Below are 57,671 nucleotides of genomic sequence, written 5' to 3' on the forward strand. Positions count from 1 at the left end.
CTTGAAGCCCGGCAGATCCTCGGGTCCGACGCGGACCTTCACCCACTGCACGTCGAACAGCTCGGCCTCGCTCAGCTCGCGGTAGGCCTTCATCTGCTGTTTGTTCTTCTCGAGGATCTCCGGATAGAGCTCGGCCGCCCGCTGTTTGCTCGATTCTTTCGCCGCCACACGCACCGCGCGTCCGGTCTCCAGATCGCAGAACGTGGCCGCCATCTTGCCGAAATCCAGGAACTTCAGCGCGCGCTTGCCCAGCCGGCAGCCAGTCACTACGGTGATGGCGTCCGTGGCGCAGCGGTCGATCTCGACAAACGTCACCAGCCGCTTGCGTTGCGTGCCTGTCGGATCGTCGATCCCCAACAGCGCCAGTCCGTGCACCGCCATGCGCAAACCCAGGATCTGGCCCGCGCACAAATGGCCATGGGCGACAGTAGCCAGTTCTTCGTATTCCGGTAAGGTCTTCATGATTTGAGCTGGCGCAGCGCACTGGGCGGAAACTCTACCACCCATTCCCCATTATGCGACTCGCCATCGAACGAACGTTCGGGCATCTCGGCCACGATGCCGCCCGCGAACTCCAGCCGCACCGTCTGCGTCCGCCTGCTCTGCCGCAGCAGCTTCATCACCACGCCGGCTCCGCCGAACGGTTTCACCCGCAGCATCTCCGCCCGCACGCCTAAGCGCAGATGCGAGCCCAGCAGATGCCCTGGAAAGTAAGGACCCGCGATCTCGAACCCCGGACCGCACCGCAACCGGCTGCTCTTGGCCGCCGGATCCATGGCCACAATCTCGGCGTCGAACACGTTGAACCGGCCCAGCAGCCCCGCCACCTCTTCGGTAGCCGGATGGTCCAGAATCGCCGACGGCGCCCCCGCCTGCACCACTCGCCCGCCCCGGAAGACGAACATCTCGTCACCCAACTGGAGCGCTTCGTCCAGATCGTGCGTCACCAGCAGCATCGGAATCCGGAACGACCGGCGCACTTCCTCCAGCACCGCATAGAACTCTTCCCGCAGCACGAAGTCCAGCCCGCTGGAAGGCTCATCCAGCAACAGGAGCCGAGGCTGCGACAACAGCGCCCGGGCGATCGCGCCGCGCTGCCTCTGCCCGCCCGACAACGCGGCCGGCCGGCTGCCCGCCACTTCCGTCAGGCGGAACCGTTCCAGCATCTCGCCCACCTGCCGCCGCCGCTCCAACCGGTCCAGCCGCTCCGCCGCAAAGGCGAGATTCTCCCGCAGCGTCATGTGCGGAAACAAAGCCGAATTCTGGATCACGTACCCGCAGCGCCGCCGCTGCGGACTCAAAGATAGTCCAGCCGCCGCGTCAAACAGCAGCACATCATCGACCAGGATCCGCCCCTCATCCGGCTTCGCGAACCCGGCGATCGAATCCAAGGTGAGCGACTTCCCCGCCCCGCTGGGTCCAAATAGAACCGCCAGCCCGGCCTGCGTCTTCACGTGGACGTCCAGCGTAAACGGAGCCGTCTCCGCCGAGCCCGCAAACTCCTTCCGAACCCGTGCGTCGATCAATGCGCCGCCTTCCCCACCGACACCCGGCCCAGCCGGTTTGCCAGCGTCAGGCTCACCAGTGCCACCGCGGAGATCACCAGCACCAGCACCCGCGCCACATCGCCGCGCCCGCCTTCCACCGCATCATAAATGGCCACCGAGATCGTCTGGGTCCGGCCCGGGATATTGCCCGCCACCATCATCGTGATGCCGAAGTCGCCCAGCGACCGTGCAAACGCCAGCGCGGTCGCAGCCAGGATCTGATTCCAGGCCAGAGGCAGCGACACCCGCCAAAAGACCATCCATTCGGTAGCGCCCAACGACCGCGCGGCCTTCCCATACCGCCGCGGCACGCTCTCCAGTGCGGCTGTAGAGAATTTAATGAGTAGCGGAGCCGAATGCAGCAGCGCCGCCACCACCGCCGCCTGCCAGGTGAACACCAGCGACTGCCCGAAGACCCATTCGTACAACCGGCCCAGCGGACTCTGCCGCCCCAGCACGATCAGCAGGTAGTAGCCCAGCACCGTGGGCGGCAGCACCAGCGGCAGCGTGACGATGGCGTCGAGGATGTCCTTCCCACGGTAATTCTTCGTGGTTTGCAGCCAACCCAGCCACAATCCAGCCAGGAGGGCGACAATCGTGGACAGCGCGGCAACGCGCAAACTGAGCCACAGAGGAAACCAGTCGATCGCCATGCGGGATTTTCTATTATAGGACTCCAGCGCCCCCTGTCAGTCGTTGTACATTGTTGAGGAGTGATTCGCGCGACAAAGAAGGATCTGGCCCGGTCAAGGGTCCTCCGGGACTCCCTTGGAGCGCTCGGCTACCCCGGCTTCGTAAACCTGTTCACCGAAATGGAAGCAGAATACGAACACGACCCCGCCATCGTCCTGATCGCCGCGCTTTCCTGTGAGAATCTCGACGATCGAGTGGTCGAGGCGCTGCCCTGGCTCATCCTCCGTTACAACGATCTCGATTGGGACTGGATCAAAAAGGAAGCCCGCCAGCGCCAGGCGCAGAACCGTTTAGGCTTCATCGTCAGCCTGGCCCTGCGAGTCGGAGCGTCGACGTATGGCAACACGGAAAAGCTCCTGAAGCTCTCGGCCATCGAAGAGGACCTCTTTGAATATCGCCTGGACAAAGAGGACACCCTCTGCCGCAAGCTCCCGCAAGGCGAACGCCAGTGGATCCGCGAAGCCCGCTCCACCGAAGCCCGCCAGTGGAACCTGCTCACGGACCTGAGAGCACAGGACCTCAGCTATAACGGCGACATTTAGCCAGCCGTCCAACGCGATTTAACAAGGCAACACGTGGGACGGCGGACCCCCAGGTCGGCGCGGGGTCCCCTGACCCCGCCTCATGCCACCTTAGTCCGCCGCGGCCCCAGCCAGACTCCCCGTAGCGACTGACCCTCTCCGCTGGAACCTCGCCTGCAACCCCGCCAGGTACGTATACACCACCGGAGTCAGATACAGCGTCACCACCTGCGAGAACACCAGTCCGCCCACCACGCACAACCCCAGCGGCCGCCGGGCCTCGCCGCCCGCGCCATAGCCAAACGCGATCGGCAGCGCGCCCAGCAAGGCAGCCATGGTCGTCATCATGATCGGCCGGAACCGCACCAGGCAGCCCTCGTAGATCGCCTCCAGCGGTGCCTTCCCATGATGCCGCTCCGCCTCCAGCGCGAAGTCGATCTGCATAATGGCGTTCTTCTTCACGATGCCGATCAGCAGGATCAGCCCCACATACGAGTAAATGTTCAAGTCCAGCTTGAACAACCACAGCGTCAGCAACGCCCCGAAGCCGGCCGACGGCAGGCCCGACAGAATCGTCAGCGGATGGATGAAGCTTTCATACAGAACACCCAGCACGATGTACACCACGACCACGGCCAGCAGCAGCAGGATGCCCAGGTTCTTCATCGACTTCTGGAACGCCTGCGCCGTGCCTTGGAATATGGTGGTAATCGTGGCCGGCAGATGCGTCCGCGACAGCTCCTCAATCTGGTCCACGGCGTTGCCCAGCGACATGCCCGGCCGCAGGTTGAACGACACCGTCACCGCCGGCAACTGCCCGTAGTGATTGATCGTCTGCGGACCCGCCGAAGGCTCCAGCCGCGCCAGCGAATCCAATGGCACCAGTTCGCCCTTGCCCGACTTCACATACAGCCGCGACATGAACGACGGATCCGATTGGTACGCCCGGTCGACCTCCATCAGCACCCGGTATTGGTTGTTCGGAGCGTAGATCGTCGAGATCCAGCGCGGCCCATACGCATTGAACAGCGCGGTCTCGATCTGCTCCGGCGTCACATCGAACTTGGCTGCCCGGTCCCGCTCAATCTGCACCGTCATCTGCGGACTGCGGATCTGTAAGTCGCTGGTCACATCCATCAGCGCCGGCAGCTTCGCCACTTCCTTCTCGAAGGCCTGGCTGCTCTTGTACAGCTCGTCGATATTCGTGCCCAGTAGTGTGAACTGGTACAGGCTCTTGGAGAGCGTGCCGCCCACGCGGATCACCGGCGGATTCTGTAGGAACACCCGCATCCCAGTCATGTTGTTCAGCCGCGGCCGGAACGACTCGATCAGTTCATCGGCGCTCAACGCGCGCTCATGGCGCGGCTTCAGGTGCATGAACATACGCCCGAAGTTCGGTCCGCCCAGGCTGATGTTGGCGCTGCCGCCGCCCACGCTCGACATGAACGACTCGACATTGGGATCGTTCCGCACGATCTCGGCCAGCTTCTTCTGGGTCTCCATCATCTCCAGGTGGGAAGCGCCCTGCGCCGCCTCGGTAATCGCTAGAATCTGGCTGGTGTCCTCGCTGGGAATGAAGCCCTTCGGCACCTGCAGGAACAGCCAACCCGTCGCGACCAGGATGACGAACGAGAAGGCCAGGGTCAGCGCGCGCCGCCGCAGCGTCCACTGCAGGGTCACGTCATAGACATGCAGCATCCAGTCGAAAAAGCGCTCCGTCGTCCGGTAGAACCAGCCCTCCTCGCCCAGCCGGTGAGCCCGCAGGAACCGGCTGCACAGCATCGGGGTCAGTGTCACCGACACCACACCGGAGATCAGGATCGCCACGACGATCGTCACCGAAAACTCGCGGAACAGCCGGCCAAGGATGCCGCCCATGAACAGCAGCGGGATGAACACGGCCGCCAGCGAAATGGTCATCGACACGATGGTGAAGCCGACTTCGCGCGACCCGTTCAGCGCCGCCTCCATCGGTCCCTCGCCGTCCTCCATGTGCCGCACGATGTTCTCGAGCATCACGATCGCATCGTCCACCACGAACCCGATCGCCAGGATGAGCGCCATCAGCGACAGGTTGTCCAGGCTGTAGCCGCACAGGTACATCACTGAGAACGTGCCGATCAGCGAGAACGGCAGCGCCAGGCTCGGGATCACCGTCGCCGAGAGCTTGCGTAGGAACAGGAAGATCACCATCACCACCAGCGCCAGGGTCAGCGCCATGGTGAACTGGATATCCACAAATGACTCGCGAATCGTGTCGGAGCGGTCGTAGAGCACGTCCAGCATGGCCGCCGGAGGCAGTTGCAGCCGGAACGACGGCAGCAACTCCCGCACGGAGTTCGCCACCTCCATCGCATTCGTGCCCGGCTGCCTCTGCACCGCCAGGACAATCGCCCGGTTGCTCTTCTCGTGCGTGTTGAACCAGGACGCGATCTTGTCCTCTTCCACGCTGTCGAAGACCGTGGCCAGCTCTTCCAGCCGCACCGGAGCGCCGTTCTTATACGCCACCACCAGCGGCTTGTACGCCTCGGCCGACGTCAACTGGCCCGTCGCCTGCACCGTCAGCATGCGATCCGGCCCGTACAGCGTGCCTGTCGGCAGGTTCACGTTGTGCTTCCGGATGGCGGCCTCCACTTCGTCGATCCCGATGCCCCTCGCGTTCATCTCCCGCGGACTCACCTGCACGCGCACCGCATACTTCTGCGACCCGAACACCTGCACCTGCGCCACGCCGCTCACCATCGAGATGCGCTGGGCCATCATCGTATCGGCGAACTCGTTCATCTGGTACAACGGCATCGACTTCGAGCTCAACGCCAGGAAGATCACCGGCTGATCGGCCGGATTCACCTTGCGGAACGTCGGCGGAGTCGGCATGCCCGCCGGCAGCAGCGGAGACGCCTGGGCAATCGCCGCCTGTACGTCCTGCGCGGCTCCATCCAGTTCACGGCTCATGTCGAACTGCAGGGTCACGCTGGTCACGCCCAGCGAGTTCGACGAAGTCATCGAATCCAGGCCGGCAATGGTCGAGAACTGCCGTTCCAGCGGAGTCGCCACGGCCGACGCCATGGTCTCCGGATTCGCGCCCGGCAGGCTGGCGCTCACCATCAGAGTGGGGAAATCGACGTTCGGCAGGTCGCTCACCGGCAGCGCCTGGTAAGCCACGGATCCGAACAGCGCAATCGCCAGCATCAGCAGCGTCGTGGCGACGGGCCGGCGGATGAAGATCTCTGAGAAGTTCATGACAGCAGCCTCACTTTCGAGCCCGAGGTCAACCGCAGCTGCCCTTCGGTCACTACCTGTTCACCTGCTTCCACACCACTCTCCACCGCCACCAGGTCCCCGCTGCGCGCGCCCACTTTGACCGTCCGCATCTCCACCGTGTTGTCTGCCTTCATGACGTAGACGAAATCGCCGGACTGCCCCGTCTGCAGGCTCTTCGACGGCACCACGACCGAGTTCGGCTTCTCGGACAGGCGCAGCGTCACGTCCAGGATCTGGCCCGGCCAGAACTTGGCCGCGCTGTTCGCGAACTTCGCCTTCAACTTGAGGGTGCCCGTGGCCTCATCCACCGTGTTCTCGATGAACGCCAGCGCCCCCTCCACCGGAGTCTCCTTCGAACCCTGCTCGGCCACCTTCACCAGCAACTGGCCCGCCCCCATCTTCGACCGCAGGTTGCTCACGTTCTTCTCTGCAATGGAGAACGTCACATACACCGGTTGGATCTGCCGGATCGTCACCAGCTCCACATCGGTGGCCTTCACGAGGTTCCCCTGCTTGACGAGGATGCTGCCCGTCCGACCGTCGATGGGCGACCTGATGCTGCAGTACGCCAGGTCGAGCTTCGCGCGATCCAGCGTCGCCTGGTCCGCCCGCAGCGTGGCGCCGATGCTCTCCAGGGTGGCCTGGTCGGCTCGAACGGCTTCCATCCGCGCCGACGCTTCCGTCCGCGTCTGGTCGGCCTGCTCCTTCGAGAACACGCCCTCCTTGGCCAGCTCCTCATACCGCTTGGCCTGCGCTTCGTAGTATTTGTGCTGGGCCTGATCCTTGGCCAGCGTGGCCTCAGTCTGCTTCAGCAGCGCCTGGTCGCGGGCCAGGCTCGCCTCCGCCTGCCGCACCGCCTGCTCGAACGGCCGGGTGTCGATCTGGAACAGCAGTTGCCCGGTCCGGACCGCATCGCCCTCAGTGAAGTGGACTTTGTTCAACACCCCGCCCACCTGGGACTTCACCGTGATCGTGATGAACGCTTCGACGCTGCCTATGGTCCGCAGCTCCACCGGCATGCTTTGCACGATTGCCGCGGCCACGCGCACCGGAGCCGCCGGAGCCGAGGCCACCGCTGTTGCGCTCTTGGCCGAGCATCCGGCCAGCGCCAGCAGGGCTGTTCCTAAAATCAGATAGAGTCCGGCCCCAGGGCCGCAGGCGGTTTGTTTCCGTTGCATCCAATGCCTCTCAGAATGTCCTAGAACGCCAGCCAGTCTTTGCTGCCGCACGACGGGGCGGCCTGCCGAATGATCCCTGCGAAACAGCCAGGGCTGCGTGCGGCCCCCAGAGCTGCACGGCGATGCCTGGCGGATCAGACCCGATAGCTCTCTAATTTATCAGGCTATTGGACCCTCGCGTAAGGCGGCCCAACTATTTACACTATCTCGATAGGAAATAGTGCAATCGTTTCCCAGTCTCGTGCATCTAAACCGTCATGAAGATGCTTCAATGGCTCGCTCTGTCCCTAATTCTGGCATTGGGCGCCACCTCCTGCTTCGGTCAGGCGGCCGCCATGAACGGCCAGATCGTCGGCACGATTACTGACCCGGCCGGGTCCGTCGTACCGAATGCCACCGTCAAGGCCGTCAACACCGGCACGGGCTTCAGCCAGTCGACCACCACAACCAGCAGCGGCCTCTACCGCTTCAACATCCTGCCGCTCGGCCTGTATGAGATCACGGTCGATTCGGCCGGCTTCTCCACCGTCAAGCGCACCGGCATCGAACTCAACGCCGGCGTCACGGTGACGGCGGACATCACCCTGGCCGTGAAGGGCGTCGCCTCCGAGGTGGTCGTCTCGGCCGCCGCTCCGGTCGTCGACCCCAGCCGGACAGATCAAGGCAGCACGCTCAGCAGCAATGCCATCACCAACCTGCCGCTGCTCTCCCGCAATCCCTACAACTTCATCCTCCAGCAGCCCAACGTCAGCGGCCGCGGCAACACCGAGTTCGGCGTCCCGCGCAAAGTGAACGCCAACGGCTTCACGGGCCGCATCAACTACCAGCTTGACGGCAGCAACAACGTCCAGAGCGACCGCGCCGGCATCCGCCTGCTGCCCATCTCCGACACCTGGGTGCAGGAGATCCAACAGGTGAACAACGGCTTCTCGCCCGAGTTCGGCAACACCGTAGGGACCGTCTTCAACACGATCACCAAGTCCGGCGCCAACGACCTGCACGGCGAAGCCGGCTACATCTTCCGCCGCACGCCCTTCAGCGCCCGCCCCGCCCTGCTCGCCTACAACCGCCCCACGCCCGATGTGAACGTCGACGCGGGCTTTGCCGATGCCGGCGGCCGCCTGGTGCGCGACAAGGTGTTCTGGTTCGGCTCCTATGAGAAGGTGAAGCGCGACCTGCCCAATACCGTCTCCGCCACCCCCTCCGACATCGCCGCCCTGGGCCTGCCCGCCTCCTTCGCCGACGCCATCCCGTTCAACCAGAACGTGACCTTCTTTATGGCCAAGGTGGACTACCAGCTCAACGCCTCCAACCGCCTGTCCATCCGCTACAACGGCCACCGCAACGACTCGCCGTATAACAACGGCGGCGGCCTGGTGCTGGTCGACCGCACCTACAATTTCGTCGACCGCTCGCACGGCGGCGCCGTCCAGTTGATCTCCATCATCTCCCCGCGCATGGTGAACGAGTTCCGCATGCAGATCCCTTACCGGGCCCAGCAGCAGAACCGCTTCGAGGGGACCGGCACCGGCCCGGCCATCACCATCCCGGGTGTCGCCAGCTTCGGCAACTCGCTGGATGTCGGCTTCAACTACGAAGAGACGACGCCTGAGTTCTCAGACAACTTCAGCCTCAACCTGGGCTCGCACTCGCTGAAGTTCGGGGCCAGCTACCGCGGCATCCGCGATACGCAGGTGCAGAGCACCAGCGCCAACTACACGTTCCCCTCCATCGCCGCCTATCTCGCGGCGAAGGCCGGCACCGCGCCCAAGGGCTACACGACATTCGTCCAGACCGTGGGTGAGCCGTCCATCAAGTACAACTCCAACTTCACCAGCGTCTATGGCCAGGACAGTTGGAAGCCGCGCGCCAACATCACGATCATCTACGGCCTGCGCTACGACGTGTACTCGCCGCCCTCGGCCAACAGCAGCTCGCCCTACCCCACCTCGCAGAAGTTCAAGACCGACCGCAACAACTTCGCTCCGCGCCTGGGCATCGCCTGGGGCCTCGGCAAGACCGTGGTGCGCGCCAGCGGCGGCATCTTCTACGACCCGTTCCAGACCGACACCTACCGCAAGTCGATCCTGAACAACGGCACGCCCATCTTCTTCAACATCAGCACCGGCCCCGGCACCTCGTATGCTCCGTCGTTCCCCAGCGTCTTCAACGGCGTTCCGGCCGGCTTCACCCTGTCGCTGCAGGACATCACCACCGTGGCCTCCGACTTCGCCACGCTCTACTCCGCCAACGCGAACGTGAGCGTCAGCCGTGAGCTCGCCAACAATCTGGGCTTCACCGCCACTTACCTCTTCACCCGGGGCAACCGCCTGCCCGTGTGGCGCAACATCAATCTCGGCCTCACCGGCCAGACTCTGGCGGACGGCCGCCCGATCTTCGGCGGAGCCCGCCCCAACGCCGCCTACGGCAACGTGCTCTCGGCCGAGTCAGTGGGCCAGTCCAGCTACAACGGCCTGAACCTCACCCTAAACCGGCGCCTGACGCACGGCCTGGAGGTCTTCGGGACCTACACCTGGTCGCATGCCATCGACGACGCTCCGGAGCAGAACAACATCGATAGCGGCGCCTTCCTGCTGTCGGATCCCACCAACCGCCGCCGCGATCGTGGCAACGCCTTGACCGACCGCCGCCACGCCTTCAACGCGAATGCGCTCTGGACCCCGACCGCCAGCCTGGGCAACAAGGCCGTGAACTACCTGGCGAACAACAACCGCATCGCCCTGGCCGTCGTGATGCAGAAGGGCGAACTGTTCAACATGGGCAGCAACCGCCCCCTGAACGGCGACGCGTCCACCGCCAGCACCTACCAGCGCCCGCTGTTCATCGGCCGCAACACGCTCAACGCACCCGCGACCTATGAGTTCAACCTGCGCTACTCCCGGCTCTTCGCCATCGGCGAGCGCTGGAAGCCCGAGTTCTTTGCCGAGACGACGAACATCTTCAACCACACCAACGTCACCGGCATCAACAGCAACGCCACGGTGGATACGGCCGGCAACATCACGGCCCTGCCGAACCAGGCATGGACCTCAGCCATGGACCAGCGCCTGATCCAGTTTGGCCTCAAGCTGAACTTCTAGACAGAACGCGGCCCCGGGGAGCAACCTCTCCGGGGCCGCATCGCTTCTAGACCGGCTTCAGGACAGTACAGACTGAAGCGCAGATGGGCCCGCCGATATTGAACGTGGCCGCCGCCCGCGCATTCCTTACCTGCAACTCCGCAGGGACCTTCCCCAACAACTGCCAGGCGCTCCAACCGATCATGGCAATGCCCGTCGCTCCGATCGGGTGTCCCTTGGCGATCAACCCGCCCGACGTGTTGATGCCGCACTCGCCATCCGGCCGCGCCTTGCCGTCCACCCAGTACTGGGCGCCCTTGCCCGGCGCCGCCTTCCCAATCACTTCCGTCCCCAGCGCCCCCATCACCGTGAAGCAGTCGTGTACTTCGGCCACGTTGACGTCAGCCGGACCCAGACCCGACATCGCATAGGCGGTGTTCATGGCGCGGCGCGCTCCGGCCGGACGCAGGACATCGCGTCCTTCCTTCTTCAACGGATCCGTGGCCTGGCCCCAGCCGGCGATCTCGACGCAATCGGCCTTGGCGACATCTAGACGGGCCAGTCCTTCCTCGGTCGCCAGGATCAGCGCCGCATAGCCGTCGGTGATCTGCGAACAGTCATAGGTCTTCAACGGCAGGCCGTCCACGACATAGCGGTTGATACCCTCGATCGCCATCGCCTGCGCCAGCGTGATCTGCACCTTGCTCATTTGGGCGTATGGGTTGAACTTGGCGTTGGCGTACTCTTCCACCGCGATCTGGGCCAGGTGCTCCTCGGCCACGCCGTACTCGGCCATGTAGCTCTGCATGACCTCGGCGAAGATGTGCGGGAACACGAACGTCTTCCCGGCCCGCTCGTCCGGGTGGGAGAAGTAGCCCAGCACCTTGCCGATGAGCTTGCCGTCCATCTTGCCCTCGGCGTCGCGCATCTTCTCATAGCCCACGGCGATGCCGGTCTCGCCCATGCCCAGTTGCAGCTTCTGGATGACGGAGAGGACGGCCTGGCCGCCGGAGGCGCAGGCGTTCTCGACAGCCTCCATCGGCTTGCTCTCCAGGCCGGGCACCATGGCCAGCAGGCCCGACAACAGCCCCTGCTCATTCAAGGAGAAGTTGCAGGCCGCGCCGACCGAGGCGACATCCAGGGCCGCTGCTTCCACGCCGATCGACTGGCAAGCGCCTGTCACAGCGTTGGCGAGGATCCCAGGAACGGTCTGGCCCAGCAGCTTCCCGAACTTGGAGGTATGAAACGCGGCTATATAGATCTTCTTCATGGCGTACCTTCATTGTCCCGCCAGGAAGCACCGGTTTGCACTCAGGCCGTCCTGGCGAGCACCTTGGCCAGCACACGGGCGAACTCCTGGGGCCGCTCCTGGTGCGGCACGTGACCGCATTTGGGGATGGTGGTGAGCCGCGCGCCGGGCAACTCGGCCTTGAGCTGCTCAGCGAAAGCCAGCGGCATCAACTGGTCCGACTCGCCCCAGATCAGATCGACTTCGACGGGAAATGCGGCCAGATGGCTTTCCAGCACAACCTCCCTGCTATCGCGCTGCGCGGTCAGCACCCGGGCGAGCGGCCCTCGCACGCCGGAGCGCACCAGGTCATCCAGCACGTAGTCCGCAATGCGCTCACTGCCCGGATCGCGCATCGCCTCCATCAACCGGCGCGCTTCGGCCCGATCCTGCGGCAGCAGGCGCACATCGGTCCGCAGTCCTCGCAGCGGTCCGCCATTCACGGCCACGACGCGCGAGACCTGCCCCGGATTCTCGCCCGCATACAGCATCGCCAGCCAGGCGCTCATCGAGTGGCCCACCAGGATCACGCTGCCGTGCGGAGCCAGCACCGCCTTCAAGCCAGCCAGCATGGTGGCCATGCTCAGCGGGCCCGATACAGGCGCGCTCTCGCCGTGCCCCGCGAGGTCTGGAATCAGCAACTGGTATTGCGACCGGGGAAACTCCGTCAGCGCCTTGGCCCAGATTCCAGCCTGGTCGCCTTCCCCATGCAGCAGCACCACCACCTGGCCCCGCCCGGCCTGCCACACCACCTGGGCGCCTTCCCCGGAGTCGACACTCCGCTTCTGCAGGCCCGCCTGGCCCAACGTCCAGCGGCTCATTGTCTGCGCGTACTTCGATGGCTGGCGCCGCAGGATCAGCGCAACGATGACCACCACCAACCCGATGAATGAAAGAACTGTCGACAGAAACTGAATCACGGCTCATTCCCCATGCCAGAACATTCCGGCACCGGCCTGATTGTAGCCTAAGGCCGGCGGTGCCCTCACTGACGTTGGTCCTAGGTGCCCACTACAACGCCGCCATCCACCGACAGCACCGTACCGGTGACGAAGGACGCAGCCTCCGATGCCAGCCAGACGTAGGCGTTCGCAATATCTTCAGGCCGCCCCATGCGGCCGATTGGCGTGCGCCCCACCATCCCTTGCAGGATCTTCTCGGGCATCTGCTTCACCATCTCGGTCGCGATGAAGCCGGGCGCAACAGCGTTCACACGGATCTGATACTTGCCGAGTTCGCGCGCCCAGGTCTTGGTCATGCCGATGACGCCGGACTTGGTTGCCACGTAGTTGGTCTGGCCAAAGTTGCCGTACAAGCCGACCACTGACGACGCGTTCAATACGACACCGCCGCCGCCCGCGATCATGTGCGGCGCCACGGCCCGGGTACACAGGAACACGCCCTTCAGGTTCACCCCGACCACCGCGTCGAAGTTCTCCTCCGACATCAGGCCGGTGACTGCGCCGTCCTTATACTTGATCAACTGTGCGTCGCGCAGGATTCCTGCGTTGTTGACCAGCACATGTACGCCGCCCCACTTTTCCACGACGGTCTTCACCGCATCTTCGACCGACCCGGCATCGGCGACATTCACTTTCTGGAAGAAGCCCTCCCCCGTGGGCACGGTTTCCGTCACATCCCACCAGGCCACGCGGCAGCCTTCCTGGGTGAAGCGCTCCGCCGTAGCGCGGCCAATGCCCGCCGCCGCGCCCGTGACAATCACCACTTTGCCCTGCAATCCCGTCTCGATCATCGAATCCCTCCTGGCTTAGTCTACCCAGCGGAGCCGTTCCAACGCCCGAGCCTTGAATTCGTGCTTCCCCAAGGCGCGTGCTTCCCCGATAATCAAAGAGCCTATGGATGAAGAGCGCCGCAAACGCGTCCTGATCGTCGACGACGAAGCCAATCAGAGATCCGCTGTCTCCCGCATGGTCGAGCGGTGGGGCTTCGCGATTGAAACTGCCGCCGATGGCCAGGAGGCCCTGGACAAGATCCCGGTCTTCCAGCCGCACACCATCGTCACCGACATCATGATGCCGGGCATGGATGGCATGGAGCTGCTGAAGAGGCTGAACGAGGCCGGAGGTGCTCCGCCGGTGATCGTGCTCACTGCCTTCGGCAGCATGGACGCAGCCGTCACGACCGTCCACGAACTGGGCGCCTTCTGGTTTGTGGAGAAGCCCATCCGCCCGCGCGCCTTCCACGTCCTGCTCGACCGCGCCGTCTCGCACCATCGCCTCTATGAGGACAAGGAACGGCTGGAGCGCCAGTTGAGCAACCGCGGCGTCTTCGGCAAGCTGATCGGCTCCAGCGCGGCCATGCAACAGGTATTCTTCCTGCTGCGCCAGGCCGCGCCGTCCAGCGCCAACATCCTGATCCAGGGCGAGAGCGGCACAGGCAAAGAGCTCGTCGCGCGCCTGGTCCACGACCTGAGCCCCCGCGCGGGCGGCCCATTCGTCGCCATGAATTGCGCCGCCCTGCCGGAGACACTGATCGAGAGCGAACTCTTTGGGCACGAGAAAGGCTCGTTCACCGGAGCCCTGACCGCGCGCCAAGGCTGCTTCGAGCTGGCCAACCACGGCACGCTGCTGCTGGACGAGATCGGCGAGATGCCACTGGCCCTGCAGTCGAAGCTGCTGCGGGTGTTGGAAGACCGCCGCATCCGCCGCGTCGGCGCCGAGCGCGAAATCCAGCTCGATGTGCGCGTGCTCGCCGCCACCAACCGGGATCTCGGAGCAATGGCCAAGGAGGGCAAGTTCCGCGAGGATCTCTACTACCGCCTGACCGTGCTGCCCGTTTCCCTGCCCCCACTGCGGGACCGCCTGGAGGATATCCCGGATATCAGCGAAGCCATGCTGGGCGATCTCAACCCCAAGCACGGCACGCGCATCACAGGCATCCAGCCCGCCGCGATGCAGGCCCTGATGCGCTACCAGTGGCCCGGCAATGTGCGTGAGCTGCGCAACGTCATTGAGCGCGCCTGTGTGCTGGCCGCCGAAGGCGACATCCGGCTGGAGCACCTGCCCGCCCAGATTGCCGGATCGAGCGGCGAGGTGGTCCGCCGGGCGTTGGGCCCCATCCCGTCGGTCACCTTCCAGGTGGGCGCGACGCTGGAACGGGCCGAACGCGACATCATCGAACTCACCCTGATGCACACGAAGAACAACCGCACGCGGGCCGCCGAGATTCTGGGCATCAATCAGAAGACGCTTTATAACAAGCTGAAGGAGTACGGCGAGGAGCCTGGCGAATGATCTCGCTGAAGGCGAAAATCCTGCTGTTCACCACCGCGCTCGTCTCCGCCCTCGTGTTGGCGCTCTCCATCCTCCTGCTCAACAACCTGATCGAGTCGAACCTCCAGAACTCCCTGCGCCTCACGGAAATGGCGGCGCAGCAGACCAAGGAACTGCTACTGCTGCGGCTGGAAGAATCCTGGAAAGGCGGGGCGTCCGACCGGGCCCTGTGGAGCGACGCCATCGCGACAGACCCGCGCCTGGCCGCGTTTCTCAAGAACACGGTGGCCCAGGCTCCGGCGCTGGTGGAGATCTCGATCGCCGGAGCCGACGACCACATCCTGATCTCGTCCATCCGCTCTGACGCCGGCACGGTCCTGCCCAAACGCCCCACGCTGCGGGAGCTGCTGGCCCTGGGCCCCATCGACCGCCTGCAACGTGTTTTTGACCGCGGGCCGGACTACGAACTGCGCATCCCTATCGGCCTGCTGAACGAGCCCGGGACCATCTTTACGATCCAGGTGCTCGTCTCCACCGTCCTGATTCGCGACGCCCTTCAGCCGGGCCTGCGCTGGATCGGCCTGGCGAGCCTCATCACCCTGGGCGTCTCCCTGTTCCTGGTGACGCTGCTGGGCGGCTATGTGTCCCACAACCTGAACCTGATCTCCCAGGACATCGACCTGATTCGCCAGGGCCAGCAGCCGGCAATCCTGCCTACCCGCGCGTCGTCGCCCGAGTTCGCCGCCGTACAGTCGAAACTGAGCCTGCTGGGCGCCGAGGTGCGCGATACCGCCCGCACGGCCGCGGACTTCCGTGCGCGCGTCGCCAACGTGCTGGAGCGCCTGGAGGAAGGCATCCTGCTGTTTGATGCCAACCAGCGGCTGGTGCTCAGCGGCGGCGCCGCCGAGTCGCTGCTGGGGCTTTCACCGGAGAAGCTCGACCTCGACTCGTCACCGCTCGGCCCCCTGGTGCGCTCCGCCATCCAGGACGGCCGCAGCCTGCCGGAGCGCCTGGTGGAATGGCCCGGCCACATTGAGCACCCCCACCTGCTGGTGATCCTGGATTACTTCTCAGACGGCCGGGTGCTGGTGCATCTGCGCGACCCCGAGGCCCGCCAGCAGATCGAATCGCAGATGGAGCTGCTGTCCCGCCTGGACGCCATCAACCGCCTCACCGGGGGCGTCGCCCACGAGATCAAGAACCCCCTGAACTCCATCGCCGCGCGGATTGCGCTGCTCGAATCGATGGTGGGAGAAGAGTCAGCCGAGGCGGAGGAAGAGATCCGCGTGATCGGCGAAGAGGTGCAGCGGCTGGACCGCGTGGTGCGCACGTTCCTGGAGTTCACCCGCCCGGTTGAAGTCGCCCACACCGAGCTCGACATCGTGCGGCTGGCGGCGGAAGTCACCGACTTCATCCAGGCCGACGCCGATCGCCGCCATATTGAAGTGCAATGCACGGCACACCCGGACCACATTTCCGTGTGCGGCGATGCCGACCTGCTGCGGCAGGCGCTGATGAACCTGGCGGTGAATGCGATCGAAGCGATGCCGGAGGGCGGTTCGCTGCGCATCTCGCTGGAGCAGGGTCCGCGGGATGTGCGCATCATCGTGGCCGATACCGGCCCCGGTATTCCCCGGGAACAGCGGGAGAAGATCTTCCAGCTTTACTACACGACGAAGAAGGGCGGCTCGGGCTACGGACTGGCCATGGTCTACCGCGCCATCCAACTTCATGGCGGTAGGATTGAGGTGGACAGCGAACCCGGCCACGGCACGCGCTTCCTACTCATATTGCCCGCATTCACCAGCTGAACACCATGCACATGACGAAGCCACTCACCGCACAATCCGCTCTCGCCCTGCTGCTGATGCTCTCTTCCACCGGTTGCACCTGGTTTGGCCGCAAGCCCAAGGCGCCGGCCACCCCTCCGCAGCCGCAGCCGGTGGTGACCGCCCCCCCAGTGGTCACGCCTGTGCCGGAACCTCCGCCGCCTCAACCGCAGGCACAACCCGAGCCGCCGCAACCGGTGCCGGCGCCGCCCCAGCCCCAGCCGACGCCTGTCCCACCCAAACCCAAGCCGGTAGTGACGACGCCCAAACCGCCAGCTCCGGCTCCGGCCCCGCCGTCCTTTGGACAGATCCTGTCGCCACAGCAGCAGACCGAGTTGAGGAATTCCTACCAGCAGAGCGCACAGTCGGCGCGGCAGGTGTTGATCCAGCTCAAAGGCCGGGCGCTGTCCCGTGAGCAGGCGGAGACGGCCAACCGGATCCGGTCCTTTCTCAGCCAGGCGGACGAAGCGCAGGCGAAGGATCCGGCGACGGCCGCGCAGTTGGCCCAGCGGGCGCAGATCCTGGCGCGGGATTTACAGTCCGCGCTGCGCTGAGGGGATCCAAAGGGGCACGATACCGGCGGAGGGGCCGGACTGAATGGGTTTGTTCCCTCAAAAAGTGGAGATGCGGTTGCTGGCCGGGTGGTTGATTCCCTATTGCACAGTCCGGAATTGATCGCTATTGCCGGATGGCTTTGTTCCCTCATGGAGAGAGAATTGCGCCGCCCTGGCCGGTCAGCGGCCTGATTCCATATTGCAGAGTCTGGAATCGATTCCCACTGCCGAATGGCTTTGTTCCCTCACAGAGAGAGAATTGCCCAGCCTCGGCCGGTCAGCGGCGCGATTCCATATTGCAGAGTCTGGAATCGATTGCCATTGCCGAATGGCTTTGTTCCCTCACGCACGAAGGATTTCCGGACTGGTGGCTGAGTCTGAGCGGAGTCGTGGCGAGGCGGAAACGAACGATGCGAATGTCAAAGAGCGCAGGCCAGACGTGCGGCCCAAGCCGCAGACCGATCCGGAACGGGGGCACAGATGTCCCCGTCCAGGCACCATGATCCACCTCTCCACCTAGCGTTCTTGGCCGTTTGGCCCGTAGCTGCCTGATAAGGCGCAGGTTATATTTCTCCAAATCGCGGACCGCCCTCTGGGGCCGCCCCATTCCGCCGGGTGGACGGGTGCTTTTTCGTCAATCGGATTGCTGGAGCGGCCGCTTCCGCGCGGCCGCCAGGGCTGATGCTGAAATTGCCGACGGGGTGGCAAGAGGGAGCGCTCCGCGCTGTTGAAGGCGCACGGGGAGCCTGTCGCTCACGCTCCGGGACTGGGGGTCGCTTCCTTCGGTTTGGCGGCCGGTGGGGCCGTGCGGGACGCCGTTGAAGACGCGTGGGTGGCCGTGGCTCACTCCGTTGAAGACGCGCGGGCAAAGGGTCGCCCGGATGGGGTCGTTGGAGCCCTTCAGATGGCTATCCGCTCACTCACGTTCGCGGCTCAATTTGCGGCTTCATTCGGTTTGGCGGCCGGTGGGGCCGTGCGGGACGCCGTTGAAGGCGCGTGAGTGGCCGGGGCTCTGCGCAGGAGAGCCCCGGCTCGCACTACTAGGGGACCTGGTAGGTGCCTACCTGCTGCCAACCGGAGTCGCGCATTAGCTCGTCCATGATGCGCATGTAGAGCTTCTTCGCTCCGGACATGGGCGCCTTCAGCGTCAGCGGGAGCTTCAGGTCGGAGCTGAAATTGGCTCCAGCTCCGGCGGAAGCCGCCGCCGTGTTGACGGAACAGGCGGAACTATCCAACGCGGTGGATGCGGCGCCTGGCGCGACCGGGCCCAGGAAGAAACCGACGTCTGAGGAGTACATCCAGAGCATGTTCGCGGCACGATCCAGGTGGACGTAACAGAAAGGCTGACCGCCACCGGTGGAATCCGTCGCGACCAGGAACTGCTGCCACCCGCGTGGGAGCGACCCCTGTTGACCGTACTCGTCCAGGTAGTAGTTCGCCTGGAAATAAGGGAAGGCGGAGACTCCATTCGACGGGACGACGGCCATCGTGGGCAACGGCATGGCGGCCATGGTCCAGGTACCATTTTTCACCCAACCGGAGTCCGTGCCGAAGTAGTCCAAGGTCCGCAGGTAGACATTGTCCGCGGCCGCTGTCTTGAACAGCAGCCTGAGGCGCAGCGTGAGTTGCGACCCGTTCACGGCAGGAGAGGAGTTAAAGGTGTCCAAGGCACAGGCCGAGCTTTGGAGGGTGTCGGAGGGAGTTTGCGGGTTCACCGGTCCCTGGAAGAACCCATAGGCGTCGGAATAGACCCAGAACGAATTGCCGGGCACATCGTAGTGGACGAGGCAGAAGGGCTGACCGCCGCCATCGGGCGACGACGCGACCAGCATCTGAACCCAGCGGAGGGTGTTCGCGCCCTGGGCCCCCTGGAAGACAGCAGTGAAGTTCTGCTTTGAACCGACCCCGGAGGCGGGCGTGACGCTCACCGGTTTCGTGCCGCCGGCGGCGGCCACGAACGAAGCGGTGATATTCAGAGGCTTACTCATGACCACATTGGTTGTGGGCTGGGCGGTGATGGTTGCCCCGCTGAATCCGGTGAAGTAGCAGGGCCCGCTCGGTGTGGCGGTGACGGCAACCGTCTGGCCGACGTCGAAGAAGGAGGCCGATCCGGCCGGGTTCAACGTCACGCTGCCGCAGCCGGCGGGTGTCACGGTCGTGTTTAGCAGGTACTGCGTTTTGTAGTTGGCTGTGTACGTGGCTGAGCCTTGCGGCGCGACGATTGTGCGTACGGACAGATTGCTGTCGCTCCAGGCAGTGAAGACCTCGCGGGTCCCCGGTCCCGTCACATTCGCAGAGCTGGCGCTGAGGGTGTGCGAGCTGCCCGGCTGCCAGGAGAATGATTTCGGAGAAGTATAGGTCTGCCCGTCAACGATCACGGGCAGGTAGGGCGGCGCGGTCGTCACCAGGTACGGAGCGGTGGAGCAGGTCGAAGGCGCCGTCAGCAAGGGGAGGGTGGTTGGCAAGTCAGCGAAGCGGGCCACATGTGCGGTATCGCTTGCCCCTGTCTCGCTGGATACTGGTCCGAGCTGCATTGCGACAGTAGCCGTACCCAAACCTTCAGAGGCACCCGGGAAAGAGATCCAAACCGGGAAATCGAGGTTGCCTTGGCTGCCCGGGTTGCTCTTGAGTACTTCCCAGACCGCGGTAGCGCTGCCTTTGTCGATCGGGAGCACGGCGACAGGAATTCCGTCGAGTGTTTCCGTTGCCGCCACGGGAGCAAATGCCCCACCGGCGCTGGCCGTGAGGCGCGCTTCGTCCAGGCCGTTTGCGTTGGGGGCCGGAACGCCATCCGTGTACGTCACCGCGACTGTGGAGATGTAGAGCGTCGCTCCGGGCGGGAGTCCGCTAAACGTCGCCTGCAGGCGCGTGCCGGAATCGGCCAGACCGGCTTTGTTCAGGTTATTCGTAGCAGGAAAGTTCGGGTTGTAGAAGGCCGAGGCGGTGTTGTAGATGGTACCCGTCATCGCCTGAGAGTTCGGGGTGCCAGGCACGCCGGTTACTGGATCGTAGGTCCAATTGGGCTTGAGAAACGCAGTACCGAACCGTTCGCTAAAACGCAGGTTTGCGAGGCGCTGTTTCGTGACAGGCGTACAGCTTGTGAACTCCACGCCGTTCGGGCTGGTTACGGTTGCATCGCCAGCCGCGTTCCGTAGTTTCGCAAGCAGGGCATCCTGCACATAGCCGACTATCTCATCCGTACCGTTGATCAGGGCGATGCCGGTCGCGGAGACATTCGCCAGCACCGGTGTCGGAATCAGAGTGGGAGACACCGGCAACATGGACGCGTTTATGCGCAGGTTGACGATGCGGAGGCCCCTCTGCCCGGAGTCCCCGGGCGGATCCACCGGCACGCCGTAAAAGACGACGGCATTCGAGGCCAGAACCTTGCCCTGAAAGACATTGGGCCCCTTGCTGCCGCCGGTCCATGTGCAGAGGCTGGGGTCCGTTGTACACGGCACCTGCTGCGGGGCGGAAGGATCGTCGATGAGGAGAAGCGATTCTGTGAACAGCCCTGTCGTCCGACCCGTATAGTCGGCATTGAAATAGATCTGGATGTCGTGGGTGGGCACGGGCTGACCGGCAGGGGTCGGGGTTCCGCCCCAGCAATTGATGACGATCTCTCCGACAGGTGCGGTGATCTCCGCCTGCCGAATCGGGGGCGTGGTACCCGAATTCACCAGGCATTGCAGCGGCGTGGTCTGCCCCACCGCGGTCAAAGCGAGGGCAACCAGAGCGAGCAGGTTCCAGGCGAGCCGCCTGGAGATCGGTATAGGTAAGAGGGTGTTCATTGTCTTTGTTTGGTCAGGATTCGAATTCGTCAGGAGATCTGGAGAGCAGAGAGGGAGAGCGAGCCTGGCCGGGCCGCTCTCCCGGTTTCCTCAGGGGACCTGGTAGGTCCCTACCTGCTGCCATCCCGAATCCCGCAGGAGGGGATCCATGGTGCGCATGTACAGCTTCTTGGCACCGGACATGGGCGCCTTGAGTGTCAGCGGCAGAGTGAGGCTGGAGCTGAAGTCTCCGGCGATGCCTGCCGCGGCAGCGGCGGTGTTTACCGTGCACGCGCTGCTGTCTAGAGCGTTGGAGGCCGCGCCGGGCGCGACCGGCCCCAGGAAGAACCCGACGTCTGATGAGAACATCCAGAAGGCGCCGCCCGCGCGGTCGTAGTGTACGAAGCAGAACGGCTGCCCGCCTCCGGTGGAGTCCGCCGCCACCAGGAACTGCTGCCACCCGAGCGGCAGGGAGCCCTGATTGCCGTAGGCGTCGGAAGCGAACCTCGCCTGGAACAGCGGCGTGGACGAATTGCCGGATGCCGGCGTCATGGTCATCGCGGGTGTGGCTAAAGGCACCTGAGTCCAGACTCCGCGTTGGACCATTCCAGTGTCCGTACCGTTGTCATCGTAGGTGCGCAAGTAGACCTTCCTTTCGGCCGACGACTTGAAGACAAGCGGAAAATTGACAGTCAACTGAGTGCCCAATCGAGTAGCAGAGGAGTTGAACGTATCCAGGGCACAGGTTGAAGCCTGGAGGGTGCCCGAGGGAGCGTGGGGCGCGACGGGTCCTTGGAAGAAGCCGTCCAAATCCGAGTAAACCCAGAAGGCATTCCCGTGGACATCGTAGTGGACCAGGCAGAAGGGCTGGCCGCCGCCATTCTCCGCTGCAGCGATGAGCAACTGCACCCAGGAGAGAGCTCCGGATCCCTGTGCCTCGTTGAAAACCGCGCTGAAAGTCCGCTTGCTCCCCGCACCGGACTCTGGGGTCAGCGTGCCAGCGCCAAGGCCAGTACTTGCGGGAACGAAACTGGCCTGCATGCTCTGCGGTCCCGTCATAATTAAGCCGGCTAAACTGGAGAGCGTCGCGATGCTCCCTGTGAAGCCGGCAAAAGTGTACCCCGGGGACGGTATTGCTGAGAGCGTGACCGCCGTGTCCGGAGCGTAGAAACCGTCCGCCGAAGCCGGCGAGGCCGCGATGGTACCGCCTCCCTGCGGGGAGACGCTCAATGTGAGCTGGTATTGGGTATTGAATCCCGCAGTGTAAACCGTGGGGAAATCGGGCGCGGTGATGGTGTGTGTAGCAGTGCCGGAATCGCTCCACCAGAGGAAGTTGTGGCGGACCGTGGAGCTGGAGAATTGCGGCGTCGTCACGCTGAGGGTGTGAGTAGACTTGGGCTGCCAGTTGAACGAATGTGGCGCGGTGTAGGCCTGTCCGTCGACGGTTACTGTCAGTCCGGCAGGATTGCTGGTCACGACATAGCTGTCTCCGGGGCACATGTTGCGGATTGTGACCAGTTGCGCGCCGTTGAAGGCATCCAGGAACCGGGGCAGCGGAGCCGTTTCGTCCGAAGTCTTCAAAGTAGACACGGGCCCTTGCCGCAGGTTCACCGAGGCTGTCCCGAGTCCAACGGTGTTGGCCGGGTAGGAGATCCACAAGGGGAAATCAGCATTGTCCAATGCACCTGGATTGCTCTTCAGAACTTCCCAGACCGCCTGGGCGCTGCCCTGGGTAATCGGGAGGGCGGCCGCCGGAATTCCATCCAGGACTTCCGTGGCGGTGACGGGTGCAAAGGCGCCTGTAGCGGAACTGATGAGGCGCGCCCGCAATTGGGGGTCGCCGTTGGGCGCCGGCACTCCGTTGGTGAAGGTCACCGGGACCGTGGCGACGTATAGAGTCGCACCTGCCGGCAGGTTGGAGAAGTCGGCCTGGATCCGGCTGCCGAAGTCCGCCAGGCCCGCCTTGTTGAGATTGTTCGTTGCGGGCAGCGCCGGCGAGTAGAACCCGGTTTCGGAATTATAGATGGTGCCGATTGAGTTCTGGGCCTGGGGGGTGGGTGAGGTTTCTGTATCGATGAACGCCGCAGCCGATCGCGGGAGCAGTGCGGTTCCGAAGCTCTTGCTGAACCGCAGCGTCGCAAATCGCTGTTTGGCGGCAGAGACACAATTGGGCAGTTCAACGCCCATGAAGGCGGGCACAACGGTATCCGCCGTCGAGTTCATGACCGCCATGGTCAACGGTTTCTGGATGTAGCCGATCGTCAACTGTGAATTCGCCAGTGCCGGAGAAGCTGCCCCTGCTGTCGCGATGAAAGCATTGACCGTGTTGGGTATCGTCGAGCTGGAAATGCCTAGGGAGGAAGCATCGACGCGAATGTTGGTGAACCGGAAGACGCGGTTCGGTCCGGAACCGGGCGGATCGAAGGGGATGCCCTGGAACGTGATTGCATTCGTGCCCAGCACTTTCGCCTGATAGACGTTCGGGCCGCTTGCGCCGCCAGTCCAACCGCACAGACTGACATCGGTCGTGCAGGGAACGCGGTTTGCCGGCAGGGGTTCGTCGATCAGCAACAATGCTTCGGTCAGAACGCCAGTGGTGCGGCCCGTATAGTTCGCATTGAAGAAAATCTGGAAGTCCACGGTCGGGACTGGGGAGCCGGCCGAAGTAGGGAAACCGCCGGAACAGGTAACCACGATCTCACCCGCGAGGGCCGTGATCTCCGTCGAGCGCATCACAGGCGTAGTCGCTGCCGACGCGACGCATTCGAGTGGCGTTGACTGCGCAAACGCGGGCATCCCCAGGAGGAACAGCAGGCACGCCAGCCCGCGGCTCCCCGCGCTCATTAACTTGAAAGATCTTATATCCATGAATTGCCTTTGCCGGGACTGGGAAAAATCCGTCGGTTATGGAATCGGTTAAGTCCCCACCTGATTCCAGCCGGAGTCGATGTCGAATGCGTCAAAAGCTGCCAATGGCCCCCCTGCCGGCTCCGCGGTGCGCTGCGTAGGGTCGGCACTAGAATCTGCTCGGAGTTGCGCTGTGGGGATGGGCGCGTCCACGGAGACCGGAGATCCTCCCGAGCAAAAAATAACGATGCCGCCGGCAGCGGACGGCATTTTCATCGCATGCATCGGGTGCGATTCCGGAGCTGAGCCCGTGCAGCGCGATGAGGCAGTGTGAGCCCGGCAAGGAAGCCAACTCAGGAGCAATAGAGACAGAATCAAAACGGATCTGAGGGCGAGCGTGAATAGCGCCGCTGGGTATCGAAACCGTTCAGACACAATCCCCCACAGGAAAACGCATGGGCCACTCGCCCGATAGACCGGGGATGACCGAAGAACTAATATACTCCTACGGGATGAATGCCCGCTTGTTCGATAGGCATATTTTCGGAATATTAATGAAATTTACTGCGCATGGCGAGGCTGGTCTTCCCGCATGTGCCTCAGGCAGGTCCAGCCCAAGAGAGGCCCGCCATCGCCTTACTATCGACGGAACATGCTACGGATCAGTAACTTAGAGAGAATAACCTGGAGTACTGCCAGGCTTCGGAAATCAGGCACTGGCGGGCGGGGCAATTGGGGTGTGCGCGGGGCATGTTTAGCAGTGGTGAATCGGCCGGGCCATCATGGATAGTTTCGTACATATTTGAATTCGGTAATCGGTAATAACTGAACGGGCAATTCTGAAGGAGAGTTGCACGGTGAGATTCAGAGATTGCCCGCCTGCCTGCACGCCGGGCTTCGCGGGTATTGAAAAGATTCAGACACAATCCGCACAGGAATAGACAGATTCCACACATCCCGGAGAACTGTGATGGTCGAAGAACTGAATATACTCCCGAGGAGCGAATCATCGCTCGTAAGGTGTATTCCTTTCTGGTTGTTCGATTGAGTGGACAGGGGGAAGCAAAGACAGAAAGTTCATCAGTGCCTCAGGAAAAACTAACGGCCGCTGGAAGCCGCCAGCCGCCAAGGGCTGCCCTGCGCTTCCGGGACAAACTCCACTGCCCCGGGCGATACGCTGGACGGTGCCGCGGAGAGACTGCCGGCCACCGGCGAGATGCGGACGACACCAGGACCGGTTTCCTGCAAGAGGAACGCCTGGGCGGACGAGGCTCCATCGCAAGCGGTTAACTGCAAGCGGTAGCTGGAACGCCCGTTTTGTGCTTCCGCGCAGAGCCCGGAGGCGGCGTCGATGAATCGGACCGGTGCATTCGGAGCATCGGTGACAGGCGCAACGAGCCACTTCTGCCCGGAGCTGGATGCCTCCGCCTGCAACAGCGCACCCGAATCGGCGGCGGAGATCGTGGTGGGTTCCAGGACCTGCCACCGGTAGATCAAATTGGGTGACACCAGCGCCCTGTCAACCAGCTTCAAGCGGGTTTCACCGGGTAGCGCCGAGATCACCAGGCGCGGCCAGTCCGGCACCACCAGGTAGAAGTAAGACCCCGAGAATTCGAGCGCGAAGGCTTGCGTCTGCTGGGAGCCTTCGACATTCGCCTGGCAGGCGCCTTGCGCGATGTCGTAGCCTTTGAGCTCGATGCAAAGACCGTTGTGTTCGTTCCGCAACTGGTAGACGATGGCGCCAGCCCTCTTGACGGGCCAGAAGATCCAACCGTCCGTGCGGCCGGCGCCGGCCGGCAACGCGTGCAACTCCGCACCGGGATAGTCAAGGTTGCCTTGCAGCGTCCACAGCCTGGTAGTCCCTCCGGTGTTCGTGGTGACCGCTCCGCGGCGATAGGAACCGGAGATGCCGATCTCTCCATTCCGCTTGATCCAGGCGTAGCGCGTGCCCTGATCCAGGGGAAACAGGGAGGTCACGTTTTCGGTATTGCCCCCGGTGGAGCCGAGAAAGGCGGCATCGCCATAGGTTGTGACGCCGCCGTCCTGATTCAGCATCCAGTAGCCATTGACCAGGCCGGCCGCGGTGTAGCTGAGCACCAGTCCTGTGTAGTGTTTCTTGAACGAGCCGCCGGTGGAGCCGAAGAAGACAGCGTCGCCGCGGGCGTGCACGCCGCCGTCGTTTTTCAGGATGTAGTAGCCGTTGCCCGATGGCGTCGGTACGATGGCGGTGGCCGTGAGGTCGTATCGCTCAATTGCGTCGCCGTATGGTGTGGCCGTCCCGACGGTCCACACCTGACCACGCCGGCCCAACGCCCACAGTCCCTGGCCGTCGGGCGTGGCGGCCGCGAATGTCACGAACTCCCAATCCTCCGGTTCAAACGGAAAGTTGGTGCAGTTCTGCAGGTGTCCGCCGCACAACTCGCGAGCTCCGCCGCGCGCGTGGATCGAGCCTCTCTTGCCGACCACCCAGTAACCGGCCTTTCCGGGAACGGCGACAATGGTGCCTGGTTCGTTGACGCTTTCATACACCGGCGCACCCCCTCTCGCCTCGGTTTTGCCGGTTTCCACACCGGTTTGCAGTTGAACCCAGGTGCCCCCGTTGGGCGCTTGGGCCGCGCTGGTGAGCCACACCGAGCCGTCATAGTCCGATGCGCTGGCGACCGGCGCCAGCGTCAGGCACGCCAGCAAGGCGGGCATCACAAAGCGGAGCAGGGATGGAAGGATCGTTTTCATTGCTTGATCTCTCTACGTTTCTTGAATGCTTACTGGCCTATGGTGGACGAGCTCGCGGCGCCAAGCCATGGTTTCGGGATGACTTGGATCTCAACCGGTATTTGCCACAGCGACAGGCACTTAGGAGAACGGGTGGCGTGCTCTGGTCACTTCGCCAGGTCCAGGTTCCAGGCTCTGCTGGCAAGCGTGAGCTTGACCCTACCGTTGGCGGCGGAGGCTGCCCCGATGGCGGTCGTGAAGAGAGGGGAGATTCAAGGTGCGCCATCGACTGGCGACTGCAGACGCAGCGTCTGCAACTGGGCAGAGGGCTGGCAGACCGTCTGAGCAGGAGACGGGTCCGCGCCGGCCCAGACCATCTCCGCACAGAATCCGGAGTCGAGATCGACGAACCGGACGGTGGAACCGGCAATCGCAGCCGTGGCCGTGACTACCCTTTTCCGCGGCGGCGTATGCGGTCCGGGCACAGCGGCGGGGGCCAGGGCGCCTGGTCCGCCGGATCACTGCGACTGCGCGCCCGTAGGGACGGCCGTCACGGTTGTCGAGACCAGGGCGCGCCTGAGTCCACGGCCGGAACGAAGCAGCTTCAGGCGCGAACTCGCGCTCTCCTTCGCTTGGAAGTACAGCGGAAAGCCGGCCCACGCGATGTGGGAGTTCGCGCTGCCGGCGGGCTTGAGCGTCACGGCTCCCGCTGATTCGACGGGGTCGCCCATTCGCCGTCGCGGTCCAGACCCAGGACCTGGACTGCTGGGGACGCCAGTTCTTCAAACCGCACCTCGGCGCCTTCTTCGCGGGCATGGGCCGCGGTTCGCCAGCGGAGACAGGCCCACACGACGGCGAGCCCGGGCAGCGCCGGAACGAACAGCCTTGGTTCGGCCAGCGCCTGGCGCTCATACATGACACTCAGGAGGATGGACCAGAGGAGAGCCAGGCCTCCGAGGATCGCCAGATGACCCGCGGCCGCACGCCACGGCCACAGCCAGAAGCAGCAGACGGCCGAGAGAAGCCATAAGGGGCCAGCCGAGAACAGCAGGAGAGAACGGCTGGCGGCCGCCATTCGGACCCACCCCTGGAAGTTCCCCTCCGCGGTTGCCACCCTGCCGGCTGCCGACTTTGCCGGGCGGCGCAATCCGGGGTTTCGTACTTCCGTTTCGCATTCACTAATTTGAGGTCTGTATATCCTTATACTATGCCAACGACAATCGAGCGTTTGTTATGATGGCGAACTGGTCGCCACTATGCATAATATAATCCGGCCTTTCCTTATCTTCACTTTCGCGTTCATTTTTCCTGTCAGTGCCCAGGTGGATATTCCCGAGGGTACGAGAGTACAAGTGAGATTGGAGGAACGTCTATCCTCGGAAACTGCCAATCAAGGGCAGAAGATTCGATTCACCGTGACGGAAAACGTCGAGGTGAATGGCAAGACGGTGATTGATCAAGGAGCTCCCGTAACCGGCACCATTACGGTCGTGGAACCCCGGCATCGGATGGGCAAGGACGGCAAACTTGAGTTTTCGGTAGATCGAGTGGCCAGCGTGGACGGGCAGCCCGTCGAACTACGTTCAGAGAAACAAGGAAAGAAGAATGAAAAGGGCATAACGGGCAAAACCGTTTCCGCAATTACCACCGCACCCCTCATGTCCAAAAAAGGAAAGGAGCGCGCGTTCGAAAAGGGATTGATTCTGGAGGTCTATACGAACGCCGCGATCATCTCGAAGAGCCAAGGCGCCGCTCCGATGGTGGTGAATGGCGCAGCCAGGTCCGGCACCATTGCGGTACCGATCACCTCCGAACCGCCGGGCGCGGAGATCGAGGTGGACGGAATGTTTGTGGGCAGTACACCGTCGACCGTCAAGATGGCTCCCGGTGAACGAGTGGTGAGAGTGAAGAAGGGTGGGCTCGTCTGGTCGCGAAAGCTCAGTCTGCAAGACGGCGTAAACATCACTCTCCACGCGATTCTGGAGGAACCCCGCGCTAGCGCGGAACCGACGGCCACGCCGGTGTCCGATGCAACTGCCGTTCGCCGCGAACCGGCTCCGGAGCCCGCCTCGACAACGCCGGCAGTGTCCAAGGAACTGCCCACTGACCGGTCATCGCAGCAATCGGTGTTCGTGCAGTCCAAGCCATGGCGTATCACCACACTGGACCGTGAGCGCAATTCGATTAGTGGAGCCGTGGAACTCGATGACAAACCGGAGCGCATCCTGACGGATGGACACTTTGTGTACCTCACCCATCTCAAGGGAAAGAACACATTCAGGCTCATCATTGTCGATGCCCAACGCAGCGTCAAGGTGAAGGAAATCCTGCTGGGGTCCATCAGTTGGGGCATTTACTCGATGGCGCTTGAACCCAAACGCCTGGTCATATGGACAGAGAAGCGCGAATGGAGGATCGACAGGACGACGCACGAATTCACAACAGGAGATCCCACGCGCAATAGGGTGGAGAAGATCCTGAAGGGCGACCGGGCGCTGAGCTTCTCGAAAGACACGGAATCAAAGGGAATGCTCGGACTTGGCACGGCCTTCCTTCCGCAGAACATGTGGATTGAAGATCTGAACAGCGCCGAGACGGCCAAAACAATCGACGTTGGCGGACACGTGATGGCTTGGAAGACATCGCGAGACGAAAAGTTGCTCTACCTGTTGGTGCGTTCCGTGAAGCCCAAGGCAAAGGAATTGCTACCCAGGGGTGAGCTCAAAGTATTCGATGTGGCCTCAGCGCAACTACTGCGCACAACTCCGGTTCCAGACAACGCCGAGGATCTCTTCCGGTTTGCGGAGGATGGCCCACTGTGGCTGCAAACGTCGGGCCTCATCCAGAAGATTGGAGACGAGGGCACGCTGGCCAGTGTCAAGATTCCCTTCCCGGCGGGCACCAGATTGAACATGGTCGCTCCGGTGAAGATCGATGAACGGCGGTACGCAGTGACGGTGGGAGGGCAGCACAAACTCGCCGTCCTGGAGATAGAGGGAGGACAGATCGAGAAGACCATTCCTGTCGGAAGAGAATCGGTGCGCCGGTCCAAGGCGACCAAGAGAACCCTGACGGCCATAGCGATCACGGTCGGCACAGCGGCGGCCGCTGGTGGAGCGGTTGCCGGAGGAGCGCCGTCAGCACCGTATCTCATCATGTTCCCCGGAGGCGGCTCCGGCTACATTGACGCTGTGCTGGGGCCGGACAAGGACAAGCTCTATGTGCTGGACGCGGAGAGCGAAGACGTGACGGTGCTGTCGGTGCGCGACTGGTCTGTCTCCGCCACCGTCCCGGTGGGGAAGGATCCGCAAGGTCTCTGGGCGCCGGAAGGCGGGCACTTCATTTATTGCTTCAACATGAAGAACCTCTTCGTGGTCAACATGGACTCCAATGAGGCAGCTGAGAAGATGTCGCTCGACAAGGACGAGCGCGTATCGGTCGATGAAAAGCGGAAGGAGCTGCTGATCATGAAGCAGGACGGACTGGATGTTCTAGACGCCCTGACTTCCCAGCGAAAGCTCATGGTGGCGGATCTTGCTAACGCCCGCATGCGGCTGACGCCGAGCGACTCGGCCTGGTCCGCCTACGGGCTGGGGTCGCAGTTCTAGACGAATTGCGAAGGTGCTATTGGCGATGGACGCGCCAGGCGACCTTCTTAAATGACTGGGGCACTGGGCCCGCCAGTTGGTTACGCCAACTCGTGGGGCGGCCCGAGGTAGGGGAATTCGGGGAGGAGATCGCGATGCGGTTCGACGCCATCGCGGGTCACCCTTCCGTTGGTGAGCAGGGCGATGAAGCCGTCCATCACGTCATCCGTGAGGGTGCGGCCATTGTGCGGGTAAGACGCCGGCTGCCGCGAATCGTAGAAGAGGATATCCGGGAGCAAAGACTCGGCCACTCGTTTGGCTTCCTGGGGCGAATAGCCGCCCGTATGCTCCAAAGAATGCGCGAAGATGGCGGCGAAGCGGGCGTCGCCGGCCGGTTGTGCGGCGAGGTAGTCGGACTTTTGCTCGCCGGTCAGGAATACGGATTGTGAGGGCCGTGCGCCGCGGTCCGCCTGAACCCACGTCCCGCCTCTGCCGTCGAGGGTGCGCTGCCAAAGACCGACAGGGGTAGGGCCGAGGGCCTCGGCGGGCAATTCCAGCACGATGCTGCATACGTCTTTTCCAGCAAAGAAGTCGCGGCCGGTGAATTGGAAATTGTTCAGCGCGCCCTCGGTGTCGAAGAAGAAGGGATCGCTTCGCCAGCCCGCGAAGAAGCGATAGCCCGCGGCTTCGGACACGAGCGCTTCCCGGCCGGTGGAAACCCGCGCCGAAGCGAGGATCGTCTGTCCGCCGGGGCCATCGCCGGCCGCCGCTTCGCCTTGGGCACGGCGCACGGTGGCGACCTGGCTGCCGTCGTTAGTGGACGAGAAGGAGACACGGTAGGCAAGATCGGCGACGGCATCGCCGTTTGTATCCACTTTCAGTTCATACACTGCCTGTGTCGAGAAAGGCTCGCGGGTGGTGGGGCCGGATGGGTTGACGCCGGCTGAGGGATGAACATTCATGACGACAATCGACTTGCCGGCACCGCCGGGTTTCGGGAAGGCGTACAGGTCGGTGAGATCGAGGCGCGCATCGCCGTGGGGAAAGCCGTAGTCAGGTCCAGAGTAATGGTGGGACACGGATCATCCTCCTGCAGTGTTTGACAACCTGTCTCAAGGCAAACGAGGGGCCGCCCTTCCAGTCCCCGCAACTGCCGTGTTTAGAGCCGGGCGCTCGGATAACAAGGGGCAGGCGGGCGGAGGGGTGTCGATAACTGGTGGTGGTGGAGCGACAGGCGACAGCAGAAGCCAGGCGCGAGCGAGGGGCGCGGTCGTTGCCGGAGGCCCGCCTTCCTGCCAGGAAACGCGTTGGTTCTAGTGGGTGGGCTGACGAAGCCGGGCAGCCGTATCGTCAATGGGCAGGCGGGTGATGACGCCCAGTGCAGGATCCGTCTGCCCGTCGGTTGGCGCGTAGCGGCCGTCCGGCTCGCGGACCAGAAACAGCAGGTCAGAGCCGCATCTCCTGGGGTCCTGAGGGTCGAAGAAGACCAGCACTGGTCCGTTTGCGACAGGCTGAGCCTGCGGCCAGCGGGCGTGATGGAGGGCGAATTTCTGAAGGCTCCGATCGCCTTTGAGAACCGCGGAGACCACGAACTGCGTCTCGACTGCCCTATATTTCGCCTGGGTGACCTGCCCTTGCGCATCGAGTGTGGAGATACCGGGCAGAAGGATCTCCTCCGCAGTATCGGTGGTTCGGCCTGAGGCGGTGGCGATGGCCACCAGATCTGATTTGTCGAGCAGTTCCTGGTAGGAGACGATGCGAACGGCCGGGGCTTCCGCCGCGGGGACCGTGAGTCAAGCTGTTGCCGCGAGGATGACGGCAACGGGCAGCGTGAGTACGGAATACCAGCGGCGCCGGCAGGAGGGTGGAATCGCGGGTTTGCTCATCCTTTTTACCCATCCTAGCTCCGCTAGTTGACCCAGGTTGGCTCCGCGCGTCGAGTTGTAGATCGCGTTGTGAGGGCGGGCTTCGAGGCTGTACAGAAGATTAGGGCGTGCCCGGGCGTTCCGGCCCAGACTGGGGCGACTGGTTGGGCCAGGCACCGTCGCGGTCCAGGCCCAGGACCTGGACTGCTGGGGACGCCAGTTCTTCAAACCGCACCTCGGCGCCTTCTTCGCGGGCATGGGCCGCAGTTCGCCAGCGGAGACAGGCCCACACGACGGCGAGCCCGAGCAGCGCCGGAACGAACAGCTTCGGTTCAGCCAGCGCCTGGCGCTCATACATGACACTCAGGAGGATGGACCAGAGGAGAGCCAGGCCTCCGAGGATCGCCAGATGGACTTGGGACTTGCCCGGCAGGTAGGAGCACGTGAACGGGATCTTGTGGAACCCGTGCAAACACAACTCGGCGAGGATCAGGGCGAGGGCGGCAAGGATCGCCAGATGACCCGCGGCCGCGCGCCACGGCCACAGCCAGAAGCAGCACGCGGCCGAGAGCAGCCATAAGGGGGCCGCCGAGAATAGCAGGAGCGAACGGCGGGCAGCGGATAGACACTCCGGCACACGGCGGAGGCCGGTGACCTGGAAGATCCAGTTTCCGCGCAGATCGAGTGGGATCGAAAAGGCGACGCGGGTGCCGAGCATGGCGAAACCGAGCAGGGTGATGGTGGCGGCCAGCAAGGGCTCGTTCACCTGGCTCCAGGGATCGGCCGCCGGAGCGTCCGCCAGTTGATTCGGCGGTCCGCCATTCTTCACCATGGCGATCACCAGTGCGAAGCCGACGCCCAGATAGAAGGCGAGAATGACGCGATGGAGCCGGCTGCGCTGCAGGGTCCGGGCGCTGAACTGGACCAGCGCGGCCCGGACCGAGTGCCCGAAGCCAGGCATCCAGAGGCCGTCGCCGGCGCCGGAAACAATATCCGGTTCCTCGACAATCTGGCGGATAGTGCGGAGGTAAGACAGCGTGTACGCGGCGGCCGTGCCGAAGAAAGCAACTGCCAGTCCGAGCCAGGCCCGGCGCGCCAACACAGCCAGCGCCGGCGATCCGGTCCACTGCTGAAACAGGCCCAGGAACCAATAAGACGGTGACCAGCCGAGCAGCCCGCTGCCGGTGGCATGAACCGTGTCGGGCGGCACCATCGGCTGCAGGCAGTAAACGCAGACGATGACGCAAAAGGCCGCCATCTGCAGCCAGGAGGATGCGCGCAGGAACAGCCGGCGCGGCAGCAGTTGGGCGGCGAAGCCCTGCAGGCACAGCATGCAGCAATAGATGAACGCACCGGCGAGCAACATGATGGCCCAGTAGACGGCGAACATGCGAAGTACGCCGGAGAGGCCGCCGCCCTGGGGCACGCTCACCAGGCCCAGAGAGATTGCCGGCTCGCCCGCGAGCCGCTGCCGAATGTGCAGGGGCAGCAGGGCGCCCAGGAACGAGGCCGCCTGGTTCACCAGGACAACCCCGGCATAGTCGCCCTTGGGGTTGAAGAACGCGTAGCTGCCATAGCCGGAGATGGCTCCACTGTGTCCGTAGGTGCCGGCATTCCTGTCGTAGAACCAGGCAAGAGCGATGCGCGATTCGCGGCTGGCGGCAGCCCGCGGCACCTGGGATAGACGCAGCGCGGGCGAAGCCGCGTGAAGCTGCGCCTCCAGATAGGTGAGCAGGTCATCGGCAGTGGAGTTGATGGCACCCGCTGGAGCAAACGAATCCAAGTCCCAAGGCGGCAGGGGTTCGTGCCGGTCGCCATAGGCCTGGATGAGGCGCTGCCGCCGTTCCGGCGAAAGGATTACAGAGGTATCGCGCATGTGGAGGGGGCCCGTGATGCGCTGCGCCAGCAACTCCGAATACGAGACTCCGGCTCGAACGGCGAGCGCCTCGCCGAGGAGGGAGTAGCCCCAGTTGCTGTAGACGAAGGGCGGAGCGGCGTCGCGGCCGACCCCATGCCTGGCGATGGAGGCCCGCAGGTCGGTTGCATGATAACCGGCAAATCCGGCGGCCACGCTGCGAAAGCGGCCCGAGTGGAAATCATCCGGCATGGGCCCCAAGCCGGAGTGGTGCGTTGCCAGGTCGAGCAGGGTGATCTCAGGGCCACCGGGAGGGGCCACCACCCCCACAGGCAGGAAGGCGCGCAACGGTTCGTCGAGACGCACCCGGCCTTCCACGGCCAACTGGGCCAGAAGGAGTCCCGTGAAGGTTTTGGTGATGGACCCGACCTGGTAGATGGAATCGGGCTGCGCGGCGCCATAGGCGAGGATTCGGCGCTGGCCGTGTTTCAACACTCCAACGACAATGCCCATGCCGCGCGGCAACTGAGGCGGCAGAGCGTCCTTCAGCAGTAGTTCGATGCCGGCCGCATCGGCAGGCGGCCTCACCGGAAGATACCCAAAGGCCGGCATGGTCACCTGTGCAGTGGGCTGAGCGCTGAAGGTCAGCGGACACACCAGACCCGCCGCGGAGTGCAGCAGTAGAACGGTGAGACCCAGCGCCGTACCGGCCGCCGCGACCTTGGCGAGAAACAGGGTTCGGGCGCGCACCGGCAAAGGCGCGAGCACCAGCACGTCGCGGCGATCGGGGAACGTGGAATCCCAACTCAGCACCGCGAACAGCCCGACGACCAGCATCGTGGTGGCGATGAGGAAGTGCTCGACACCCCAGGTTCCAAACACTCTCATTTCCGGCGTCAGACGGCTGGAGGCAACGGCGAGGGCGGGCCCGGAAAGGAAGAAGATGCTCACAAAGATGAGCAGGGCCGCGAACTGACCCAGCAGCTTGTTGGAATCGCCGAGAGCATCCGCCGAGAGGATTTCCAAATCGACCATGCGGAACAGGAACTGGCGGTAGAGCACGCGGAACTGGAGCTTCTCCATGTTGCCCCCTAGGCTTCAATCAGGTCGGCCACCTGGCGCGAGATGGCAGCGGTGTCCTGCTCCACCGCGAGTTGCGAGAAGATCGCCTCCAGTGTCGGAGCCGACATCAGGGTGCGCAGGTGCTCAATGGAATCGTCGGCGACCACTTTGCCGCGATGCAGGATCACGACGTGGGAACAGACCCGCTCGACCGTTTCGAGCTCATGTGAGCTGAAGAGCACCACCTTGCCGCGCGCGGCCAGTTCCTGGATCAGGCTGCGCAGCACGAGGGCCGTCGCGACGTCGAGGCCGGAGAAGGGTTCATCGAGCAGGATGAGGGCGGGATTGTGCAGCAGGGCGGCGATGAGCAGCACCTTCTGCCGCATCCCCTTCGAGTAGGCCGAGATGGGGACGTGGCGGTCAGGGTGCAGCGAGAACAGGCGCAGCAGTCCGTCGATTCGGCCGGCGGTGGGCTTCGCCGCCAGTCCGCGCAACTGGCCCACCATAATGAGGTACTCCAGGCCGCTGAGGTGCGCGTAGAGATGCGGCTCCTCCGGCACATAGCCCATGCGTTGCCGGTAGTCGATGGAAGCGTGCTGGATCCGTTCCCCCTGGAAGCGGATCTCGCCCGAGGTGGCCTCCATCAGACCGGTGATCATCTTCATGGTGGTGGATTTGCCTGATCCATTGGGACCCAGGTAGCCGGTGATCTCGCCGCTGCGGGCGGTGAAGCTCACGTCCTCGACGGCGGCGATGCCGTGAAATCGTTTCGTGAGGTGAAGCAGTTCAAGCATGGCTGCACCCTATGTAGCAAACTACAAACAGGGTGTCAAGTATTATCCTACATAGGGTAGAATGGGCGCATGGCTGCCGAGCTGAAACTTTCGCACACCGCCGCGCTGATCCTGCAGGCGGTCCAGACCGGCGATGGCTACGGCTTCAGTGTGATGGAACTCACGGGGCTGCCCAGCGGCACGGTCTATCCGGCGATGCGCCGTTTGGAGCGGGACGGCCTGGTGGTCTCGCAGTGGGAGGGGCAGGCGATCGCCGACGCCGGCCAGCGGCCGCCGCGGAAGTACTACCAACTGACAGAGGCCGGACAGGCGACACTGGCGGCCTCGCAGCGGCGCTATCCTTTGTTGGCTAAACTGGCCGCGGTCGAGACGGAGCAGGCATGAGCATTCACCTCGCAATGCTACGCAGCGCGGCCTGGCTGGTGCCTGGCACGTTGCGCGAGGAGTGGCTGGCCGAATGGAGTGCGGAACTCTGGCACGTCCGGCGCGCAAGGGAACTGCGAGCCACGGGCTTCTGCCTGGGCGCGTTCCGGGATGCGCTCTGGATGCGGCGCAATTGCCCGCCGGAAGCGCAGCCCGCGCCTTGGCTGGAATCGCCCGCGCGGTGTCTTGGCTTCCTTGGCCTGGCAGCGGCCGTGTGTGCACTCCTTGCATTGCGCTACCACCAGCCCGGCATGCCAGTGCCTGTTCGCGGGCCGATTGGCGCAATGCTCTACATGGCCCTGATGACCGTGCCCATGGTCGCGGCCATTACGAGCCTGGGCCTAGGGTCGTATCCGGGCCAACGCAATGCCTGGCGCTGGGCATTCTTCGCAGCCAAGGTCGCACTGCTGTTGTTCATCGTCTTTGCCGGCGTGCTGAACCTCGCGGCCATGGTGGGACTGAAGGTCACTTCCGGCCCGCTCCACTTCATTCTGATGGGGAACGTCGCCGCATTGCGTTGGGCACTGGTGGACCAACGGCGGCGCTGTCCGGAATGCCTGCGGCTGCTGGCGCATCCGGCGCGCATCGGCGTGCCCTCACAAACGTTCCTTGAATGGTATGGGACCGAGTTTGTTTGCGGGAAGGGCCACGGCCTGATGCACGTCCCCGAGATCCCGACGGTGTCGTTCCGGACACAGAGCTGGACTCATCTGGACCGGTCGTGGAGCGAGCTGTTCAAGTAGGGCGGGAACGAGGGAGCCGGCGGCTGGGGACGGGGTGATCGCAGACCCGCGGTGACGGGCCCGTTGAACGGAACAGGCCATGCTCCAGGATCAGTAGGGCCGCGTACCAAGATCCTCAAAGGGCAGCCGGCTGATGACGGCCATTCCTGGATCGGTCTGCCCGCCGGTAGGCGCATACCGGCCATCCGGTTCCCGCACCAGGAAGAGCAAATACGAGCCGGATCTCTGGGCGAGGCGCGGATCGAAGAAGACAAGGGCCGATCCGTTCACGGCGGGCACTTCCGGCGGCCAGCGGCCATGGTGCAGGGTGAACTTCCGCAGGTTACGGTCGCCCTTGAGAACGGCCGAGACCACGAACGGGGTCTCGACGCCGAGGCACTTCACCTTCTCCGTGCGGCCCTGCCCGTCCATCGTCGAGATGCCCGGCAGGACCAACTCCTCGCCCGTATCCGCCGTCCGCGCGGAGGGGGTTGCGATCGCCACGAGATCGGATTTGTCCAGCAACTCCTGGTACGAGAGACTGCGCACCACCCTGCCCGTTGCTTCCGGCACGGCCAGCCAGAACGCTGCCGCGCCCACGACAACCGCGGGCAGCAACCGGAGACGCCGGAACACAGGGGCAACCGCGGCCAGGGTTCTCATATGCTCCAATGCTAAATCGTCTGGGAGGCCGCTGTACCCCGGCGCGAGACGGTTGAAGGGTCAAGGGATGGGGCGTGCGGAAAGCTGTCACCCGTCCGGCACACGCAAAAAGAGCCGGGAGACTGGCTCCCGGCTCTCTGCCCCAACGAAGTGGGCTATGGTCCCTAGCGCTTGGCCATTGTTTTCACTTTGGGCACCGCCAAGTAGCCGATCACCTGGTCCTTACGGATCTCGTTCACGACCACTTCATAGGGAGTCCGTGCGCCGGAGGTGTAGAACTGCACCGGCTCGTTCACGTTCTTGTCCTTCTTCTCGACCGTCTTGTCGTCGGCCAGGACGTTCATGGTGAACTTGTTCCGCTTCACATCCGTCTTCTTCAGCGCCAGGCGGATCTCGCCGACCTTCTGGGGCTGACCGTTGCGGGGCAGGGTGAATTCGAAGTAGTCCTTCTCACCCAGCTTGCGCAGTTCGCCGAGCTCAGTGGAATTGGTTGCAATCAGGCCACTCATGACGCCCATGTCGCCCGTCATCCGCTTCAGGTCTTCCTTGGTCTGCGACAGGTCGGTCTTGGTGCTATCCACATCGGTGCGAACGGTGCCAACGTCACCCTTGATCCCGTTGAGGGCTTCGTCCACCTGGGTGGACTTCTGTTCGGTGGCCTGCTTGTAGTCTTCCAACTGCTTGGTCAACTCTTCGTTCTTGGCGGTGAGCGTGGTCATCACCCGGCCGGCCTGTTGCTTCGCGGCCCGCTGGGAGTTGGCCAGGGCTTCCTGCCGTGCCTTGGCGACTTCGTCGTTCATTTTGGCCAGGGTCTCGTCGACCTGCGCCTTGGCTACGGTGGCGCTGGTCTGCATCTGGCTCTGCAGCTGTTCGAACTTCTGCTGCGATTGGGCCATTTCCTGGCGTACCGAGGATACCTGATTGCTCTGGTACCACCAGCCTCCGAGGGCAGCCACCAGGGCCACGGCCACGGCCACCTTTGTCACAGTCCCGCCGGAACTATGACGCTCCTCGTTCCGGATCACGGTCTCGTTGTTTTCGTTATAGCTCGACATCCTGTGCATCTCCTCAAAGATTCGTTTCTGGCGCTTTCGGCGCCACGCACTGTATATTGCAGCTGCCGTGCCAAATCGTAAGTCCTGTGTTTTCAATGCGGTTTAAAAATTAACGGGCGGATTCGGCAATTCTGCCCGACCTGCCCGATGGACTACGCAGGCAACTGTACCCGAAGAAACGGGGCAGCGGCTGGCCGTCCCCCGGAACCACTACAATCCAGGCCGGAAAGACACCAGCCGGCACAATGCGAGAACCGGTAAATAGTCGGGGAGAGGCACGGGCAGGGGGGTGAATCGGCCAGTAGTGGGGCATTCGAGCGGAGACGGTGGCGCAATCAGGAGAGAGTCCGGCAGACGTAAAAAGAGCCGGGAGACTGGCTCCCGGCTCGCTGTCCCAACAGAATTGGGCTCTAGTCCCTAGCGCTTGGCCATCGTTTTCACTTTGGGCACCGCCAAGTAGCCGATCACCTGGTCCTTACGGATCTCGTTCACGACCACTTCATAGGGAGTCCGTGCGCCGGAGGTATAGAACTGCACCGGCTCGTTCACGTTCTTGTCCTTCTTCTCGACCGTCTTGTCGTCGGCCAGGACGTTCATCGTGAACTTGTTCCGCTTCACATCGGTCTTCTTGAGAGCCAACCGGATCTCGCCGACCCTCTGGGCCTGGCCGTTGCGGGGCAGGGTGAACTCGAAGTAGTCCTTCTCACCCAGCTTGCGCAGTTCGGAGAGCTCCGTACCGTTCGTCGCAATTAGGCCGCTCATGACGCCCATGTCGCCCGTCATCCTCTTCAGGTCTTCCTTGGTCTGCGACAGGTCGGTCCGGGTGGTGTCCACGTCCGTGCGGACCGTGCCAACGTCACCCTTGATCCCGTTGAGGGCTTCATCCACCTGGGTGGACTTCTGTTCGGTGGCCTGCTTGTAGTCTTCCAACTGCTTCGTCAGTTGTTCGTTCTTGGCGGTGAGTGTGGTCATCACCCTGCCGGCCTGCTGTTTGGCAGCCCGCTGGGAGTTGGCCAGCGCTTCCTGCCGCGCCTTGGCGACTTCGTCGTTCATTTTGGCCAGGGTCTCGTCGACCTGTGCCTTGGCGACGGTGGCGGTGGTCTGCATCTGGCTCTGCAGTTGTTCAAACTTCTGCTGCGACTGGGCCATTTCCTGGCGTACCGAGGATACCTGACTGCTCTGGTACCACCAGCCTCCGAGGGCAGCCACCAGGGCCACGGCCACGGCCACCTTGGTCACAGTTCCGCCGGAACTATGACGCTCCTCGTTCCGGATCACGGTCTCGTTCTTTTCGTTATAGTCCGACATCCTGTGCATCTCCTCAAAGATTTTTGTTGTCTGACGCTTTCGGCGTCACGCACTGTATATTGCAGCTGCCGTACCAAACTATAAGTCCTGTATTTTCAATGAGGTTTCAAATTTAACGTGTCGATTCGGCAATTCTGCCCGAGCCGCCCGGTGTGCTATGCAGGCAACAGTGCCCGAAGAAACGGCACAGGCCCCGGCCGGCCCCCCGAAACCACTCCAATCCAGGCCGGAAAGACACCAGCCAGTTCGGCAGCGGACCCGGTAAAGGATACGGCCGCCAAGCGGCGTGGCTATATCCACTCTTTGGCTGAATCTGGAAACTCGAGTAGTATTACTCATGCAGAGGCTCTGGCTTGTTCTCGCCTGGACGGGCATATGTTCGGCCGCCACCTGGGTGGCGCCTGGTATTGTCAATCGAACGCTCGATTCCGGCGCTCACGCTTCCTCCGCGCTGAAGATCCGCAACACGGGTGCGGCGGCCGCCACCATCACCCTGGAACTGCTGCCCTCGGCCGCCGGACCGGCCGATCCGGTCACCCAGACGCTGGATCCCGGCAGTACGCTGGTAGTCGCCAATCCGCTGCGCGCGCTGTGGAGCCGCGAAGAGGCCGCGGGGGCGATCAAGGTGACGGCGGACCAGGCGCTTGCCATCACGTCGGAGTCCGTCGTCGATTTGCCAGACGGCTCGCAAGTGCGCTCGGGCGGCCTCGTCATGCGCTACCAAGACACCCTGGGCCCGGATACCGCCGGCGACCTGCTCAACTTCCCTGCCCCCGAATCCTCATCCTCCAGCCTGGGGGTCGCGTTTCTCTTGCCCGGATCGGCCGACGTCGTTTCCTACAACGCCGACGGCGCGGAACTCGTGCGCCAGACTGTGGAATCGGCCTCGGCCGGAGTCGTCGAGATACCCGCCGCCAACCTGAGCGCGCCGGGCACGGAGACGTTCCGGTTCGAGATCCAGGTCGCTTCCGGGCGTGCCAGCGCCTACCTGCAGACAGTCGATGCCGCGCGGAACGACGTTGTTCTCGCCGCTGCAACGCCCGAGCCGTCGGGCGGCCCCCGCGTCACCTACCTGGCGCCCACGGCGGGCAGCAAGGTGTCGGTAAGGGTCCTGAATCCTGACGATTCGTACTCCACCGTGATCACCGCGGCGTTCTACGCACCCACCGGCGGCGATCCGCTGGCCACTGCGAAACTGTTCGTCACCGCATCCAAGACACTGTCGATCGAAGACATTGCCGTGGAGACATTTGGCCTCGCGCCAGGTACACCCGGCACCATTCAACTCTCGGCGTCCTACCCCGCCGTGATCCAGAGCCGGACCACGTCGCCTACGGGGCACGGGTCGGTGACCTTGACGGTTCCGGCCAGTTCCGATCCGGCCCAGCTCATTGCACTCGAGCCGGCCGCCACTTTGGGCTTCAGCTCCAGTGCGGACGGAGGAGCCGCGACCCTCACCCTGCTGGACGCGGCCGGGCAAACGGTCGCATCGGGTTCAGTGACGCTCGACCCGAACTCTGCACAAGAAACACCCGCGGCGGCTGTGTTCAATCTCGACGCCATCCCGCAAGGCGCAGCCGTCCTGATCGAAACCACACAAGGCGCCGTCGCCGCCTACGCCCGCATGGCCGGTACCCTCCTGCAGCCCGCCCAGACCGTCGCGGAATATGTCTGCGACGCGCCGTATATCGACCACTTCACCTCCTCGGCCGGGTTCCCCGCCCCCGCCGGCTCCTATGACCTTTCATGGAGCGTGTTCAACGCCGATTCCGTCTCCATCTCGGGCCTGGGGCCGGTGGCCACGACCGGCACGGCCGCCGTCGACCTGGCTACGTCCACGACCTACGAACTCACGGCCACTGGAGTTTGCGGCCAGTCGGTGCAGCAGTTGAATGTGGCAATTGGCGCTCCGCGCCTGACGGCACTGATCCCGGCTGAAGCGAAGCCCGGCCAGACTGTTCGGATGACCGTGGAGAACCTCGCCACAAACGACGCAGTGACCGGCGCGTTCCTGACCTTCCCGAACGGCACGACGGCGGTCGCACAGGTGAACGTCGAGGACGGCGTCCCGGTCTTCACAGTCCCGCTGCCGCGCGACGTGGGCGGAGTGAGTGGCGACTACACCGGTGCAGTCAGCGTGTCCGCCCGGCTGAACGACGACACGCTCACCAATACCGTCAACTTCACCTTCCTCAAATCCACTTATGCGGGCGACGCCCCAGCCGACTTCCGCCAGTGGATCACCAGCAAGGCGGCGGCCGTGCGCGACATCCTGAACCAACTGCACGACCAGCCCGACCTTGCCCCGGCCATCGACGTCCTGCTCGCCGGGCTCGATCCCGACCTTGCCGTGTTGCAGAAGATGGCGGATGATATCGCCGCCACGGGCTCCGCCGTGCTTCCTGCGTTTCCGGCCACCGCCGAGTATCCGAACCCGCAACCCGTCACCGTGACCCGCGCCGACCTCGAGACGATGATGTCGATGATCCACGAGCTCACACCGGCTGAGCCGGAGTCGCCCGAGGCGTGGAAGAACCGCCTGCGCCTCGCCGGGGACGCCGGCCCCTGCCTGACGGACGACCCCAGGTACTCGGTTTGCTACGGCATCGCGCAGATTGATTCCAATTCCCTGCTGGTCAAGGCCTGGAACGCGGCCGGCGGCATCGTCGACGAGATCGGGAAGTTCGCCGAGAAGTTCTCGAAGAACCCGTATATTATGGCGTTCAACCGCATCCGGCGCCTCGTCGGCAAGGCCGAGTTCTATTGCAACCTCTACCCCATCTACCTGGACTCGTTCAACGCACGGCCGTTCCCTGACCCGGTCCCGGTGGGCACGTTCAGAGAGGTCCGCAACGACGGCACGCGGTTCTATGCCCTGCTTAAATCCCGCTGGACGAAGGAACAGGCGGTCGACCAGATCGTGCAGGTGGCCCGCAACTTCGTGCTCGATTCCATCATCAACAGCGACAAGAAGACCAGCAAGGAAGGCAAGGACGCAGCCAAGGAGCAAGCCCGGATCTGGCTCGACTGGCTGTATCAGCAGAGCCGCGACGAGGTCCAGCGTATGGCCAAGCAAATGGGACTCGTCCAGCCGACGCGCGAAGTGCAGGTCTACAAATGCGACCTGAAGACCGTGCAGCCGCAGGGTCTGGGGCGCAACCCACTGCTCGGCCGCGATCAACGGGTGGAGCCGCTATTTGAGTCGAACGGCAGCTATGCATACGGCTTCTGGGGCAAGGAGGACGGCGGCCTCACCTACGTGCAGCTCACCACGTTCCCGAATCACTTCGTGGAACTGACGCCGAACGTCAACGCCCAGCAGCACCGCGGCGTCAAGGGCGGGGTGTACGGCGTGCCGATCGAGGTGGGCCGCGGCGTTTCGTCCCTTAAAGTGACGTTGACGCGCGTGGAAGAGCGCGGCGGTACATACCGCACGCTGGTCGAGACGTACCGCGAGTTCAAGGTCACGACCGAAACCCGCTTCGACTACTCGTTTGCCACCGGCAAGAGTTCCATGACGATGAAGGTGAGCAAGAACGGCCCCAGTTATAAGATCGAGGCCAGTGTCAGCGGCAGCGACCCGGTGGACGTCCAGCCCCAGGGCGGCATGCAGTTCACCGCGAAACTGCGCCGTCAGCGCGGCAACCGGCAGCAGCTGCGCTTCTCGGGACAGGCCTCCGGCACCTCAGACCGCGGCTATGCGGGTGCGTCGATGTACTTCCAGAATGACGGCAGCGCCCCCAGCACCAGTCCGCGCATCACCTACGCCTTCCCGCCCGACATCCTGAACCTCTCGTGGAACATCACCTCAACGGGCGCGCGCACGGCCAGCATCTCCCTGGGCCTGCTGGGCGGGGGTAGAAGCTCCAACGTCAAGCTCACCGGCACGCTGACGCTGCCCGTACCCTAATTGGACACGCAGGCATATGATGGATCTGCGTTCTTCATGCGTCTGCGTATCCGCATTACCGGAGCCGTCCAAGGCGTCGGCTTCCGCCCTCACGTCTATCGCCTGGCCGCTTCGGCGGGTCTGGGCGGCTTCGTTCAAAATTCCATCCAGGGCGTGCTGATCGAGGCCGAAGGTCCTCCGCGCGTGGCGCGCTGGCTGGAACAGAAGCTCAGGGAGACGCCGCCGGCGAACGCCGTCGTCCATTCGTTCATTAGCGAGGAGATTCCGGAACAAGGGATCACTGCCTTTCGAGTCGACGACAGCGACACCAAAGGAGAGCCCGCCGCGTTCCTGCTGCCAGACCTCGCGATCTGCCCGGCGTGCCTGGCCGACATCCGGGATCCGGGCAACCGCCGCTACCGCTATCCCTTCACCACCTGTACGCATTGCGGACCGCGTTACTCGATCGTTGAAGGAATCCCCTACGACCGGCCCCTGACCTCGATGCGGCGCTTTCCGCTGTGCCCGCAGTGTGAGGACGAGTACAGGGACCCGCGCGACCGCCGCTTTCACGCCCAGACCAACTGCTGCCCGGCCTGCGGCCCGCAACTCTCGCTCTGGTCCGCAGACGGCACGGTGATGGCCAGCCGGCAGGAGGCTCTGTCTGGCGCGGTGCAGGCCCTGCGCGAGGGCCGCATCGTGGCGATCAAGGGCATCGGCGGCTTCCATCTCTGCTGCAACGCCCGCGACGCGGCCGCCATCCGCCTGCTGCGCGAACGCAAACACCGCCCCACGAAACCCTTCGCCGTGATGACCGCCGCCTGGCACGTTCGACCCGAAGCAGACCGGCTCCTCCGCTCGCCGCAGGCGCCCATTGTCCTGATCGAGCATCGCGGGCTGCTGCCGGACGAGATCGCTCCAGGCAACCCCTACCTGGGCCTGATGAGCCCGTACTCGCCCCTGCACGCGCTGTTGCTGGACGAGTTCCAGGGTCCCATGGTCGCCACCAGCGGCAACCTCACGGACGAGCCCATCTGCTTCGATGAAAGCGAAGCACTGCAGCGCCTGGCAGGTATCGCCGACGTCTTTCTCATACACGACCGCCCCATCGTCCGGCCCGTCGACGATTCCATTGTGCGTTTCATCGATGGACAGGCCGTACTGCTGCGCCGTGCCCGCGGCTACGCGCCCCTGCCCTTCCCTGCGCCGTACCCGCTGCCGGATATGCTGGCCACCGGTGCGCACATGAAGAACACGGTTGCGTTCTCGCGCGGCAATCTGGTGTTCCTCAGCCAACACTTGGGCGACCTGGAGACGGTCGCTGCCCTGGAGAACCAAGCCCGCACGCTGGACGATCTGCGCCGCACTTACCAACTGGGCCCAAGAGTGGTGGCCTGCGACCTGCACCCCGACTACGGCTCCACCCACGCCGCGCAGGCGATGGGCCTGCCCGTCGAGCCCGTCCAGCATCACGAGGCGCATGTGCTTGCGGGGATCCTGGAACACCGCATCGAGGGTCCCGTGCTCGGCGTGGCCTGGGACGGCACGGGCTACGGCCACGACAAGACAATCTGGGGCGGCGAGTTCCTCGTCTTTCAGGCCAACCGTTTCACGCGCGCCGCGCACCTGCGGCCCTTCCGCCTGCCCGGCGGCGACCAGGCCGTCCGCGAGCCGCGCCGCTCCCTGCTGGGCGTCCTCCACCAGTTCGGCCGCGCGGGCCTGGCGCGCCCCTTGTTCCAGGCCAACCAGTTCGAAGTGCTGCAGCAGATGCTCGTCACCGGCTTGAACAGCCCCGTCAGCACCAGCGCCGGCCGGCTGTTCGATGCCGCGGCGGCGTTGCTGGGCCTCTGCCCTGTTTCCACCTTTGAGGGCGAGGCGGCGATGCTGCTCGAGTTCGCTGCCCGGCGGGCCGAGCCGTGCCCGTTGCCGCCCGCGTCCACAGACTGGCAGCCGCTGTTCGAGATCCTCGCCAACCCGGCCCACTCCGTGCCGGCGCGCGCCGCCTGCTTCCACCACGCGCTGGCCGGCCTCATCCTGCAGCAGGCACAGCATCTCGGAATCGAGCAGGTGCTGCTCACCGGAGGCTGCTTCCAGAACGCCATCCTGACGGAACTCGCCGCCGCCCGCCTGCGCGAGGCAGGTTTCCGTGTCTTCACCCACCAGGCCATTCCCCCGAACGACGGCGCCATCGCCGCCGGCCAGATTCTTGCGGCTGCGTTGCGCCGCCAGGAGCCGTCCCCATGTGCCTAGCCATACCCGGCCAGATCCTCAACCTGCAGGGCGATGACGAGATCACCCGCATGGCCCGCGTGTCCTTCGACGGCATCGTCAAGGAGATCTCCCTCGCCTATGTCCCAGAGGCCCGCACAGGCGACTATGTGCTGGTCCATGCCGGCTTCGCCATTCAGACCATTGACGAGGCCGAGGCCGAGCGCACCTTGAAGATCCTGCGCGAGATGGGCGAACTGGACGAGGAAACCGGAGGTCCGGGCGCCACCGATGCATGAGCTCTCCATCACGGAGTCGATCCTCGAGATCGCGCTGCGCCATGCCGCCGGCCGCCGCGTCGTGTCGGTTCACCTGGTGATCGGCGAACTGTCCTCCTATGTCGACGAGTCGATCCAACTCTTCTGGCAGGAGCTGACGCGCGGCACGCTGGCGGAAGAGGCGGTGCTCCAATTCGCCCGCGAACCCGGCGAGCTGCTCTGCCTCGATTGCGGCAAACAGTTCCCAGTCCGCACCCGCGACTTCATCTGCCCTCACTGCCAGTCCGCCAGCGCGCTGCCGGCCACGGGCCAAGACTGCTACGTTGATTCCATCGAGGTATTCGAATGAACCCCGTCCGCATTCCCGTTGTCGAGAAGGTCCTCTCCGCCAACGACTCCGTGGCCGCCGCCACCCGGGCTCAGCTCGACGCCCTGGGCATCTTCTCGTTGAACCTGATGGCGTCGCCCGGCGCCGGCAAGACGTCACTGGTCGAGCGCACCGCCGCCGCCCTCAAAGGCTCCCATCCCGTGGGGATGGTGAACGGTGACACGTCGGAGGCCGCCTTCGACGCTGAGCGCAGCCAGCGCGCCGGAGCGCTCTCCGTCCACATCAACACCGGAGGCAAGTGCCACCTCGAGGCGGCCATGGTGCGCGATGCCCTGGCCCTGCTGCCGCTGGATCAGATCCGGCTGCTGATCATTGAGAACGTCGGCAACCTGGTGTGCCCCTCGGCCTGGCAGTTGGGCGCCCAGCGCAGCGTGCTGATCGCGTCGATTCCAGAAGGCGATGACAAGCCTTACAAGTACCCCAAGATGTACTCGGGCGTGGACGTGCTGGTGATCAACAAGATCGACCTGCTGCCCTATGTCGACTTCCGCATGGACTACTTCCGCCGCGGCGTGGAGACGCTGAATCCGGGCCTCGTCACCTTCGCGGTCTCCTGCCGCACCGGCGAAGGGCTGGATGCCTGGTTCGACTGGCTGCGGAGCCGCATGGCGTGAGCACGCTGATCGCAGGCCTGGGCAACGTCCTGATGGGCGACGACGCCATTGGCCCGACGCTCATCTATTACCTCCAGGCTCGCTACGACTTCCCGCCGGACGTGGAGTTGAAGGACCTCGGGACGCCCGGGATCGACCTCGCGCAGCATCTGGCTGGGCGCGGTACCGTGATCCTATTGGACGCCATGGTCGATGCGCAGAGCACGCCCGGCTCCACGCGAACGGTCACGCTCGATGACCTGCACTCGAACGCGAGGCCGCTGCCCGGCGACGTGCATTCGCCGGATCTTCGCGAATCCCTCAAGCTGGCGGCACTGCTCGGGGAACCGCCCCAGCGCGTGGTGCTCCTCGGTATCGTGGTGAGCTCCTGTGAACTGGGCAACCCGATGTCTCCCCAGATTCGTGACCGGATGGAGGCGATCCTCGGAGAAGTCACGGCCGAACTGGCAAAGCGGCAAGTCCCATTCACGGCCCGCCCCAACGCCGTCGATCCGGATCTGTGGTGGCAGCACCGACCCGCCTGCTGACCCGCACTCCACTGTCCGCCTGGTCTTCGCCGTTACCATGGGCGCCCGCGATGCCGTGTGTTAGCGTGGAGACGCTCAGCCGCGTCATATCGAGCATTTTTGTAATGAATTCGCGGCTGGAAGCACGAATCGAAGAGGAGCATCACTTGTGCCATCAACCATTCAAACCAAGGGCGGGTTCGAAGTCTCCTGCCCCGACGGCTCAGACCGTCTGGTCGTCAAGAAAGGCGGCCTCGTTCAGCTCGAAATCGATCTGGGAGTGCAGGGCATGAAAATCCAATCAACGGGCGACCTAGTCATCCAGGCGGGCGGCAGCCTTTCCCTCAAATCCGGAGGCAGCATGTCTGTGACCTGCGGATCCAACCTGGTCGCCGCCGTGGGCTCCGCCCTGGACCTCACCATCGGAGGCCAGGGTACGGTCAACGCCCGATCGAACATGACGTTTACGGTCGGCAGCGCCATGAGCATCACGGCGGGCACCGCGCTGCAGTTGACCGCAGGCAATCAGTTCAGCCTGCTGGGCGGCCACACCGTCAACATCAAGAGCGGCAACGAGGTGGCGATCGAGACCAAGAAATTGACGGAAAAGGTGGCCACCGATACGGTGATCGATACGAAGGACTTCGTTCTCAAAGGCGATGGCAAGATCTCGATCAAAGCCGGAGGCGACCTGGTCCTGAAGGGCAGCAAGATCGCGCAGAACTGAGGCGGAGGCCCTGCGCCGCCGCCCGGACGCCAGCCCGCATCGCTACTTCAGCAGGGCGTCGATGGCGGCCTGCCCGATGGCCTCATCCACGGCCGAGGGTCCGCCGCTGATGGCGATGGAGCCGATCAATTGCCCGTCAACCTTGATCGGCAGTCCACCCTGATTGGGAAAGAAGAACGGAAACGCGAGAGCCTCGACATGCCCGGCCTTGACGGTATCGGCCGCGTTCTTGGAGGGGCTCCCGTTGAGGGCGGCATGCCGCGCCTTCCGCTGCGCCCATTCCAGCGTACTGATGGAGGCCTTGTCGCCCTTCTGCAGGAACAGGATGTTGGCGCTGTCGTCCATGATGCAGATGGTGACGCTGACATTCGCCTTCTCGGCCTCGGCCTCGGCGACGGCCACCAGCTTTTTCACGGCGGCCAGATTCAGGTACTTTTTCGACGGAAGCTCCGCCCCGGAAGTGAGTGACATCGCCATCAAGCCTATCGCAACAAGTCGCAGCATGCGGAACAGCCTATCACAGGGAATGTGGATCTCAGTCCTGTAGCTCCAGATTTCCCAGAATCGGGCTGAGCCCTCGCCCCTACGACCGTCCCTTGCCGGCCCGGCCCACCCTCTCGCGATCTACGACTCCTGTTGCGCGAGACGGCGCGAGCGGGCAGATAGACTTCCGAATTGTCCATTACGCTGAAGGTCAGGGCAGGCAGATCGAAATTAATGACACCAGAACAGTTTCCCGAGTACCAATGCTGCTTTTGCGGGTTGATCATCGAGCCAGTCCCACCCGACACCGGATCGCTCATCTACACAACGTGCGCCGGTCAGAAGCCGGAAATGCAGCACGATCAGGAGCTCTTCTGCCACACGCAGTGCTTGCGTGACCGGCTTCACCCGTCCGTCAAAATGTACGCAAGCGACCTGCTGGATCTGGCAATTAGACGCATGCAGAGGAAAGGTCGAGCATAAGCCCATCGCCCATCCCTGGCCAGTGGGCGCACCTTCATAGCGGCCCAACCCCGCCCCCTGCGCTATAGTGTGAATTCCGGTCCATGCTGAACCTCAGTCAGAACTTACGCGAGATGGGCGTCGTTGGCGCCGGCGGCGCCGGCTTCCCCACCGAAGTCAAAGCCAAGTCCCAGGTCGAGTACATCCTCGCCAACGGAGCCGAGTGCGAACCACTGCTCCATAAGGACTTCGAGCTCATGAAGCGCTACCCCGCCGAGATGGTCTCCGGCATGGCGCGCATGATCCAGGTCACCAGCGCCCGCGAAGGCCGCTTCTGCATCAAGGAAAAGAACAAAGAAGCCGTCGACGCCATCACACCGCACGCCAAAGCGGCCGGCATCGAGATGACCTATCTCGGCGACTTCTACCCCTCCGGCGACGAATATGAGATCGTTTATGCCGCCACCGGCCGCCTCATCCCCGCCGCCGGCATCCCGCTGAACGTCGGCTGCGTCGTCAACAACGTCGAGACGCTCTATAACGTCGAACTCGCGGCCAACGGCACCCCCGTCACAAAGAAGTTCGTCTCCATCAGCGGAGCCGTCAAACGCCCCTGCAGCTTCTGGGCCCCCATCGGCTGTACGTTCGCCGACCTTCTCGCCATCGCCGGCGGACCCACCGTCCCCGACATCGGCATCTTCGTCAGCGGCATGATGATGGGCACGCTCACCTTCGACCTCACCGGCATCGTCACCAAGACCACCTGCGGCCTCATCGTCCTGCCACGCGAACACTCGCTGGTCCAGCGCAAGAGCAAGCCCAAAGAGGTGATGGCCCACATCGGCAAATCGGCCTGTGACCAGTGCAGCTACTGCACCGAATTCTGCCCGCGCTATCTGCTCGGCTATGATGTGCAGCCGCACAAGGTGATGCGGACCCTCGGCTTCACGCTTTCCGGCAAAGAGAACTGGAGCCAGTGGGGCGAGCTCTGCTGCTCCTGCGGCCTGTGCACGCTCTACGCCTGCCCCGAAGACCTCTTCCCCAAGGAAGCCTGCGACGACGCCAAAGTGACGCTGCGCACCGCCGGCATGAAGTACGTCCAGCAGCACCCCGTCCGGGCCCATCCGATGAAGGAGTACCGCCGCGTCCCGCAGTCGATGCTCCGCCAGCGCCTGAATGTCGAGGCCTACGAAAGCCACACGCCGTTCGTCGCCGACGAGCCCAAGCCCGCGCGGGTGCGCATCCTCACCAAGCAGCACGCCGGCAAGCCCGCGACGCCCGTCGTGGCGGAAGGCGACCGCATTGAAGCGGGCCGCCCCATTGCCCGCATGAACGACAACGAACTAGGCGCGGACGTCCACGCGAGCATCTCCGGCCGCGTGGCCCGAGTCACCGCCGAAGCCATCGAAATCGAAGCCTGAGCCAAAGGAACAACCAAGTGGCCCGCAATTCCATCGGATTGATTGAACTCTCGAGCATCGCCGCCGGCTTCCTGGTGTGCGACTGCATGTTGAAGACGGCGGATGTCGAACTGGTTCTGGCGCGCACCATCTGCAGCGGCAAATACATGGTCCTGATCCGCGGCGACGTCGGAGCCATCCAGGCCGCGGTCGACGCCGGCAAACAGGCAGGCGACTTCTCCATCATCGACACCTTCGTCATCGCCAACCTCCACGAAGACATCTTCCCGGCCATCAGCGGCACCACGAACGTAGGCCAACTCGAGTCCCTCGGCATCGTCGAATCCTTCTCGGTGACCAGCCTGATCGAAGCCGCGGATGCCATGGCCAAAGCGGCCAACGTCCGTCTGGTGGAAGTGCGGCTGGCAATGGCACTGGGCGGCAAGGCCTTCGCGTCCTGCACCGGCAGCGTCTCGGCGGTAAGGACGGCGGTGGACGCGGGAGCCCAGGTCATTGGCCGCAAGGGACTGCTGGTGAATAAGGTTGTCATCCCGCAGCCCAGGCCGGAGCTACTGCGCGAGATGATCTGAGCCGCGCGGGCCGGGCCGCAAGTGCACCACCCAAACGGCTGACGATTGAGTTCCGACGACGTCATTCCAAACGGTCCCAATCCTCGGGCCGAATATGCGCCTGACTCAGGATGCTCCTCAGTGTGCCAACAGGCACTTCCGTCTTCTTCGGTACGACCACTGTGTCGATGGATGTCAGAGATCGCCGGATGAACTTGACGTGACTGCCCCGCTGACTGGCCTCTACGAAGCCTTTCAATTCAAGTCGACGCTTGATTTCACGGAAGGGCAACGGCTTAAGCCGCGCCAACCTCAACCTCAATCATACGAACCTCGGGCGGACGCGTTGCACAGGGCTCCTCGAAATGCAGTTCCAGCGCCTCTTTGAGATTGGCTAACGCTTCTTCTTCGGTCTCCCCTTGACTGGCGATGTCTACTTCCAGGCATTGGGAAACGAACCAATTCCCTTCCCGCCAGACTGTCGCAGCGAAAGGTCGCTTCATAGAAACATTCTTCCACAACGGCGCAGGAATTGCGCTCCGCCAACTTGGTCGGGTTAGCCGGGGTTGTCAGTGCTCCGATGACAGCCCGCAATCCGGAACCGGCCCATGCTTAGGATTCCGCCTGTACGATGCATTGACTGCATTCGGAACCGGCAGCAGCGCCACTTCACGGCTTGCGCCGGAGAACGGACGGTCAATTCGAACCCTGTTATTCTGCAATGAACCAACAGCATGCTCACAATCGATGAAGCAGCCCTCGCTGCGGTTCAACCCGAACTTGCCGACGGCGAAGTCGTCCTCTGGGCCGGCCGGCCCAACCCCCGGATCCACCTGCACAAGCACGACGGATTCTTAATCCCCTTCGGTCTGATTTGGGGCGGATTGGCCGGATTTATCGCGTGGGTCGCCGCTTCTGCCTGGCTGTCGCAACTGAATGGCGCAACCTCTCCGCTTCCAGTAGTGATTGTCACAAGCGCCTTCGCTTCAATGGGTCAGTACCTGATTTGGGGCCGCTTCCTCTATGCGAAGCGGATGAAGCTCAGAACCCACTATGCAGTAACGAACCAGCGAGTCCTCGCCGTCCAGGGCTTCGCCCGGCGCCGCATGGCCTCTGCTTATATCGACAAAATACATACAGTCGGGCTGGAAGAAGGACCCAACCAATCGGGCACATTGCGCTTTACCGACACCCCGCCCAATTGGGGCATCTTCTCCGCTGACAACCAGTGGCAGGGTTGGAACATCATGTCCATCGGGACCATCCCGGTCTTCGTGGACATCGACGAACTGAAACACGTATACCGCCTCGTGCTTCAACTACGAGCCCAATCACAGTCGCCATTGGTAGGAGCTTAGTCCATTCGGGCTCCGCCCCATTCACTTCGCCTCAAAACTCAAACACATACTCCCTGCAGATCTGCGACTTCAGCAAATCCTGCGTCGAGAAGTACTCGCTCTCCTTCTGCAGCTCCGCCACCAGCGTCGACCGCGGCACTTCCGTATGCGACTGCACACTCCCATGCTTGCCCGGCTTCGTCGACACCACCGTCGTCAAGCGTTCCGGTGCCGGCGTCTCGTGCTTGTGCTCGAACAACGCCCAGAGCGATTTAGGTGTCGCATTCAGACTCCCGTGGTGCCCTACCTTGTAGACATCCACCACCTTCAGCATCTCCTTGATCGGCTCCTGGCTCAGCGCGAACTGCCAGTTCTCGATCTGCGCATCACCGGGAAACAGGAAGCTCTTGCCGCCCACCTGAAACAACAGGATCACGCTCGTGTTGTTCATCGCCGTATCCAGCGAGCGCACCAGCTCCATCAACTGCTCACCCCGTATCTTCTGCGCCCGGCCCACGAACCAGCGCACATTCGCCGGAATTGCGTGCGCTTCGTGCGCCTCGGCATCGGGAAACAGCGGGACCTTCGAATCGACTGACTCGCCCGCCGCCGCCTGGAATTGCCAGAACGCCGCGAACTGCCAGAACTCGTTCGCGTCCCGGTCCTTCTCCTTCTTGATCGACTGCGTCTGCTTCAGGTTCGGCGGTCCCAGCACATGCACGGTCACACCCGGCAGCACCGGCTCCAGCCCGGACTTCGAGCCCGCGTTCACATACGCCGCGCGGCCCTTCTTGCCCATCTCGATCAGGTTCACCACCGCCGACTTGTTCGGCAGGTTGTTGTCCCCCAGAAAGCCCATCTGGCTCGCCATCCGCATCGACAGCCCCAGGTGTTCGTCCCGCGACGCCTCCGCGATCGCCCCAGCCATGCGGTTCATGTTGTGCAGGCTGGCGATGAACGCCTTCGGGTCCGGCTTGCCTCCGGTGAACGTGGTCGCCGTCGCCTCTTCCGCATTCGGCTGGGCATCGGGATCCTCGGTCCAGGGCTGGATCACCAGCCCCGGATTCATGCGCGCAATCACCCCGCCCGTGTTGTCCCCATCGGTCGAAAACCCGCTGATGTGGTCGCGATGACGATGCGTCGCCACCACGGCATCCAGGCGCGCCACCCCATCGGCATCGGTGCACTGCGCCTCGATGTCCTTCGCGATGGCCATCATGTAATCGTCATCGGCATTCCTGGGCGCAGCCGTACTGCCGTAGTCGATCAGGATCCGCCGTTTGAGCTTCGGATACTCAAACGTCAGCAGGAAGCAGTCGCCGAAGCCCACGTTATACGCGCGCAGCGTCAGCTTCGAAGGGCCATTCCCCGCCGCCGCCTTCTTCACCGCAACCTTCTTCGCAGGCGCCTGCTTTGCGGCCTTCTTTTGAGCCGGAGCCGATCTCTTCAACTGGATCTTGGCCATGTTACTCCGCCTCCTGCGGTTGCTCCACATGCTCTTCGTGCGCCGTCCAATCGGCCAGGGCCGCACCGCTGGCCTGCCCCCAACCCGACATCCGCTTGCGATGCATCGCCGCGAAACGCCGCATCTTCGATGCCCCCGGCTTGAAGAACCCGTACTGCCACAGATACTTCAAACGGCGCGTCTGCCGCTCGGCGTTGAAGATCGAATTGCCTACGTTGTACTTCAACCGCCCGAACTGATCGAAGATCATGGCGTTGCCGCCGTAGAGAGTCACCTCCAGGTCCTTGGGCATGCCCTCCGGCTTCTCGATCTTGAGCCGCTTCAACTCGTTGGCACGGATCGTGAGTTGCTGGATGTACTCCACCACCGTCTCGCGCAAGGTGAACCCGTCATCGCCCACCCGCACACAAGGCCGCACCGACTGCACTCGCGTATAAGCGTCTTCATTCAGTTTAAAGGCCTTGCGATTCTCCCAGATAAACCGGAACACCTCGTCGTAATCGCTCTTCATCTCTTCGAAATGCGTGCGGTCGTAGACCACGTGGTGCGCCTTGTCGCCCTCGGGCGGCGGATCCCACGTGCCCGGCTCGCGTTGGCCTTGCGAGGTCGGCACGATGCCATACCCGTTGAAGGACGCGTAGAGCTTTTTGCGGAATTCGTACTTGATGTCCTTCGGGTACATCTCCCAGTCGGCCGTCAGCAGCGCACTGGCGAAGTCGCAGAACTCCAGGTCCGTCGGCGGACAGTAGTCGATGGCCCGTACGCAGATGGTCAGCAGGTGGTCCGCCACCTCCGCGCCCTCTTCGACAGCCCGCTTGCGATCCAGCGTCTTGTCCGGGTGGATGTAAGGCTGCATCCGCGCCACCCACACCTCAAGGAAGACGTTGATGATCGCGGCCACCAGCACTTCGCCTCGCCGGTGGGGCTCTTCAAACTCGGGATCGTGCAGATAATCCTGGCCCGGCAGCAGCGTCACTGAACGGCGCAGCGCATTGCCGCGAATCCCTGACAATTCCTGTCCGAACTGCTCCGCCAGGCCCGTCAGGATCGACTCGCGTAGCGCCTTCAACGTCACATTGCTGGCGTTCATCATCACGCGGCGGCCTGTCGGATCCAGCACCTTGGCGACCACTTCGCGCATTGAAAAGACGCTCAGAATGGCAACAATGTCGGCAAAGCCTTCATGGAATCCGGCCTGTTCGGGAGACGACGGATCAGTGAACCGCTCGCGCAAACCATCCAACAGGGCATGCGTGGTTTCGTGCGCGATCACGTCATGAGCCAGGCAGCCGAAGACGTAGCCCTTGCTCAGCACCTTCGGGAAGTAGCCGAACATCAGCGCCTGGTCATCGGGCGAGTAGAACGCATTGGCGTCGGCAAACGCATGCGGAGCCACCTGGATCTGGTGCCCCGGGAAGCTCCACGCCACCCGCCGCCCCAGTGCGAACTCAAAGCGCGCCAGCGTCCGCATGACGATCGCGTAGGCGTTCATCGCGTGGAAATCCGGGCTCGCCAGCAACTGCGTATCCGTCATCTCCTTGAAAGGATCTGGAGGCAGGCCGTCGGAGTGGTTCACCGGTTTCGGGACGGTTTTGTAGAGAGTGTTGGTGGTGGAGTCGTAGTCGACGACCTGCACTCGATAACCGCGCGGTCCCGGCTCCAACTCTTCATTGGGAATTTCGATCTGTGTCCGGACGATCTTGCCCCCGACTTGGATGCTGGGATCCTGGGCAAAGATCGTGGTCTTGCGAATGGGGTAGTAAGGCACGGCGTCTCTCTGAGTGTGAAGAGTACACGCATCCCGTTACAGAATCCATGGTTTCTTTTTGAATTGACGAAACCGGGTGGATTAATTAACAGGAACTGCCCGTGCCGGGCCAGGAGACGCCCCAAACAGAAGACCGGCGCCCCACCATTGCGGTGCGGCGCCGGTTGCTTGCGGTTTGTCCGGTTTAGAAGTAGTACTTCAGGCCGAACTGGATGTTCCGCGGGTTCTGGATCTGGCCCGTGATCTGTCCGAAGTTGCTCGGAGAGTTGATCGCGCGAGCGGGCGGGCCCCAACTGACGTGGTTCAGGGCGTTAAACAACTCCATGCGGAAGTCGAAGTACTGCCGCTCGGTCACGTTGAACTTCTTGCCGATGGAGGCGTCCATGTTGAAGAAGCTGGGCGCGCGCTCGGTGCCGACGCCGGCCGATCCGAACTGCCCGTTGGCGCCCTGCCCGTAAGCGCAGGTGCCGTCGTTGATTCCGTCGCCGCAGAAGACGAAGCCAGTGCCGAAGAAGGTGTCGACGGACCGGGTGCCCTGGACGACGAAGTCCTTGTAGCGCATGGCGCGGACGTTGCCGCGGGCCGCCTGGCCGGTATTGTCACGGGCAGTGATGGTCACCGGGAAGCCGGAGTGCGCCGAGAAGAAGTAGTTGAGGTTCCAGCCGCCGACGATGAGGTCAGTGACCTTGTTCAAATTGGAGCCCCACTTCTGGCCCTTTCCGATGGGCAGGTTGTACAAACCACCCAGCGTGAAGTTGTTCCGCGAATCGAAGCAGGCCGGTCCGCGATTGGCGAGCCGGTCATAAGCGTTCTGCCAGTATGCGCCGTCGGAGTTGACGCTGCCGCAGCCGTAGTAGCCCAGGTTGTCCATCATGGTCTTGGAGAACGTGTAGCTGCCCAGGAACTCGAAGCCCTGGCTGAGGCGTTTGCGGGTGCTCATCTGCAGGGCGTTGTAGCTGCTGCGGGCCGAGCCCTCGGTCAAGGCGATGTTGCCGACGTTCGGCAGAACACCGACAAGCGGACGGCGGTCGTTGATAGGCGCCCAGTTAGCAAAGGCGCCGGTGCCGGCGAGGGCCTGATTGGCTTCGTGCGGCACAACGAGGTGGCTGCCCTTCTGGCCGACGTACGCGCTGGTCAAAGACCAGGTGTTGGAAACCTGGTATTCCAGCGAGAAGTTGTACTGCTGGGTGAACTGGGGTTTCAGGTCCTGATCCCAGGCGCGGCCCTGATAGAACGGCGTGGAGCCGGTGCGGGGCCCGCTGAGAACACCCGTAGCGGCGACATCGGTGAAGCCGATGGCGATATCGCTGGGGGTGCGGGAATCGTAAGTCACGTTGGATTCGAGGAAGAATGGCGGGTTCAGGGGCAGCCGCAGGTTGGCGCCGGTGCCTTCCATAAAGCTGGTGAACGCATAACCGGCGCGCATCACCATCTTGTTGTGCAGCATTCCGGGCGTCCAGGCGAAGCCGAGACGGGGCTGGAACTGCTTGTAGTAGGGGCGATACAGGGCGCGGCTGTTGCCGTCCTTGCCGGCATAGAGCAGCTTGCCGGTGTAGGTGTCGATGTTGACCTGGCGGTCGGCCACCTCGTAGATGGGCTGGGCATACTCCCAACGGATGCCGAGATTGAGGGTGAAGTCGGAGCGCAGTTTGTAGTCGTCCTGGAAGAACACGGACGATCTCCAGCTACGGTGGCCCCACTTGCCCGTGACGCTGCCGCGGCCTTTG

Annotated in this window: 45 protein-coding genes (2 of these 45 only partly in view); 18 read left to right on the forward strand and 27 right to left on the reverse strand. The window is 63.5% G+C overall.

Annotated elements, in window-relative coordinates:
- The 3 genes in view from IRI77_RS07625 to modB are tightly spaced (each overlapping or abutting the next) and all read right to left on the reverse strand, a layout consistent with a single transcriptional unit that may run on beyond the window.
- Window positions 1-462 carry the 5' portion of an FmdE family protein gene (locus IRI77_RS07625; protein ID WP_194451474.1) on the reverse strand. The gene continues 147 nt to the left of window position 1, outside the view, so the window shows 462 of its 609 coding nt (coding positions 1-462); its start codon is at window positions 460-462; its stop codon lies off the left edge, out of view.
- The gene (locus IRI77_RS07630) at window positions 459-1,526 is read right to left on the reverse strand and encodes an ABC transporter ATP-binding protein (protein WP_194451475.1); all 1,068 of its coding nucleotides are present in this window, start codon (window positions 1,524-1,526) and stop codon (window positions 459-461) included. The genes IRI77_RS07625 and IRI77_RS07630 overlap by 4 nt, the downstream gene beginning before the upstream one ends.
- Window positions 1,523-2,200, reverse strand: a complete 678-nt coding sequence (gene modB / locus IRI77_RS07635) for a molybdate ABC transporter permease subunit (protein ID WP_194451476.1) — start codon at window positions 2,198-2,200, stop codon at window positions 1,523-1,525. The genes IRI77_RS07630 and modB overlap by 4 nt, the downstream gene beginning before the upstream one ends.
- Window positions 2,201-2,260: 60 nt before the next feature.
- On the opposite strand from modB, the gene IRI77_RS07640 reads away from it, so the two are divergent.
- Window positions 2,261-2,782, forward strand: coding sequence for a hypothetical protein (locus IRI77_RS07640; protein ID WP_194451477.1), 522 nt, complete (start codon window positions 2,261-2,263; stop codon window positions 2,780-2,782).
- Between the two features lie 90 nt (window positions 2,783-2,872).
- Here IRI77_RS07640 and IRI77_RS07645 read toward each other — a convergent pair whose 3' ends face one another.
- Together IRI77_RS07645 and IRI77_RS07650 are read right to left on the reverse strand one after the other, a co-directional pair.
- Window positions 2,873-6,004, reverse strand: a complete 3,132-nt coding sequence (locus IRI77_RS07645) for an efflux RND transporter permease subunit (protein ID WP_194451478.1) — start codon at window positions 6,002-6,004, stop codon at window positions 2,873-2,875.
- Window positions 6,001-7,203 carry an efflux RND transporter periplasmic adaptor subunit gene (locus IRI77_RS07650; RefSeq protein ID WP_194451479.1) on the reverse strand — a complete coding sequence of 401 codons (1,203 nt, stop codon included), beginning with the start codon at window positions 7,201-7,203 and terminating at the stop codon, window positions 6,001-6,003. Before IRI77_RS07650 ends, IRI77_RS07645 begins: the two co-directional genes overlap by 4 nt.
- Window positions 7,204-7,460: 257 nt before the next feature.
- Between IRI77_RS07650 and IRI77_RS07655 the strand changes: the two genes are divergently transcribed.
- Entirely contained in the window at window positions 7,461-10,304 is a 2,844-nt protein-coding gene (locus IRI77_RS07655) for a TonB-dependent receptor (protein ID WP_194451480.1), read from the forward strand.
- A gap of 46 nt (window positions 10,305-10,350) precedes the next feature.
- On the opposite strand, the gene IRI77_RS07660 is transcribed toward IRI77_RS07655, so the two are convergent.
- The 3 genes from IRI77_RS07660 to IRI77_RS07670 all read right to left on the reverse strand — a co-directional run bounded on the left by IRI77_RS07660 (window position 10,351) and on the right by IRI77_RS07670 (window position 13,324).
- Window positions 10,351-11,553 carry a thiolase family protein gene (locus IRI77_RS07660; protein WP_194451481.1) on the reverse strand — a complete coding sequence of 401 codons (1,203 nt, stop codon included), beginning with the start codon at window positions 11,551-11,553 and terminating at the stop codon, window positions 10,351-10,353.
- Between the two features lie 41 nt (window positions 11,554-11,594).
- Complete coding sequence (locus tag IRI77_RS07665; protein ID WP_194451482.1) at window positions 11,595-12,491, reverse strand: alpha/beta fold hydrolase; 897 nt, start codon at window positions 12,489-12,491, stop codon at window positions 11,595-11,597.
- Window positions 12,492-12,571: 80 nt separating this feature from the next.
- The gene (locus IRI77_RS07670; RefSeq protein ID WP_194451483.1) at window positions 12,572-13,324 is read right to left on the reverse strand and encodes an SDR family oxidoreductase; all 753 of its coding nucleotides are present in this window, start codon (window positions 13,322-13,324) and stop codon (window positions 12,572-12,574) included.
- A 103-nt stretch (window positions 13,325-13,427) separates the two neighbouring features.
- Here IRI77_RS07670 and IRI77_RS07675 point away from each other — a divergent pair, with 103 nt between their 5' ends.
- Genes IRI77_RS07675 through IRI77_RS07685 form a run of 3 tightly spaced genes read left to right on the forward strand, consistent with a single transcriptional unit; the run spans window position 13,428 to window position 17,187 of the window.
- Entirely contained in the window at window positions 13,428-14,825 is a 1,398-nt protein-coding gene (locus IRI77_RS07675; RefSeq protein ID WP_194451484.1) for a sigma-54-dependent transcriptional regulator, read from the forward strand.
- The gene (locus IRI77_RS07680; protein WP_194451485.1) at window positions 14,822-16,615 is read left to right on the forward strand and encodes a sensor histidine kinase; all 1,794 of its coding nucleotides are present in this window, start codon (window positions 14,822-14,824) and stop codon (window positions 16,613-16,615) included. Before IRI77_RS07675 ends, IRI77_RS07680 begins: the two co-directional genes overlap by 4 nt.
- 11 nt (window positions 16,616-16,626) lie before the next feature.
- Window positions 16,627-17,187 (forward strand): hypothetical protein, encoded by a 561-nt coding sequence (locus tag IRI77_RS07685; RefSeq protein ID WP_194451486.1) that lies wholly within the window; start codon window positions 16,627-16,629, stop codon window positions 17,185-17,187.
- A gap of 1,040 nt (window positions 17,188-18,227) precedes the next feature.
- Here IRI77_RS07685 and IRI77_RS07690 read toward each other — a convergent pair.
- The 5 genes from IRI77_RS07690 to IRI77_RS07710 all read right to left on the reverse strand — a co-directional run bounded on the left by IRI77_RS07690 (window position 18,228) and on the right by IRI77_RS07710 (window position 27,591).
- Window positions 18,228-20,978: an InlB B-repeat-containing protein gene (locus tag IRI77_RS07690; protein ID WP_194451487.1), complete on the reverse strand. Its 2,751-nt coding sequence runs from the start codon at window positions 20,976-20,978 to the stop codon at window positions 18,228-18,230.
- Window positions 20,979-21,068: 90 nt separating this feature from the next.
- Entirely contained in the window at window positions 21,069-23,801 is a 2,733-nt protein-coding gene (locus IRI77_RS07695; RefSeq protein WP_194451488.1) for an InlB B-repeat-containing protein, read from the reverse strand.
- A gap of 1,101 nt (window positions 23,802-24,902) precedes the next feature.
- Window positions 24,903-26,537 carry an RICIN domain-containing protein gene (locus tag IRI77_RS07700; RefSeq protein ID WP_194451489.1) on the reverse strand — a complete coding sequence of 545 codons (1,635 nt, stop codon included), beginning with the start codon at window positions 26,535-26,537 and terminating at the stop codon, window positions 24,903-24,905.
- Window positions 26,538-27,034: 497 nt separating this feature from the next.
- Window positions 27,035-27,217, reverse strand: coding sequence for a hypothetical protein (locus tag IRI77_RS07705; protein WP_194451490.1), 183 nt, complete (start codon window positions 27,215-27,217; stop codon window positions 27,035-27,037).
- Entirely contained in the window at window positions 27,214-27,591 is a 378-nt protein-coding gene (locus tag IRI77_RS07710; protein WP_194451491.1) for a hypothetical protein, read from the reverse strand. Before IRI77_RS07710 ends, IRI77_RS07705 begins: the two co-directional genes overlap by 4 nt.
- Window positions 27,592-27,931: 340 nt before the next feature.
- Here IRI77_RS07710 and IRI77_RS07715 point away from each other — a divergent pair, with 340 nt between their 5' ends.
- Window positions 27,932-30,124, forward strand: a complete 2,193-nt coding sequence (locus tag IRI77_RS07715; protein ID WP_194451492.1) for a PEGA domain-containing protein — start codon at window positions 27,932-27,934, stop codon at window positions 30,122-30,124.
- A gap of 80 nt (window positions 30,125-30,204) precedes the next feature.
- On the opposite strand, the gene IRI77_RS07720 is transcribed toward IRI77_RS07715, so the two are convergent.
- From IRI77_RS07720 to IRI77_RS07735, 4 genes are all read right to left on the reverse strand, one after another.
- Entirely contained in the window at window positions 30,205-31,182 is a 978-nt protein-coding gene (locus IRI77_RS07720; RefSeq protein WP_194451493.1) for a DUF4331 family protein, read from the reverse strand.
- Window positions 31,183-31,416: 234 nt separating this feature from the next.
- Window positions 31,417-31,821, reverse strand: a complete 405-nt coding sequence (locus IRI77_RS07725) for a hypothetical protein (RefSeq protein WP_194451494.1) — start codon at window positions 31,819-31,821, stop codon at window positions 31,417-31,419.
- A gap of 268 nt (window positions 31,822-32,089) precedes the next feature.
- On the reverse strand, window positions 32,090-34,906 hold the full coding sequence (locus tag IRI77_RS07730) for a serine hydrolase domain-containing protein (RefSeq protein WP_194451495.1): 2,817 nt from the start codon (window positions 34,904-34,906) through the stop codon (window positions 32,090-32,092).
- A gap of 8 nt (window positions 34,907-34,914) precedes the next feature.
- Entirely contained in the window at window positions 34,915-35,679 is a 765-nt protein-coding gene (locus IRI77_RS07735; protein WP_194451496.1) for an ABC transporter ATP-binding protein, read from the reverse strand.
- A gap of 69 nt (window positions 35,680-35,748) precedes the next feature.
- Here IRI77_RS07735 and IRI77_RS07740 point away from each other — a divergent pair, with 69 nt between their 5' ends.
- On the forward strand, window positions 35,749-36,063 hold the full coding sequence (locus IRI77_RS07740; protein ID WP_194451497.1) for a PadR family transcriptional regulator: 315 nt from the start codon (window positions 35,749-35,751) through the stop codon (window positions 36,061-36,063).
- Complete coding sequence (locus IRI77_RS07745) at window positions 36,060-36,845, forward strand: hypothetical protein (RefSeq protein WP_194451498.1); 786 nt, start codon at window positions 36,060-36,062, stop codon at window positions 36,843-36,845. Before IRI77_RS07740 ends, IRI77_RS07745 begins: the two co-directional genes overlap by 4 nt.
- 90 nt (window positions 36,846-36,935) lie before the next feature.
- Here IRI77_RS07745 and IRI77_RS07750 read toward each other — a convergent pair whose 3' ends face one another.
- The 3 genes from IRI77_RS07750 to IRI77_RS07760 all read right to left on the reverse strand — a co-directional run bounded on the left by IRI77_RS07750 (window position 36,936) and on the right by IRI77_RS07760 (window position 39,850).
- The gene (locus IRI77_RS07750) at window positions 36,936-37,487 is read right to left on the reverse strand and encodes a hypothetical protein (RefSeq protein ID WP_194451499.1); all 552 of its coding nucleotides are present in this window, start codon (window positions 37,485-37,487) and stop codon (window positions 36,936-36,938) included.
- A gap of 164 nt (window positions 37,488-37,651) precedes the next feature.
- On the reverse strand, window positions 37,652-38,542 hold the full coding sequence (locus IRI77_RS07755) for a hypothetical protein (RefSeq protein ID WP_194451500.1): 891 nt from the start codon (window positions 38,540-38,542) through the stop codon (window positions 37,652-37,654).
- 417 nt (window positions 38,543-38,959) lie between these two features.
- Window positions 38,960-39,850, reverse strand: coding sequence for a YhgE/Pip domain-containing protein (locus IRI77_RS07760; protein ID WP_194451501.1), 891 nt, complete (start codon window positions 39,848-39,850; stop codon window positions 38,960-38,962).
- Window positions 39,851-40,187: 337 nt separating this feature from the next.
- Between IRI77_RS07760 and IRI77_RS07765 the strand changes: the two genes are divergently transcribed.
- The 7 genes from IRI77_RS07765 (at window position 40,188) to IRI77_RS07795 (ending at window position 48,460) form a co-directional block, all read left to right on the forward strand.
- The gene (locus tag IRI77_RS07765) at window positions 40,188-43,760 is read left to right on the forward strand and encodes a hypothetical protein (RefSeq protein ID WP_194451502.1); all 3,573 of its coding nucleotides are present in this window, start codon (window positions 40,188-40,190) and stop codon (window positions 43,758-43,760) included.
- 36 nt (window positions 43,761-43,796) lie between these two features.
- Complete coding sequence (hypF, locus tag IRI77_RS07770) at window positions 43,797-45,989, forward strand: carbamoyltransferase HypF (protein ID WP_194451503.1); 2,193 nt, start codon at window positions 43,797-43,799, stop codon at window positions 45,987-45,989.
- Window positions 45,980-46,246, forward strand: coding sequence for a HypC/HybG/HupF family hydrogenase formation chaperone (locus IRI77_RS07775; protein WP_194451504.1), 267 nt, complete (start codon window positions 45,980-45,982; stop codon window positions 46,244-46,246). The genes hypF and IRI77_RS07775 overlap by 10 nt, the downstream gene beginning before the upstream one ends.
- Window positions 46,239-46,574 carry a hydrogenase maturation nickel metallochaperone HypA/HybF gene (locus IRI77_RS07780; RefSeq protein ID WP_194451505.1) on the forward strand — a complete coding sequence of 112 codons (336 nt, stop codon included), beginning with the start codon at window positions 46,239-46,241 and terminating at the stop codon, window positions 46,572-46,574. The genes IRI77_RS07775 and IRI77_RS07780 overlap by 8 nt, the downstream gene beginning before the upstream one ends.
- Entirely contained in the window at window positions 46,571-47,227 is a 657-nt protein-coding gene (gene hypB / locus IRI77_RS07785; protein ID WP_194451506.1) for a hydrogenase nickel incorporation protein HypB, read from the forward strand. Before IRI77_RS07780 ends, hypB begins: the two co-directional genes overlap by 4 nt.
- On the forward strand, window positions 47,224-47,754 hold the full coding sequence (locus IRI77_RS07790) for a hydrogenase maturation protease (RefSeq protein ID WP_194451507.1): 531 nt from the start codon (window positions 47,224-47,226) through the stop codon (window positions 47,752-47,754). Before hypB ends, IRI77_RS07790 begins: the two co-directional genes overlap by 4 nt.
- Window positions 47,755-47,902: 148 nt before the next feature.
- Window positions 47,903-48,460, forward strand: a complete 558-nt coding sequence (locus IRI77_RS07795) for a hypothetical protein (RefSeq protein ID WP_194451508.1) — start codon at window positions 47,903-47,905, stop codon at window positions 48,458-48,460.
- 42 nt (window positions 48,461-48,502) lie between these two features.
- Here the strand turns inward: IRI77_RS07795 and IRI77_RS07800 are convergent, their stop codons facing one another.
- The gene (locus tag IRI77_RS07800; protein WP_194451509.1) at window positions 48,503-48,931 is read right to left on the reverse strand and encodes a GlcG/HbpS family heme-binding protein; all 429 of its coding nucleotides are present in this window, start codon (window positions 48,929-48,931) and stop codon (window positions 48,503-48,505) included.
- A gap of 243 nt (window positions 48,932-49,174) precedes the next feature.
- On the reverse strand, window positions 49,175-49,474 hold the full coding sequence (locus tag IRI77_RS07805; RefSeq protein ID WP_194451510.1) for a hypothetical protein: 300 nt from the start codon (window positions 49,472-49,474) through the stop codon (window positions 49,175-49,177).
- Window positions 49,475-49,509: 35 nt separating this feature from the next.
- On the opposite strand from IRI77_RS07805, the gene IRI77_RS07810 reads away from it, so the two are divergent.
- Entirely contained in the window at window positions 49,510-50,826 is a 1,317-nt protein-coding gene (locus tag IRI77_RS07810) for a 4Fe-4S dicluster domain-containing protein (RefSeq protein WP_194451511.1), read from the forward strand.
- 17 nt (window positions 50,827-50,843) lie between these two features.
- The gene (locus IRI77_RS07815) at window positions 50,844-51,395 is read left to right on the forward strand and encodes a BMC domain-containing protein (protein ID WP_194451512.1); all 552 of its coding nucleotides are present in this window, start codon (window positions 50,844-50,846) and stop codon (window positions 51,393-51,395) included.
- Between the two features lie 61 nt (window positions 51,396-51,456).
- On the opposite strand, the gene IRI77_RS38585 is transcribed toward IRI77_RS07815, so the two are convergent.
- Window positions 51,457-51,696 (reverse strand): type II toxin-antitoxin system HicA family toxin, encoded by a 240-nt coding sequence (locus tag IRI77_RS38585; protein WP_407674035.1) that lies wholly within the window; start codon window positions 51,694-51,696, stop codon window positions 51,457-51,459.
- A complete protein-coding gene (locus IRI77_RS07825) occupies window positions 51,671-51,877 on the reverse strand; it encodes a type II toxin-antitoxin system HicB family antitoxin (RefSeq protein ID WP_194451514.1) in 207 nt (68 codons plus the stop codon). The genes IRI77_RS38585 and IRI77_RS07825 overlap by 26 nt, the downstream gene beginning before the upstream one ends.
- A 231-nt stretch (window positions 51,878-52,108) precedes the next feature.
- On the opposite strand from IRI77_RS07825, the gene IRI77_RS07830 reads away from it, so the two are divergent.
- Window positions 52,109-52,732 carry a PH domain-containing protein gene (locus IRI77_RS07830; RefSeq protein WP_194451515.1) on the forward strand — a complete coding sequence of 208 codons (624 nt, stop codon included), beginning with the start codon at window positions 52,109-52,111 and terminating at the stop codon, window positions 52,730-52,732.
- A gap of 31 nt (window positions 52,733-52,763) precedes the next feature.
- Here the strand turns inward: IRI77_RS07830 and IRI77_RS07835 are convergent, their stop codons facing one another.
- From IRI77_RS07835 to IRI77_RS07845, 3 genes are all read right to left on the reverse strand, one after another.
- On the reverse strand, window positions 52,764-54,176 hold the full coding sequence (locus tag IRI77_RS07835; protein WP_194451516.1) for a ComEC/Rec2 family competence protein: 1,413 nt from the start codon (window positions 54,174-54,176) through the stop codon (window positions 52,764-52,766).
- 1 nt (window position 54,177) lies between these two features.
- A complete protein-coding gene (locus IRI77_RS07840; RefSeq protein ID WP_194451517.1) occupies window positions 54,178-55,944 on the reverse strand; it encodes a gluzincin family metallopeptidase in 1,767 nt (588 codons plus the stop codon).
- A 184-nt stretch (window positions 55,945-56,128) separates the two neighbouring features.
- On the reverse strand, window positions 56,129-57,671 hold the final stretch of the coding sequence (locus IRI77_RS07845; RefSeq protein WP_194451518.1) for a carboxypeptidase-like regulatory domain-containing protein. 1,784 nt of this gene lie beyond the right edge of the window; 1,543 of the gene's 3,327 nt are visible here — the last part of the coding sequence; the start codon falls outside the window, past its right edge; its stop codon occupies window positions 56,129-56,131.

Origin of the sequence: Paludibaculum fermentans (genome assembly GCF_015277775.1) — a bacterium.
GTDB lineage: Bacteria > Acidobacteriota > Terriglobia > Bryobacterales > Bryobacteraceae > Paludibaculum > Paludibaculum fermentans.

Bases quoted from the DNA above. Each gene is read 5' to 3' on its own strand.
- modB (WP_194451476.1), bottom strand. From the start codon at position 2,200: ATGGCGATCGACTGGTTTCCTCTGTGGCTCAGTTTGCGCGTTGCCGCG.
- IRI77_RS07645 (WP_194451478.1), bottom strand. From the start codon at position 6,004: ATGAACTTCTCAGAGATCTTCATCCGCCGGCCCGTCGCCACGACGCTG.
- IRI77_RS07650 (WP_194451479.1), bottom strand. From the start codon at position 7,203: ATGCAACGGAAACAAACCGCCTGCGGCCCTGGGGCCGGACTCTATCTG.
- IRI77_RS07655 (WP_194451480.1), top strand. From the start codon at position 7,461: ATGAAGATGCTTCAATGGCTCGCTCTGTCCCTAATTCTGGCATTGGGC.
- IRI77_RS07660 (WP_194451481.1), bottom strand. From the start codon at position 11,553: ATGAAGAAGATCTATATAGCCGCGTTTCATACCTCCAAGTTCGGGAAG.
- IRI77_RS07670 (WP_194451483.1), bottom strand. From the start codon at position 13,324: ATGATCGAGACGGGATTGCAGGGCAAAGTGGTGATTGTCACGGGCGCG.
- IRI77_RS07675 (WP_194451484.1), top strand. From the start codon at position 13,428: ATGGATGAAGAGCGCCGCAAACGCGTCCTGATCGTCGACGACGAAGCC.
- IRI77_RS07680 (WP_194451485.1), top strand. From the start codon at position 14,822: ATGATCTCGCTGAAGGCGAAAATCCTGCTGTTCACCACCGCGCTCGTC.
- IRI77_RS07685 (WP_194451486.1), top strand. From the start codon at position 16,627: ATGACGAAGCCACTCACCGCACAATCCGCTCTCGCCCTGCTGCTGATG.
- IRI77_RS07690 (WP_194451487.1), bottom strand. From the start codon at position 20,978: ATGAACACCCTCTTACCTATACCGATCTCCAGGCGGCTCGCCTGGAAC.
- IRI77_RS07695 (WP_194451488.1), bottom strand. From the start codon at position 23,801: ATGAGCGCGGGGAGCCGCGGGCTGGCGTGCCTGCTGTTCCTCCTGGGG.
- IRI77_RS07700 (WP_194451489.1), bottom strand. From the start codon at position 26,537: ATGAAAACGATCCTTCCATCCCTGCTCCGCTTTGTGATGCCCGCCTTG.
- IRI77_RS07710 (WP_194451491.1), bottom strand. From the start codon at position 27,591: ATGGCGGCCGCCAGCCGTTCTCTCCTGCTGTTCTCGGCTGGCCCCTTA.
- IRI77_RS07730 (WP_194451495.1), bottom strand. From the start codon at position 34,906: ATGGAGAAGCTCCAGTTCCGCGTGCTCTACCGCCAGTTCCTGTTCCGC.
- IRI77_RS07735 (WP_194451496.1), bottom strand. From the start codon at position 35,679: ATGCTTGAACTGCTTCACCTCACGAAACGATTTCACGGCATCGCCGCC.
- IRI77_RS07740 (WP_194451497.1), top strand. From the start codon at position 35,749: ATGGCTGCCGAGCTGAAACTTTCGCACACCGCCGCGCTGATCCTGCAG.
- IRI77_RS07745 (WP_194451498.1), top strand. From the start codon at position 36,060: ATGAGCATTCACCTCGCAATGCTACGCAGCGCGGCCTGGCTGGTGCCT.
- IRI77_RS07750 (WP_194451499.1), bottom strand. From the start codon at position 37,487: ATGAGAACCCTGGCCGCGGTTGCCCCTGTGTTCCGGCGTCTCCGGTTG.
- IRI77_RS07755 (WP_194451500.1), bottom strand. From the start codon at position 38,542: ATGTCGAGCTATAACGAAAACAACGAGACCGTGATCCGGAACGAGGAG.
- IRI77_RS07760 (WP_194451501.1), bottom strand. From the start codon at position 39,850: ATGTCGGACTATAACGAAAAGAACGAGACCGTGATCCGGAACGAGGAG.
- IRI77_RS07765 (WP_194451502.1), top strand. From the start codon at position 40,188: ATGCAGAGGCTCTGGCTTGTTCTCGCCTGGACGGGCATATGTTCGGCC.
- hypF (WP_194451503.1), top strand. From the start codon at position 43,797: ATGCGTCTGCGTATCCGCATTACCGGAGCCGTCCAAGGCGTCGGCTTC.
- IRI77_RS07775 (WP_194451504.1), top strand. From the start codon at position 45,980: ATGTGCCTAGCCATACCCGGCCAGATCCTCAACCTGCAGGGCGATGAC.
- IRI77_RS07780 (WP_194451505.1), top strand. From the start codon at position 46,239: ATGCATGAGCTCTCCATCACGGAGTCGATCCTCGAGATCGCGCTGCGC.
- hypB (WP_194451506.1), top strand. From the start codon at position 46,571: ATGAACCCCGTCCGCATTCCCGTTGTCGAGAAGGTCCTCTCCGCCAAC.
- IRI77_RS07800 (WP_194451509.1), bottom strand. From the start codon at position 48,931: ATGTCACTCACTTCCGGGGCGGAGCTTCCGTCGAAAAAGTACCTGAAT.
- IRI77_RS07810 (WP_194451511.1), top strand. From the start codon at position 49,510: ATGCTGAACCTCAGTCAGAACTTACGCGAGATGGGCGTCGTTGGCGCC.
- IRI77_RS07825 (WP_194451514.1), bottom strand. From the start codon at position 51,877: ATGAAGCGACCTTTCGCTGCGACAGTCTGGCGGGAAGGGAATTGGTTC.
- IRI77_RS07830 (WP_194451515.1), top strand. From the start codon at position 52,109: ATGCTCACAATCGATGAAGCAGCCCTCGCTGCGGTTCAACCCGAACTT.
- IRI77_RS07835 (WP_194451516.1), bottom strand. From the start codon at position 54,176: ATGGCCAAGATCCAGTTGAAGAGATCGGCTCCGGCTCAAAAGAAGGCC.